The following is a 57671-nucleotide window of genomic DNA, read 5'->3' as shown; positions in this document are numbered from 1 at the left end:
TAAGTCGCTTTAATTTTTATCATAATTTCATAGAAACAATATAACTCTATTAAAAGTCTTGTGGAATTCCCATAAGACTTTTTAGTATTTGATAGTATGAGAATCAAGTTCTTCGAATATAATTATAAGATTAATAAAAAAATGTCGATAAATGTCGATAATTATTGTAATATAAAACAAGTAAATATAATATATAGATGGAGTGATTTTGTTGTCTTTTATTAAAAATAGTAAAATTGGAACGAAATTAAATGTGTTAGTCATTATATCGAGTTTGGCTTGTATCATGTTATCTTCACTCGGGTTTTTAGGACTTCAAAAAGGTGAAAATGCATCTTCTAGTATGTATGAAGAAAGACTATTACCAATTGAATGGATAGGAATTGTAGAATCGAATTTTTACCATGTTAATATGAATTTTATGGAGATTATGATATCGAAAGATGAAAAAAGAATGAAAGAACTCATAATAGAAATGGATAAGACTAGAAAAGAAAATGATGAGCTGTTAAAACAATTTGAAACTAGAATTAGTTCTCATAAAGAAAAAGATTTGTATAATGCGTTTCAAAGTCAATTTAAAGATTTAAGAGTACAAATGAAAAAAGCACAGGATTTGGGACTGACTAATAATGAAGAAGCCTATAGCTATTATTTAAAAGAAATTGATCCTAATATGAAAAAAACAATTCAGTCTATTCGTGAACTTATTTTATATAATAATAATGCTGCTGAACAGCTACAAAAAGAGAATGTTAATAGTGTGAAAAATACAATTATAACATTTGTAATTATTTCATTTGTTGGAATCATAATAATCATTTTTATTGGTTTTATAACAAAAAATGCTATAAAAAAACCAATTGTATTATTACAAAAAGATATGGAACGAGTATCTGCTGGAGATTTAACAATTCGAACTTCTTATAAATCCGAGAACGAATTAGGCCATATTGTACAATCCTTTAATAGTATGTTAGATAACTTGCAACAATTAGTCGGTCAGGTGAAGGTTACGGCGAAAGAAGTGATTGTTTCAACTGAAAATATGCTACAAGAGACGAAAACGGCAGCACATATATCAAACGAGGTTGTTCGAACTACTTCTGAAATAAATAAAGAAATAGAGGGACAAGTGACTAGTATTCAAGAAAGTTCAACTTCAATGGAAGAAATTGCAACTGGTGTTCAAACAGTAGCTGAATCTTCAGCGATGGTTGCTGAAGTTGCTGTTGCAACAATAGACCAAGCAAATTCTGGTAGTGAAGTTATAAAACAATCTATTCGTCAAATGAATAGCGTGAATGAAGTTGTCGAAGAAACTTCTAAGGTCATTGATAGACTTGTTACGCGTACACAACAAATTGAAGAAGCGTTAGATGTTATTACTAATATTGCGGAACAAACGAATTTACTTGCTTTAAATGCTGCAATTGAGGCAGCACGTGCTGGAGAAAATGGAAAAGGATTTGCAGTAGTTGCAGCTGAAGTAAGAGGTCTAGCTGAGAAATCTAAAACATCTGTAAATGATATAAATAATTTAATACGTTTTATACATCAAGATACAGAGGATACAGTTCATGTAATGAAAAAAGGTCAACAACAGGCTAGTGGTGGTAAAGAAGCGGCGCATAAGGCAGAACTCGCATTTTCATCTATTATGCAAGATATTAATAGAATAACGACCCAAATTCAAGAAGTGTCTGCTGCCACAGAAGAAATGTCTGCTGGGACAGAAGAAGTAAATGCCTCTTTGTCAATAGTTTCTGAAACTGCAACACAAGTCGCACAAGAAACGAATCGAACGGTACAATCAATTCAAGCACAAGCCACATTGATTCAAGAAATAACGACGAAATCTAATGAAATGAAAAAGAAAGTCGAAAATTTAGAAATGCTAATTTCACAATTCATTATTGAAGAATAAGTCTATTAACATTTATCCCGCTATTTGCCGGGCAGTAAGACCTCTACCTCAAAATTCAGCGGAAGCAAAGAAGTTAGGTGGGGGCCCTGCTGCCCGTAAAAGCTCGATTGGTGAGGGCTGATTAAAGTTTCACTTTATCATTAGTATAAACTTTAAGATATTCAACATAGTGCTGTGTTGTACAATTTGAAAAAGGACCTTCATAGGTTCTTTTTTTATAAATGGTGTGAACGATACTTTTCATTATGAAAAGATCAAACTTTTAAATCGGATTAATTTCAAGTGAAAAATGAATATAATTAACCTTGCGAAAAAGCAACTGGTCCTAAGTGATCAGCTGCTTTTTATTTTTAAAGTGGATGAGCAAAAAAACGCGAAAGTGGTTGGTCCGCTTTTTACAAACATCTATTATGATAAGAGAAGAAAGGTAGTATGTTATCAGCGTTTTAAAGAGGAAGGTTTTTATGTAAGTTCTTTAATTAAAATAGATGGGTCTTAGAGAGGTGAAAAGACAATGAGTTTTGCAATTTCACTAGTCGTTATTATTGTAATTGTATCGCTATTTGGGACTGTACTAGTTGCAAGAAACGTGGAGGAGAATTACGGCAAGTCTACAAAAAGAAATGTGAAAAACTTATCTGCAATCTATATTCTTCTTCTTTTTGTTCTACTGGTTGGGGTAACATGGTATGTGGTAATGATTTGATAGTTTGTGAAAGAACTGAAATGAGAGTATGAAGTTGGAATTTCAGAAGCTATTGAGTAATCAGAAAGAGAACTATTTTGGATATATCCATTTACGGATAAGAAAATGTGACTAATTAATACTATTTTTACGGTGAATACTGTTAGTAAAAAATGAGAATAGTTCGTTTTGAAAGGAGGGAACTAGATGGAATGGAAACCAAATCGTGCAGATAAGACACCTGTATATAAACAAATTGCTGATTATATTGAAAGAGGCATTTCTTCAGGTGAATTTCCTTCTGATAGTAAGTTACCTTCTGAGCGTATATTGGCAAAGGAATTACAGGTGAACCGGAGTACAATAGTAGCTGCGTATGAAGAATTAAAATCACTTGGAGTAGTAGAACGACAAAAGGGAAGCGGAACACGGGTCAATACAGACATATGGGGTGTCTCACATAAACGAATACCAAACTGGGGTAGGTACGTGGAGGACGGATCATTCTTACCTAACGTACCACTCGTTCAACAAATTCGAACGGAAACACAAAAAGATGATTTAATTAATTTAGCAAGTGGTGAACTGTCACCAGAATTAATTCCAAGTGATAGATTTCGAACAATTTTGTCGGAGAAAACATTTATGGAAAACCTCGGTTATGACCATCCACTTGGAAATGAGATGTTGAGAAAAACAATTTCAGCACATGTTCAGCAATATAAACAAATTGAAGCAGATTCAAGCTCTATTCTTATTACGTCTGGAGCACAACAGGCGCTTAATCTTATCGTTCAATGTTTATTAAAACCTGGCGATGCGATCGCGATTGAAGATCCTTCGTATTGTTTTTCGCTTCCAATGTTTAAATCGGCCGGTTTAAACATATTTCATTTACCTGTTGATGAGCATGGAATGAATCCAGATGACTTAATCGATTTGCACAAAAAGCATCGCATTCGTATGGTATTTTTGAATCCAGATTATCAGAATCCAACGGGTACTGTGCTTTCATTAGCGAGACGTAAAAAGATTTTAGAACTGTCTTCTGAGTTCGGTATACCAATTGTAGAAGATGATCCGTATAGTTTAATTTCTTTTAATGGAGAAGTGAACCCGACATTAAAATCAATGGACCAAAATGGAAATGTTCTTTATATAAGTTCATTATCAAAAATTGTTGCATCAGGATTACGTATTGGATGGATAATTGGTCCTACACGCGTAATTGAGCGTTTAGCAGATGCAAAGCAACAAGTTGATTTTGGTCATAGTGTATTTACGCAGTGGGTAGCAAATCAATTTTTAGAATCAAAGGATTTTCATACACATATTACGACACTTCGTGGACAATTGAAGCAAAGAAGAGATGAATTAATTGCAGAGCTTGAAGGAACATTGGGAGGCCGAGTTGAATGTTTCGTGCCAGAGGGTGGAATACATGTATGGTGTAAAGTGAAAGGAAAGTTTGATGAATATCACTTATTAGGTGAATCTATACGGAATGGTGTCGCATTTGTTCCGGGCAGTGTTTTAGGTTCGAAAAATGAATATATACGATTTACGTTTGGTAGAGCGAATATAGAACAAATTCAACTTGGAATTAAACGGCTTGCCGACACGCTAAATGAGATTTCATAATATGGATGTGTGATAGTGAAATGAGGGAAATAAATGAAGTACGTGACGCTTTTACTTCAAGTAGGCGTGCTATATGTATTTAGCTTAGTGGGTACGTGGATTCAGGAAATATTCCATCTATCAATACCGGGAAGTTTAATAGGGATGTTAATACTGTTCCTGCTCCTTTCCACTCGCGTTTTACCGTTAAAATGGTTTGAGTTAGGTGCGGAAAAGTTAATCGTGTTTTTACCGTTATTTTTAATCCCTTCGACAACAGGGCTGATGGAATACGGGTCGTTTCTTTTAAGTAAGGGGAGTATTATATTCCTTTTAGTAGTTGCAAGTACTATAGTAACTTTGATTATTTCAGGTTATATAAGTCAATTATTAGTAACATCAAAAAAATAAAATCGACAAGGTGCACGATTCAAATGGTCTTAATTATTATTACTGTAGCAATTTATTTCTTGGCGACAAAGCTATATAAAAAATTTACGTTTGCATTTACGTTACCGGTGTTAACAGTTACGGCAATTATGATTTGTTTATTTTTGCTTTTTGGTATTTCTCATCATGAGTATAGGGAAAATGGGGGAGACATTCTTTCAAGCTTATTGAGCCCTGCAATTGTAGCATTGGCCATACCTCTATTTAAAGAGCGAAAGATACTTATGAAAAATTTTTTATCGATACTTATCGGAGTAGTGATAGGTATAGTGGCTGTGACGAGCATGAATGTAGTGATTGGCGGAATTTTAAATATAGATAAGGAACTTATATTAACTACTTTACCACAGTTAGCAACGATGCCTATTGCCCTTTCATTGGCGGATCAAATTGGTGGTATTCCATCTATGACTTCTAGTTTTGTAGTTGTTGCAGGGATAACAGGTGCTATTGTCGGACCGACAGTACTTAAGTTTTTCAGTATAACAAGTACGATTGGAAAAGGAGTTGGAATGGGCTGTGCATCACATATTATCGGTGTGAGTCGTTTAGTGAAGGAAGGCGAGAAAGAAGCGACTATCGGTTCGGTAACGATGATTGTAACTGGAATACTCATTAGTATACTAATACCGTATGGAACGAAATTTATTTTTTAAATGTAATGGAGATGATAACGATGACAACATGGTTTATAGTTACATTATTTGTTTTTGGAGCTATTAAAGTATTAGTTTCTAGTATGCCCACTTCTGTTGTAGAATCAATTATTAGTAAATTTGAATTGCATCAAAAGCTTGAGACAGAAAATACTTCTATATCGATAGATGGAAAAAATATAGAGGGAGAAATGAAACTACAAGTTATTCATGAATTTAATGAGGCTTTGTTTTTAGATAAACATTATTTCCCGCCGCACGGAGAAGGGACACCAATAGTCATTGATACGAAGAAAGGGAATAAAGAGATTAGGTTTTCTCTATATAGCTATGAGGAACATATTGATGTCATTAAGCAATATAAGAAGAAAGTCGTTGCCTATCGTTTACGCTCTAAAAGCCTACAAACACTGGCACCATTAGCAATAATGGAAGAGTATGCTTAAGAAGGGACCTATAATGGTCTCTTTATTTTTTTATCCAATTATATATGTTCCAAATAAAAGAATGGAAAATCATATAACCAAATAAAGAATATGTATGGTTCCAATTCGTACTATGTACAAATAAACCTAAACTTTCAGCAATCTGTTCAAAAAGGCTAGCACAAATACCAATTGAAATAATAAATAGAATTCTAGAAACTTTAGATAATTTTTTTGAAATGTGTATAAAGATAACTGTTAAAATCGGCAGTACTAATAATGTAAAAGCTATATTAACCGAAAATATGGATGAGAAGGGCCTAGCTGGAAAGGAATATATTTGTTTATGAACAAAAAAAGCATCTAAACAAGTGCCAATAATAGAAGAGAGAAAGATTGTAACTACTAATGCTAGAAACTCATTCTTCTTCTCGGAGGAGGACATTTTTCTTTGCGAGAATTGCGAGTTCAATTTTTTCGAGTGTTTTGCAGTAGTCTTCTGTAATTTGTCCATTTATATTTTCCTCCTTATTAACTAAGTAATGTACAACTTGCCAATCGGTAAACCAATCTTCACTGTCAACTTCCTCATGCTTCATATCTCGCCATGCATAGATGAGTGCAGGACTGTATATGCGATAAGCGTCATTTCGTAACTGGCATTTCTTTATTCGGCGCTTATAAAACTCACGGGAAAAAGATTCATTTACACTTGAAAATAAATGGGGCCAGTAATCTTTCCTTGATCCCGTATGCGGATGGTGTTGGGCCCAGCTTATTATTTGAGATAAAACATGTGTATCTCGAAATAATAATGAATACAATCTTTTTCCAATTAATATCCGTTCATGTAAGGAAGTGAAATGTTTCATTGTATCACCAAATAGTAATACTTTTTGCTTCTTATCATTTTCGTAGAATGGGAAAAGGATATGATTAAACTGAAAGAAATCAAAGAGTTTAAATCCAATACTATTTAGTACAGTCTTTTTAAATTGTACATTTTGAATCACTCTTTTTTCTAAGTAGTTTTGTTCATTAATAATAGTTGCAATCGCTAATGTTTTTTTGTTGCCTGTTTTCCAAAAATCGTTCCACATCGTTTCCATAAATGTAGAAACATTTAGGTGAGGGAGAAGGTGAAATAACTTTTGTGATCTCTTTACACTTTGTTCGTAAAGTAAAAATTGAGGGTATACATCTTGGAAAATAAGCCAATTCCCTCTTTCTAAAAAAGAAAAAAATATGAATTGATCTTTCTCTGATAAAATTCTCGTATATAAATCGCCCTTTAAATCAGTCATATTCCAACCGCCGTTACGTGATACCATATGTCCAAGCAGTGCCCAATGTATTTCTGGATATTGAATATAAAATTGGTAGTATGCGCGTGTTCTTGTAACATTATTTTTATTTAGCTGTTCTGTTTGTATTTTTATTTTGTTGATGATGAGTTGCTCTTCTTTCGTTAATTTATACACGGTATCAGAAGGAATAAGCTTGCTTTTTTGTTTCAATTCATTTTTTACATCGAATAGGGAGAGAGGCAGTGCTTTGGAAGGTCCGTTATATGTATGATTTGAATTGCTTCGGTCCATTCCGTTACCTCCCTTTTTCATAAATTTAAACATGATTATTGGCTATGAATCATTCTATTTATTTTATTACGAGTATAAGAAATAAATGAGCGGTGTTTTTTTACAAGGAATTTATTTATCATGCAAACAGTATAAAAAATCTTACTGTTGTGAGGTGAAATGAAAAACAGAAACTATGTTTAATAGTTTCTGTTTTTTTATTTTGTCAATTAAATGTAACAAACTACGATTATGATTTGAATCAATTGAAAATAATTCAATAAATACTATTTAAATTGAGATGTTTGGTAGGAGGAAAAGGAATGTTAAATAAAATAATTTTAATTACTGGTGGTACAGGTTCGTGGGGGCATGAACTTATAAAACAACTATTAGAAAAATCACCGAAAGAAATTAGAATTTTTTCAAGAAATGAAACGGTTCAGTTTGAAATGCAGCAACAGTTTATAAATGATGATAGGTTAAAATTTATAATTGGAGATATTCGTGATAAAGATCAACTAGTCTATGCTTGCCAAGGTGTACATTATGTATTCCATCTTGCAGCTTTAAAACACGTTCCAGTATGTGAGTATTATCCTTATGAAGCTATAAAAACTAACATACATGGTACGCAAAATGTAATTGAAGCCTCTATACAGATGCAAGTTGAAAAAGTTATATATGTTTCAACGGATAAAGCAGCTGATCCATCAAATACGTATGGGATGACAAAAGCAATTGGTGAAAAATTAATGGTTCATGCGAATATACAAACGAAGAAAACAAAATTCATTTGTGTTCGTGGTGGAAATGTTTTAGGGACGAGTGGAAGTGTAGTACCGCTTTTTAAACAACAAATTAAAAAATCTTCACAAGTAGGGATTACCGATGCGAATATGACTAGATTTTTCTTAACAGTTGAAGATGCTGTTGGAATGTTATTTAAAGCCGTATATCAAGGTAGAGGCGGGGAAATCTTTGTTATGAAAATGCCGGCATGTAAAATAACAGATTTAGCGGAAATATTAATTGAAGATTCGGAAAAAGAAAACATTAAGGTAAAAAAGGTAGGGATAAGACCGGGTGAAAAATTAAGTGAAATGCTTCTATCTGAGGTAGAGAGTAAAACAAGTATAAGTTTTGATCAAAATTATTTTGTGGTACTACCGACTATTCCTATAGAAGGACTTCAAGAATATTATTCTAGCTATCCGCTAGTGGATGTGAAGAGTTTTAGTTCTCAACAAGACTTGCTTGCAAAACATGAGGTGAAACAAATGCTATTAAAAGGAGGGTTTTTGCGATGAAAAAAAATGCGAGCCTTTTAATAACTGGTGCAAATGGTTTCACAGGACGCCATGCTTGCCAATATTTTTTAGAGCAGGGCTTTTATGTAATTCCTATGTTTCAAAATCGTGCACATAGAGAAAAAATTAGAAATGGTATTACTTGTAATTTAACTAATAAGAGCGAAGTAATGAAGGTAATGAAACAAATAAAGCCAGACTACGTATTGCATTTAGCAGGAAGGAATTCGGTTATAGAATCTTGGACAGCTGCTCTTGAGTATATAGAGATTAATGTAATAGGAACGTTATATTTATTAGAAGCAATTAAGCAAGAAGCCTCGCATTGTAGAACATTAGTTATAGGATCTGCTTTGCAAGCAGATAGTATGAACGAAATAAAAATTTCAAATCCATATAGTTTAAGTAAAACGATGCAAGTCATTATTGCAGAGGCTTGGGGAGGATTAATGGATTCAAATATTATCATTGCAAAGCCCTCAAACTTAATTGGTCCAGGGGAATCGAATGGCATTTGTTCGATTCTCGCAAAGAAAATGATAGATATAGAATCAGGTAGAAGTAAAGCCATTATTGAAGTAAACAGTTTAAAAGATAGTAGAGATTTTCTAGATGTACGTGATGCGGTTAAAGCGTATCATGTGTTATTACGAGATGGAATAAATGGAAAACAATATAATATCGGATCAGGAGTAAAACGATCTTTATTAGATGTACTAGAACAATATAAAAAATTAACACAGCTAAATTTTTTTATAGAGGAAACAGAGAAAAGTGGGAGCGACTCAAATGAGAGTTTAGCAATAGAGGAAATAAAAAGGTTAGGTTGGATCCCAGAAATTGAATTTCATCAATCATTAAAAGATGTACTTGAGTATGCGAAGTGTAGTGACATCTGCATTCAATGAAAAGCAAAAAAGGGTGTAAGAAATATATGAATGGTTATGAAGTAATAGATAATCAAAATACGCTATTTCTTTCAATTGTTGATACGCTGGACTGGAGAGATGAAGAAGCGCATGTATTGCGTCTTTATGAGGCAATACATAAATATCAAGCGTATGTAGAAGAAAAAAGGGTTAATCGAATAAATTCAGCATTAGAGACCGAAACTAGGTATGTGATTCAAATCTTTGCTCAATATGAGTGTAGTGAGTATGGAAATGATTTTTATGAACTCATTAAAGATCTTTTACAAGATATAGAGGTGGAGTTAAAGATTTATATAAAAAATAATAAGTTTATTTACATTTAAAAGGTAAATATAAAGCTAGATTTTTAATAATAAAGGTGGGTATAAGTTATGAGCAAAACGATTCTTTTTACTGGGGGCGGTACAGCCGGACACGTTATGATTAATATTGTATTAATTCCTAAATTTATAGAGCAAGGATGGAGAGTCGAGTATATTGGATCCAAAAATGGAATTGAAAAATCATTAGTGCAAAATGTTAAATACAATAGTGTTTCAACGGGCAAGCTTAGGAGATATTGGGATTGGGAGAATTTTAAAGATCCTTTTAAAATTATAAGCGGTTGTTTACAAAGTTATAAATTAATTAAGAAAACAAAGCCTGACGTTATCTTTTCAGCAGGAGGATTTGTTTCAGTTCCTGTAGCTATAGGAGCATGGTTAAATCGTGTGCCTATAATTATACGTGAACCAGATAGCACATTAGGACTTGCCAATAAAATAGCATTACCTTTTGCTACAAAGCTATGCACAACATTTCCTCAGACAGGAGAAAATGTAAGTAATGAGAAGAAGGTTTATGTAGGACCGATTGTAAGGGAAGAAATTGAGAAGGGTAACGTATTACGAGGAAGAAGATATTGTGAATTTCAGCAAGATAAACCAGTATTATTAATTATGGGTGGGAGTCAGGGTGCTAAGTGGATAAATGATATGGTAAGGAAATGTTTAGATACAATACTATTAAACTTTAATATTATTCATATATGTGGTAAAGGGAAGGTAGACCCATCTATTGGCATGGAGGGGTATATGCAATTTGAATATATAGGCGACGAGTTGCCGCATATACTAAATATGGCAAGTGTTGTAGTTTCCAGAGCGGGTTCTACTGCTATTTCTGAATTGTTATTTTTGAAGAAACCGATGTTGCTTATCCCGTTAACTAACAGTTCCAGTAGGGGAGATCAAGTTTTAAATGCTGAATATTTTTCACGGCAAGGATATGCGGAAGTTATACTCCAAGACAGAGTAAGTACGAATACATTTATACATGCAGTAAATAAGTTGTATACAAATAAGGAGAAATATATTCAAAACATGAATGGGTATAAGAAAACAAATGATGAGGGGATTCATCAATTAATAGATATAATAAATGAAGTGGTGAAGTAATAGAAATATAGTAAAAAGGAAAGAAGGTATCTTCTTTCCTTTTTACTATATTTGTTCCAATTCATTATTATTTATTCTAATTAGCTTGTACTATGGGTGAATGCCGTTTTCTAATAGCTCAGTAAATGCATTAATATGAATAGGTTTACTGTAATAATAACCTTGAATAAACTGACATTTATTTTTTTGAAGGAAATTTACGTGCTCTTTCGTTTCTACACCTTCAGCAATGACAGACATTCCTAGTGTATTTGCTAATGTGATAATCGTTTTAATAATTTCCATTCCATCATCACATGTTTCAGACATTGTAATAAATTCTCTCGGGATTTTTAACGTATCAATTGGATATAAAGGTAAGTAGGCTAGCGAAGAATAACCTGTACCAAAGTCGTCGATTGAAATGTGAATCCCTAAACTTTTTAGTGTACGCAGTTTTATCAATGTTTCTCGTTCATCCATCATCGCAATTCGCTCTGTTAATTCAAGATCAAGAGAGCTTGCTGGTAAACCTGTATTTGTTAAAGTAGAAGAAATAGATTTTACAAAATCCTCTTGTTCAAATTCTTTAGCAGATAAATTTACACCTATTTTTAAATGTGAATATCCGAGTGCGTGCCAACGTTTCATTTGCTTACAAGCCTGCTCTAATGTCCATTTTCCTATTGAAATAATTTGTAGTGTTTCTTCTGCAATCGGAATAAACTCGTATGGAGAAATAATACCTAATTCAGGATGATTCCACCTAATTAAAGCTTCTGCACCGATAATTTTATTAGATTTACTATCAACTTGAGGTTGATACAAAAGGAACAATTCTTCATTTTGTAGTGCGTTTGGTAAATCTTTTTCTAATCGTAATCGTCTTTCAATTTTTTTAGCGATTACATCGTCATAAATAGAGACAGAATTAAGCTCTTTTGCTTTTGCATCATACATTGCAACATTAGCGTTTTTCAGAAGTGTAGCGGTATCGATTCCGGAATGTGGATAAATAGCGATGCCGATACTCAGTGATAAAGTTAATTTATGCTCATGTATGATGAATGATTTTTTCATGCATTCAAATAATTGGTTGCATAATTGGAATAAGTAATCTTCGTCAGTATAGTTTTCAATTATGATTGTAAATTCATCGCCACCGATTCTTGAAAGATGAGTATGTGATGGAAGACATGATTGGAATCGCTTTGCTACTTCTTCTAATATGTAATCTCCTGACGAATGTCCAAGTGTATCGTTAATTGCTTTAAAGCGATCTAAATCTAAATATAATAAGGCAAACTCGCTTTCTGTTATTTTAGTATTTTTTATAACTCTCTTTAATTTCTTATGGAAAAAGGCGCGGTTCCCAATTTTCGTTACAGTGTCATGGAACGCTAAATATTTTATTTCTTCTTGCTGTTTTTTTAGTGCAGTAATATCTTTCACCATAATATAGCTTCCTGAAATTTGTCCGTCTATTATAATAGGAATGATTGTAACGTATAAAAAATAAGTAAAGCCATCTTTATATTGAGAACTAAGTTGTAAGGATGCCGATTCTTGTTGTTTCACTTTCTCTAATGCCAATGCTAGCTTATGCTTATCTTCATCTAAAATAATCGAAAAACAAGTTTCACCGAGTAACTCATCTGTTGGTGCTCCAAGTAGTACACTCCCAGCCTTATTTACATTTAAGAATATTCCATTTAAATCAATGGTGAAAATAGGGTCAGGATGATATTCATATAATGATTTGAATTTTTGTTGTTTTTGAGAAAGAGCCTCTGATTTATGAACTAAATCAGAAGTCCGTAAAGTAACTTTTTCTTCAAGTTGGGCATTAAATGCCTGCAAACGTTTTGTTAAGGAATTGTTTTGCATACGTACGATAGAATGACGAATGAGTACGAAAATAAAAGTAATACAATTTCCTGTAATGAGAGTTGAAGATGATGTTTGTTCTTTTAATGTAAACCCGATTAGTATTGCAACAGCAAGATAGGGAAATACAACTAAAGCTTTTTTTCCTATTATAGGGTTTACAATGAAATAATTTTTATGGCTATTATGATCTTCTGAAATAGAGCCAGCTATTGCAATAAGTAATATAGGTATTCTATATAAAAGACGTAATAATGTTATCGTTTCAGTTGATAAATGGTTATTTAAGTAAAAATAAATATAGTTAAAAGTTGCAGAACTTATTAATACAAAAATAAAGATATAAATTTTCCGTTTGGAATTAAAAATTGTTGGACGGAAAAAGAGACTAACACCTAGCAGTAGAAATAATAAATCTGCAATTGGGTATAAAAATGAAAGGAAAACATCTCCTAGTGAAAGAGCGAATATATTTAAATTTGGCTGATTAAATAAATACCATTCTAATGTAAATATGGAAGTAAGCACTATGCATATATCACAAATAAAGAATGCTTTTTCCCATTTATTGCATTCCTTTAAAATTTTATAGCAGAAAGCGATAAGACAGAAAAGTAGAAAAAACATGTAAAATACATCAGAAATAGTAAAACGATCTATTGGAATTTCGAAGAAGCTATCCTGATATGTATATACTATTTTCCCTAATAAAAAACTACCAATTGCTATTGTAATACATATCCAAAATGGATTTGAACTGACTTTTTTAGAATATATAGAGTAAATCAGTGATACAAATGTAATGGCTTCAACGATAAGTGAAGCGAAGCGTACATCTGAATTTGAAAAATAAGTAGGGAACAGATAGAAAAACATAAAATAGATTGAATAGCATATTAACGTCCCAATTAATATACATAATTGTAAATTTTTATTTAATTTCAATGAAATCACCTTCTTTAATTATGCACTATGTTCGTTATATCTATACATAATAATATTATTTAAGAATTGTATCAGATTTCCTTATAAAAATCATGTTTATAAGGAAAGTGTTAAAGAGTGTAAGTATTCTTAAAGTTGAAAAAACATTACAGTTGATAGTATAGACTGTATCAAGACTTTAAATAGAAATTGTATATTTAGTCATCCTTTGAATTGTAAAGTTTTTTTATTGATTTGTAAGTGGAGATGCAAAATTGCATATAAAATGATGAGGATCTTTTTTAGGTGAGCTTTTTATTTTTTAATCTGAAAATTAACATTTGTGAAAATGTTGAGAAAGGATGTAAAATAAGAACGTGTATTCTTACAGAGTAGATAGTATTGCCACTAAATAGGGAGGTTTTTTTATGATATATCGAATTAAAGATGCAGAAATATACTATGAAATTGTGGGAGAGGGTAAACCGGTCATTATCATACATGGCTGCTCCCCTGACCATAGGTTAATGATGAAATGTATGGAATCAGTATTTCAGAAATATGAAGGTTATAAGCGAATATATATTGATTTACCTGGTATGGGAAAATCGAATGCTCCAAATTGGATAAATAGTTCAGATCGTATAGTAGAGGTGCTTATCACATTTATTGAGGAAATCATTTCTACTGAAAAATTTTTATTGGTAGGAGAATCATATGGAGGCTATTTAGCCAAAGGTATACTTACAAAGATGTTTGAGAGAGTTAGCGGATTACTATTAGTATGTCCTGTTGTTGTAGCGGAGCCAGAAAAAAGGATTCTTCCAGATAAACAGGTAATTGTACAAGATGAGGAATTTTTAAATACGCTTACTTCCACGGAAAGAGAGGGATTTTGTGAGTTAGCTGTAATAGCAAATCAATATACATATACGCGATTTAAAGAAGAAATTAAGCCTGGGTTAGATGTTGCTAATTATGAATTTATTGAAAGGTTGCAAAAGAATTACTCTCTTACTATGGATTTTCAGCGTGAAAAATATGAAAAACCCGTTCTTTTACTGACTGGAAGACAAGATATAGCAGTAGGTTATCAAAATATTATAGAAATTATTGAAGAATATCCAAGGGCAACATTAGCAGTGTTAGATATGGCAGGGCATAATTTGCAGATTGAACAGCCTGAATTATTTGAAAGTTTAGTAGGAGAATGGATTAGACGAACAAATCAGCACGTTTTATAAAGTATTTTAGTATTACGCTTAAGTGTTGAAATGGGATAAATGAACGTGATTTATTAACTAATAAACAATTTTAAGGAGAAATTATGAGCACATATATTTATATGGTTAGACATGGTGAATCACCAAAACTAGAAGGAAATGAAAGAATGCGCGGGTTAACTGAGAAGGGACATATGGATGCCCGTAGAGTAACTGATATATTAAAAGCGGAGAGAATTGATACTTTTATTTCCAGTCCCTATAATCGGGCTATGTTAACGATAGAGGAGTCAGCTAATTTCCATGAAAAAGAAATAGTAATATATGAAAATCTTAAAGAGTGTATGTTTTCAAGTGAGGATCAGGTTATATCAGACAAAGAGGTGTATCCACTTGTACAGAAGATGTTCTCTAATCCGGACTTTGCACGAACGGAAGGAGAGTCATATGCAGATTGCCAGAGAAGAGTAGTGAAGGTATTAAAAGAAATCTTAATAGATTTTCAAGGACGCAAAATTGTAATTGGTACACATGGGCTTGTCATGACATTAATGATGAACTATTTTGATAAACAATATGGTTTTGAATTTTTAATGAATACGTCAAAACCGGATATATATAAGATGGAGTTTAAAGAAGAACAATTAATGAATGTAGAGAGATTATGGAAAGCGGAATAAAATTAGTTGCATGGATTTTGTTGTAAAAGCTACTTTTATAGCAAAGTCTTTTTTGTTTGAATAGAAAGCATCTTTATCAACTATTTTTAGAATGTTAAATCAATAAGTAATTATTCAGTATTTGAATAAATTATGGGGGAATTGGTTTGGGGAAACAATTTTAAATGTGTCAAAACTCCAAACGTTGGATTTATATTCAATACGTGAAAAAGATGTAGAATTTTGTCTTACTGTCCCCGTTTACTTTTCATTTCATTACATATAGGCTTTGTGGTGTAAAGGAGAAAATCGCCTTTACACAAAATTTATAAGGAGGACATTGTGATGAAAAAGATTAAAAAGTTTGTGGGAGTAGCTTTAGCAGGTACGATTGGATTAAGTGGACTACTGTTTTTAGAACCAAGTGTAAGCGTTGCGGAAGCACAGCAAGTGAAAGTGGAAAATTTCAATACAATTGATGTAACAATGAACCTAAATGAATTGTATGTATTAAGTGGCAGAAGCATTGATATTCTTTCTGGAGATAAAGAAGCAATTCAGTTAAATAAATACACAATTAGTTTTAATAAACCTGGGAAGTATGTGATTAAAGTAAATGGCTGTATTCATGATGATGTATATACTTTTATTGTGAATGAGTAGTATATATTCTTAAATTGCGAGATAAAAACAGAAACACCCTATTTGCGGTGAGAGTCGTAAATAGGGTGAATTTATTTGTATTAAGCTGTACTTTAAATATGTTCACTAATTTTCTTTTTGTTATGTAAAGTATGTAAAAGTGTTTGAAACATCTTAAATGATTGCTGAAAGATTGGACTTTGAATAAAGGTGTACAGAAAAGTTACGATGAAAACAGGACCTCCTAGCATAAATCCAATAACTAGTACAATACATTCTACTATGATTCTAGCACGGCTAATAGAAAGTCCTGTTTTGTCGGAAATAGTAAGCATGAATCCATCACGGGGTCCAGCGCCAACCCCAGCCGCAACGTACATCCCTCCCCCGATACCTGTAATGGCAATACCAGAAAATAAAATGAGTAAGTTTATCCATAAATAATTACTAGCGTCTGGAAGCATGTTTGATTGTAAGAAAAAGTCCATAATGGGACCGATAAGTAGTGCATTCAAAAATGTACCCACATTTATATATTTTCGATCTACTAGTAAAGATATTAGAACGAGACATAACCCACATATGACACTCCACGTACCAATGCTCCATCCAAACTTTTGGTAGAGAGCCATATTTAAAACTTCCCAAGGGTGCAAGCCTAGAAATTTTACTTTGACTGCAAGAGCATTTCCAAGGCCAAAGAAAATTAATCCTAAGAAAAAAAGAAAATAGCGAAAGAGAGTTAACCTCATCTTTAAAACCTCCCATATTTTATAATTATGTATGTTACCTGTTACGGTTTTAATGTACAAATATTATGTCTTTTTATCATTCGTTTAAAAAGGTTAACAATGTAAATGAAATATACATCTTCACAGTCAAAAAAGTTAAAATATTTCTTTTTAAGGATTATAATGGAGAGAGAAACATAAAAGGGAGTGAATGAACTTGAAGCAAGAACTTATTGAAAGATTTACGAGATATGTGAAAATTGATACGCAATCAAATGAAGAAAGCCATACAGTACCAACAACACCAGGACAAATTGAGTTTGGTAAGTTATTAGTGGAAGAGCTAAAAGAAATTGGGTTAGCAGAAGTAACGATGGATGATAATGGCTATGTAATGGCAACACTTCCAGCTAATACGGACAAGGATGTTCCTGTGATCGGATTTTTAGCTCATTTAGATACGGCAACAGACTTTACGGGGAAAAACGTCAAACCACAAATTCATGAAAATTTTGATGGTAATGCAATTACGTTAAATGAAGAGCTAAATGTTGTGTTAACACCAGAGCAGTTCCCAGAATTACCATCATATAAAGGACATACCATTATTACAACTGATGGTACAACACTTCTAGGAGCAGATGATAAAGCTGGTCTTACAGAAATTATGGTTGCAATGAACCATTTAATACATAATCCGCAAATTAAGCACGGGAAAATAAGAGTAGCATTTACACCAGATGAAGAAATTGGTCGTGGGCCAGCGCATTTTGATGTAGAGGCGTTTGGTGCATCATTTGCTTATACGATGGATGGAGGTCCATTAGGTGGTTTAGAGTATGAAAGTTTTAATGCTGCAGGTGCTAAGTTAACGTTTAACGGAACGAATACACATCCTGGAACAGCGAAAAATAAAATGCGCAATGCAACTAAACTGGCTATGGAGTTTAACGGGTATTTACCAGTAGAAGAGGCACCAGAGTATACTGAAGGATACGAAGGGTTCTACCATTTACTCTCTTTAAATGGTGATGTTGAGCAAAGTAAAGCATATTATATTATTCGAGATTTTGATCGTGAAAATTTTGAAACACGTAAAAATACCATTGAAAATATTGTGAAACAAATGCAAGAGAAGTATGGGAAAGATGCAGTCGTTTTAGAAATGAATGATCAATACTATAACATGCTTGAAAAAATTGAACCGGTAAGAGAAATTGTTGATATTGCATATGAAGCAATGAAAAGTTTAGACATTGAACCAAATATTCATCCGATTCGCGGAGGAACAGATGGATCACAATTATCATATATGGGATTACCGACGCCGAATATTTTCACTGGTGGTGAAAACTATCACGGTAAATTTGAGTATGTTTCGGTAGATACTATGGAAAAAGCTGTTCAAGTTATTGTAGAAATTGCAAGACGTTTTGAGGAGCAAGCTTAAAAAAGAACCAAGTAGTACGAATGTGCTACTTGGTTCTTTTAATATAGTACTCGCCACAAATAAAAAGTCGCATAAGATTCCCAATTAGCCCAGTTTGCCGCAAAATCTTTTATTTCATTTTTAGTCGGTTTATTTTCGGATCCTGTTATAAATTTAATTGCATTATGGAGACCAACATCATCAATTGGAAAAGCTGAAGGAAATCTTAAACAACGCATTAAAACATAGTTGGCAGTCCATGGTCCTATACCATGGATAGCAGTTAATTGTTTCTCAGCAACCTTTACATCTTGTGTTTGCAGTAAATCCTCTTTTGATAGTTTTCTCTCTGTAATAAGCTTCGCAATACCGATTAAATATTCACATTTTCTAGTCGTCATTTTTAATTGTTGGAGATCTTCTATATGTAGATTTGCAATTGTTTCAGGTGATGGGAATATCCAATGTTTTCTACCGTCCCATTCTACATAACTTCCAAATTGCTCAACTAATCTTCTTTTTAGTGTATAAGCATATGTTAGGTTAATTTGTTGACCGATAATTCCCCAGGAAAGTGCCTCAAATAAGTCTGGAATACCTAAATTACGAAGGCCATAATATTGTTCAATTGGTCCTTGAAGGAGTAAATCATGTTTAGCTAATGTATAAAAAGGGGCTAAATCAGTAGTTAAATCAAACCATTCTTTTACATAGTTAGCTACAGCATCGCTTACCCATCTTTCATGAGTATATAACTCTCCTAAAAAACGTATTTGAACATTGCCATCAGTATTCAAACTAATTTCAACTAAAGGATTTACATCTTGCACAGGGATAACTTTATAAATTTTGTTGTCTTCAATATGGAACATACATTCATTATTAGAACGTAATAGATAACGTAAATTTTCTTGGAAACAAAATTCTTTCGGAACTGCTACAGATAATGCGCTATTATATTCTGCTGTCATATGAATTCCACCTGCACCTCTTCTAATGCAAGCAATTTTTTCTTCATTTCTAATCCACCCCTAAATCCGGTTAGTTTCCCATTCTTCCCAATAACGCGGTGACAAGGAATTGTAATAAGAAGAGGGTTAGCAGCAATAGCGGAAGCAACGGCGCGCACAGCTTTAGGTTTTTGAATTCTTTCAGCAATTTCTGTATAAGAATATGTCTCTCCATAAGGAATTTCACGTACCGTATTCCAAACAGATAATTGAAAATTAGTTCCATAAGCATCGATAGGGAATGTAAAAGTTTCTCGCTTGTTTTCTAAATACTCGATAATTTCTTTCGTATATATTTGCAAGTAATCTGGACTATGGATCAATATATGTTGGGGCAGTTTTTTTCTAGCCCATATATTTAATTCTTCAAAGTTTTCTTCTTGTGATCCAATGAAACATAGTCCATTTTCAGTTGCAGCAATATGAAATCGCCAATTTTTATGTGTAAGTAGCGTCCAATATATATAATTATTTTTGTAGGAATTCATTATCGTATCCCTCTTTCATTTCGTTCTTTTTTCGATATTCAGTAGGAGTAAATCCGGTTTTCTTTTTAAATAAAGTTGCGAAATACTCTGGGTTTTCTATCCCGACAGCAGTACTAATTTCTTTAATAGATTGATTTGTGTGTAAAAGGTATTCGGTTGCTTTAAGAACCCTGAATTGTTGTATATATTCTATAGGAGTTAGCCCTATTATTCTTTTGAAAGTACGCTGTAAATGAAAAGGGCTACCGTGACACATTTCCGCAAGCATGTCGAGAGTTAAGGATTCGTCATAATGCTTTTCGATATAGTCTTTAATTTGTTCTACCCACTCTTCATTAGGTAAAGTGATCCCGTTTGGCTTACAACGTTTGCACGGGCGAAAGTTTTCACTTAATGCTTGTTCTGCATGATGAAAAATTCGTACATTGTTTCTATTCGGTATTCTTGATTTGCATGATGGCCTGCAAAAGATTCCAGTTGATTTCACAGCATAAAAGAATTTGCTATCATAGGAAGAATCATTATGAATAATTGCTTGCCAATACTCATTTGTTAATGTAACTCTTTCGTTGTGCAAAGAACATCACCTCTGAAATTAGTATAACCTGAATAAAGTGCGTATGTATGTATTCATAAATGTAAGAGCAAGATTACAAAGGTGAAAATATGATTGTTTTTCTATTTTTTGATAGCATGAAATTTGGAAATAAACATCAAGAGGAGGGCTAAAAGTGAAGTTAATTTCATGGAATGTAAATGGTTTGCGAGCAGTTATCGCAAAAGGTGGATTTTTGGAATATCTTGAGGAATCAAGTGCTGATATATTTTGTCTACAAGAGATTAAATTACAAGAAGGGCAAATTGATTTAAATCTAGAGGGATATTATACATACTGGAATTATGCTGTGAAAAAAGGATATTCAGGAACGGCTATTTTTTCGAAAAAAGAACCGCTTTCAGTTACATATGGTTTAGGCATTGAAGAGCATGATCAAGAAGGGCGACTTATTACTTTAGAATTCGAAGATTTTTACATGATAACGTTATATACACCAAATTCAAAACGTGGATTAGAACGATTAGATTACAGAATGAAATGGGAAGATGATTTCAGGTCCTATATCAAACGATTAGATGAGAAAAAAACAGTTATTTTTTGTGGAGACTTAAATGTTTCTCATAAAGAAATCGATTTGAAAAATCCAAAAAGTAATCGTAAAAACCCTGGATTCTCTGATGAGGAACGAGAGAAATTTACATGTATTTTAGAAGAAGGATTTGTTGATACGTATCGTTATCTTTATCCTAATCAAGAAGGTGCATATTCGTGGTGGTCGTATCGGATGGGAGCGAGAGCAAAAAATATTGGATGGCGTTTAGATTATTTTGTTGTTTCGGAAAGAATGAAAGACCAAATAACAGAAGTGAAAATTAATAGTGAAGTAATGGGATCAGACCATTGTCCAGTTGAATTATATATAAATTTCTAAAAAAAGAAGTATCTCTCTAATATTAGGTGGATACTTCTTTTTTTATTCAGTTTGTTAAAATTTTTCAAATCATTCTTGAAATAATTTCATATTAAATATATACTTAGTAACGATAATCATTATCAGTGAAAAGGATTATCAAGTGATAAAGGTGTAAAAGAATTATAGTCTAGGGGAAGTGAACGAGAATGAGTTCTGGATAAAATTATTAATCTAATGAAATATATATATGGGACAAGATTCATATAGTTAAATTTTATTGAGAATATAGTTTGAAAATTCGAGAGGAGACATATAAAGATGAACAAGAAATTATTTACTTTAGGAATGGTTACAGTTTTAAGTGTAGGTTTAGCGGCATGTAATAGTGCGGATAAAACTTCAGGCGAGCAAAAACAACAGACAAAAGCTACGGAAACGAAAAAAGATGAAAAGCGAAAAATTACATATTTAGGTAAAGAATATACAGTGCCAGCAAAAGTAGATAAAATTGCGACAGCTAGTTTAGAGTCAATGGAAGATGCGGCAGTACTTGGAATTAAACCAGTTGGTGCCATTACTGTGGGTGGTAAATTACCGAAGTATCTTGAGAAAGATTTAGAAGGTGCGAAATCTGTTGGTGAGAAAATGGAACCAAATTTCGAAACATTACTTCAATTAAAACCAGACGTTATTACATCAAGTACGAAATTCCCAGCAGAAACAGCTGAAAAGTTTACGAAAGTAGCTCCTACATTCCCGGTATCACACGTTTCAACAAATTGGGAAGATAACTTAAAGTTAATGGGAGAATTAACTGGTAAAAAAGATAAAGCAGAAAAAATTATTAAAGACTACAATTCGGACGCTGAAAAAGCAAAAGCAAAACTAGGAGATAAGTTAAAAGATAAAAAAGTACTTGTCATTAGACTAAGAGCAAATGACTTATTCCTATACCCAGAAGGAGTATACTTTAACCCCGTAATTTATAAAGATCTTGGACTAACTGCTCCAGAACAACTTAAAACGGTAAAAGCACAAGAAAAAATTTCTTTAGAAAAATTAGCTGAAGTTAATCCTGATTATATCTTCTTACAATACGAGGCAAGTGAAAATAATAAACCGAAAGTGCTAGAAGACATTGAAAATAATCCAATTTGGCAAAGTATGAACGCTGCGAAGGAAAAGAAAGTATTTGTAAATGTTGTAGACCCAATGGCACAAGGTGGTACAGCTTGGAGTAAAACAGCATTCTTAAAAGAAGCAGTGAAAGATTTATCTAAATAATACAATAAGTAAGGTGCGTTGAATGATATGCAGAAAACAAATGCAGTACCAGTAACTATATTATGTATAGCACCCATACTCATCTTATTTACAGTTATACTTTCGATTTTGTATGGGGCAAAAAGTATTGACGCTGAAACAGTGTGGAACGCATTATTTCATTTTGATTCAAGCGATGTAAATCATAATATTATTATTACTTCACGTTTACCAAGGGTAGTTGCAGCTCTTTTAGTCGGAGCATTTCTAGCCATATCAGGAGCACTTATGCAGGGGATGACAAGAAACTATCTTGCATCCCCTTCTATTATGGGTGTGACGGATGGCGCTGCCTTTGTTATTACACTTAGCATGATTTTTCTTCCGGGAATGTCATCAATTGGTATGGTTTTATGTTCAATGATTGGTTCTGCACTAGGAGCCGGTATCGTGTTTGGTTTTGGTTCGCTCCTTCAAAATGGCTTATCACCAGTTAGGTTAGCGATTATAGGAACAGTTATTGGAACATTTTTAAGCAGTGTATCGGCTGCAATGGCTTCGTATTTTCAAATTTCTCAAAATGTTAGTTTTTGGTTTAATGCAAAGTTAGATCAAGTAGATCCTAATATCATTAAAATCACGATACCGTTTGGGATAATTGGAATAATTTTAGCACTGTTAATATCAAAATCTATTACCATTCTTTCATTAGGCGAAGAGGTTTCTATTAATTTAGGGCAGCGTACAAAACTAGTCAAAGCGATGGCAATTTTATCAGTTATCTTTTTAACAGGAACAGCAGTTGCTTTAGTGGGGAAAGTTGGTTTTGTAGGTTTAATTATTCCGCACATTACCCGCTTTATAATTGGGGTAGATTATAAGTGGATTTTGCCATGTGCAGGTGTTATTGGTGGCGTTTTCTTAGCGTTATGTGACGTTTTGAGTAGATTTGTAAACTATCCATTTGAAACACCTATTGGAGTCGTTACCTCCTTAATTGGAATTCCTTTCTTCCTTTATTTAATCCGTACTAGAGGAGGAGAGAGACATGCTTAAAAGTTCAAGTCAACGTTTCGGAATGACGATGGGGATTATTATATTTTTAATTTTTGTTGCTATTTATATTAGTTTAACGAACGGTACGTTTGATATTACGATTACGGATGTATTTAAAACACTTTTTAGAATTGATCCAGTACCAGAACATGATCTAGTTATCTTTGATTTTCGTCTTCCACGCATCGTAATTGCTGGGTTAGTAGGATTAGGCCTCGGCGTTGCAGGTGCTGTTATTCAAGGGATTACGAGAAATGGATTGGCAGACCCAGGTATTTTAGGCGTAAATGCAGGAGCAGGAACAGCGATCGTCATTTTTATGTTTTTCTTTCAAGGACAATTAAAAAGCACAGACTGGGTTTCTATTATGATGATGCCAATGTTTGGTTTAGTAGGCGGATTAGGTGCAGCTATCATCATTTATCTGTTTTCTTGGAAAAACGGTAAATTAGATTCGCAGCGACTTTTATTAACAGGGATTGCAATTGGATCAGGATTTGGAGCCTTTTCTATGTACTTATCACTCAAAATGAAGTCAACTGATTTTGAAATGGCCGCAGTGTGGGTGTCTGGAAGCATATATAGTGCGAACTGGAAGTATATTGTGGCTATGTTACCATGGCTTATTATCTTAATTCCGCTTATACAAAAGAAAGCTTATTTATTAGATTTATTTCAATTGGAAGAAACGAGTATTACAAGTTTAGGTGTTTCAGTAGAAAGAGAGAAATCGATTTTACTATTAAGTAGTATCGGGCTTGTGAGCGCATGTGTTGCTGTTTCAGGGAGTATCGGTTTTATTGGCTTAATGGCACCGCATATAGCGAAAAGGCTTGTCGGTATTCAACATAAGTATATAATTCCTACGTGCGGCGTAATCGGAATGTTTCTTGTAATTGCTTCAGACTTTATTGCGAAAACAGTTTTCACACCTGTAGAGCTACCTGTTGGAATCGTTATTTCTATTGTCGGTGTACCGTATTTCTTATATTTACTTTATATGGCGAAAGCGTAAGAGGAGGAATAAAAGTGAGTATTTTAAGTGCAAAAAATTTAGAAACAAGTTATGAAAAGCTTACAGTGTTTCGCGATTTAAATGTGGAAATACAAGAAGGAAAAGTAACGACAATTATAGGCCCAAACGGTTGCGGTAAATCGACATTGTTAAAAACAATGGGAAGAATTTTAAAACAAAAAAGTGGAAAAGTATATTTGCAAGGGCAAGATTTACATACAATTCCAACGAAAGAAATTGCGAAGCAGTTAGCTTTACTCCCGCAAACTCCAATTGCACCAGGTGAACTTAAAGTGGAAGAATTAATTTCTTATGGACGCTATCCACATCGCAATAACGTAAATAAGTTAACGACAAAAGATAAAGAAATGATTGATTGGGCATTAGATATAACGAAAACTTCTGAATTTCGAACGAGACAAATTGCAAATTTATCAGGCGGTCAAAGACAAAAGGTATGGCTAGCGATGGCATTAGCACAAGAGACAGAAGTGTTGCTATTAGATGAGCCAACTACATACCTTGATATGTCTCATCAATTAGATGTATTACAAATTGTGGAGAAGTTAAATAAAGAACATAATTGTACGGTTGTTATGGTATTACATGATATTAACCATGCATCAAGGTTTTCAGATGAAATTATTGCAATGAAGGAAGGCGAAATTGTTACAACTGGTAGCCCAGAAGAAATCATTACAAATGAAGTGTTAAAAGAAGTATTTCATATTGATGCGCGTGTCATGATTGATCCGTATAATGGGGCTCCTGTTTGTTTCGGTTACGATAGCGTTGTATCTCAAGAAGAAAAAATCGAAATATATGTAACAAGTTAAAAGGGGGGGATAGGGTGAATACTACAATTGAAAAACAGCAGATTATAACATCTAATACAGAGCAGTGGAAAATGTATTCAAAATTAGAAGGTAAGGAATATCAAATTCATATTTCAAAGCCGAGGCAACCAGCACCGGATTCAGGATATCCTGTCATTTACGTATTAGATGGCAATGCCTTTTTTCAAACATTTCATGAAGCAGTTAAAATACAATCAGTAAGAGCGGAAAAAACCGGTGTTTCACCAGCTATTATAGTAGGAGTGGGTTATCCAATTGAAGGCGCATTTTCAGGGGAAGAAAGATGCTATGATTTTACGCCTAGCGTAATTTCAAAAGATGCCCCTTTAAAACCAGGCGGTAAACCGTGGCCTAAAACAGGAGGAGCACATAATTTCTTTACTTTTATTGAAGAAGAATTGAAGCCGCAAATTGAAAAGAATTTTGAGATTGATAAAAGTAAGCAAACGTTATTTGGACATTCTTTAGGTGGACTATTTGCTTTGCATATACTATTTACAAACTTAAATGCTTTTCAAAATTATTTTATTAGTAGTCCATCTATATGGTGGAATAATAAATCCGTACTTGAAAAAGAAGAGAACCTTATACATGAATTAAACAATGCTAAGTTTGAAACAGGAGTGTTCCTTACAGTTGGGTCACTAGAACGAGAGCATATGGTTGTAGGTGCAAATGAATTATCAGAGCGCCTTCTCCAAGTAACCCACGATAAACTTAAATTTAAGTTTTATGAAGCTGAAGGGGAGAATCATGCATCTGTTGTGCCGACGTCTTTAAGTAAAGGGTTGAGGTTTATTAGTTACGTATAGGAAAGAAGGTAAGCAATTGCTTACCTTTTTTTCCTTATTGTTTAAAGGCAACGTATCCATCAATTAAAAAACTAGTGAAAAAGCGAGTCATTTGAGTAAAGCCACATTCCTTCATGATAGTTAATAAATTAGCTATGAAAGCTTATAGTTTTACAATGCGTGAGAAGCAAGTAATACGTAAAATTCTTACAGGTATGTCGACAAAGGAATTAGCCGAAGAACTTTGTATATCTATATACACGGTACAAGATCATTTAAAATCCATTTTTGAAAAGACTGGGGTAAGTAGCAGAAATGAACTTGTGTGGGAAGTATTTTCGAAGTTTTGCTTTGATGCCACTGAATGAAAATAAAACAAGTCTACAAAGATCACATGAAGTACGGTGGATGAGTTGTAGAATTGAGCTTAAAAAGGTTATGGATGAAACATTCCATAACCTTTTTTAATATGTAGAATTGTCCTTTTTGAAAGTTTTGTTTCAACTTTTCGTCTAAAGAGACAAAAAGTTGTCACAAATCGGTCACAATTAGCATAAACATAAAATAGACGAAATGAACTTATTTCCAAAAAGGCTTGGTTTATTCCAATCATGATTCTTAGAGCTGAAAAAGCATGGATTAAAAGTTCACTATATTCCCAAGGAGGTAGATCGTATGAAAACTATTCTTGCTATCGCTGGACTTATTTGGGTTCTATCGCATGGCATCCCAATTTATGAAGGAGAACAAATTCGCAGTGCTCTAAATAAAAATTTTAATGAATATCATATCATTGATCGGCAAGATAATGTTGTGACAGTTCGAGTAAATGACTGTTTTCATACGGTAACCGTTGAAGGAACTTCAGTAGTGAATGATACAAAAGTATGTGATCAGCAATAATTATATATGGAAAGAAAAAATTCTCGAATTAAATATCTGAAAATTAAAATTTAAGCATTATAGACGAAGAATAAGCGGGGGCGGGTAATCCCCGCTTATTCTTGTTTCACTTTATTGAATTTTGATGAGAGATATCATGATTTTTTTGACAAAAAGGAAAGGGTATACTGAAAATTGAGATTAAGAAGCTAATGAGTTGTTAAGAATAATCATAAAGTGTAAATATACTCTTATGGGGTATCATGCGTAGATATTTAATGCTATAATTGGTATACTCATAAAAACAATTGTTTTATTGGATGAAGAGAAACTTTAAGAAGGTGATAATATGGATCATAAAGAGCATGAAGCAGTAACACATAGATCAGAAAAAGAAAAAGAACAGATTATAAATAGATTAAAGAGAATTGAAGGACAGGTTCGCGGTATTCAAAACATGATTGAAAATGATCGTTATTGCGTAGATATTTTAGTGCAAATTTCAGCGATTAATGCAGCGATGAAAAAAGTAGGAATGGGCGTTCTCAAAAATCATACGAGTCATTGTGTTTCAGGAGCTATTAAAAATGGAAATGGTGACGAAGCAATTGAAGAATTAATGACAGTATTTGAACGTTTTTCAAAAGCGTAAAAACAAGCTAGTATTTAACTGGCTTGTTTTTTTGTTTACCCTTATATTGGATTTTGGTGTATTGTAGTGAAAAAGTGTGTGTAAAATAAACTTTTAGAAAATAATTGAAAAATCATGATATAAAACCATTGATTACCTTAGGGGGGTATGGTAAGATGTAATTGTGATTAACAAACAATGAATAAACAAGAGGAGGATTTTAAATGGAACAGTTAACATTACAAGTTGAAGGTATGTCTTGTGGACATTGTGTAAATGCTATCGAAAGCAGTGTGAAAGAGCTAAACGGTGTTGAACAAGTGAAGGTTCAATTAGCAGAAGGAACTGTTGAAGTTACTATCGACTCGTCTGCTGTAACATTAAAAGATATCGTTGCTGTAATCGAAGATCAAGGATACGATGTTCAATAATTATTTTTAGATATGGAAATAAATCGTACTTTAAATGGAGTACGATTTATTTTGCTAATAATTATACCTCATAAGGGTATATAGAGGTGAGAGACATGGATGAAAAAAAAGAGGCCAATCTTCAAATATCAGGAATGACATGTGCGGCATGTGCAAATAGAATTGAAAAAGGTCTAAAAAGAGTAGAAGGTGTTCATGAGGCAAATGTAAATTTTGCGCTTGAAAAAACAAAAATAATGTACGATCCAACTAAAACAAATCCGCAACAATTTAAAGAAAAAGTTGAATCATTAGGATATGGAATTGTAAGTGATAAAGCTGAATTTACTGTTTCAGGAATGACATGTGCAGCATGTGCAAATAGAGTTGAAAAGCGTTTAAATAAGTTAGATGGTGTGAACAAGGCGACAGTAAATTTTGCTTTAGAATCAGCCACAGTAGACTTTAATCCTGATGAAGTTAATGTAAATGAAATGAAGAGCGCGATTACGAAGCTAGGATATAAATTAGAAGTGAAACCAGATGATCAAGATGCATCAACTGATCATCGATTACAAGAAATTGAAAGACAAAAGAAGAAGTTTATTATTTCGTTTATTTTATCTTTCCCATTATTATGGGCAATGGTTAGTCATTTCTCATTTACGTCGTTTATTTATTTACCAGATATGTTAATGAACCCTTGGGTGCAACTAGCACTTGCAACTCCTGTTCAATTTATCATTGGTGGACAGTTTTATGTTGGGGCTTATAAAGCGTTACGTAATAAAAGTGCTAATATGGATGTTCTCGTGGCGCTTGGAACGTCTGCCGCTTATTTCTATAGTGTATATTTAAGTATTCAATCTATTGGTTCTTCGGAACATATGACAGATTTATATTTTGAAACGAGTGCGGTACTTATTACATTAATTATTTTAGGTAAATTATTTGAAGCGAAAGCAAAAGGGCGCTCATCAGAAGCGATTAAAAAATTGATGGGTTTACAAGCGAAGACAGCTACAGTAGTGCGAGATGGAACAGAAATAAAAATTTTGATTGAAGAAGTAGTAGCTGGTGATATCGTCTATGTAAAGCCTGGTGAAAAAATACCAGTAGATGGTGAGATTGTAGAAGGTAAGTCAGCGATTGATGAATCGATGTTAACGGGTGAAAGTATTCCTGTTGATAAGTCAATTGGGGATGTAGTAATAGGTTCGACAATGAATAAAAATGGTTTTTTAAAAGTGAAAGCAACTAAAGTAGGCAGAGATACTGCATTAGCTCAAATTATTAAAGTAGTAGAAGAGGCACAAGGTTCAAAAGCTCCTATTCAAAGGGTAGCAGATCAAATTTCAGGTATTTTCGTACCGGTTGTAGTTGTGATTGCGATTATCACATTTGCAGTATGGATGATATTTGTTACACCTGGTGATTTTGGCGGAGCACTTGAGAAAATGATAGCCGTACTTGTTATCGCATGTCCATGTGCATTAGGTCTTGCAACGCCTACATCTATTATGGCAGGATCAGGAAGATCGGCTGAGTATGGTATTTTATTTAAAGGTGGAGAGCATTTAGAAGCAACGCACTGGTTAGATACGGTTATTTTAGATAAAACGGGTACAGTGACAAATGGGAAGCCGGTGTTAACAGATGTAATTGTGGCAGATGGATTCAATGAAAATGAACTGCTTAGATTAGTAGGGGCAGCAGAAAGAAATTCTGAACATCCACTTGCAGAAGCGATTGTAGAAGGCATTAAAGAAAAGAAAATTGATATCCCAAGTTCAGAAATGTTTGAAGCAATTCCAGGATTCGGTATCGAATCAGTTGTAGAAGGAAAACAATTATTAATTGGCACACGTCGATTAATGAAGAAATTCAATATTGATATTGAAGAAGTTTCAAAATCAATGGAAGCGCTAGAACGAGAAGGAAAAACAGCAATGCTCATTGCAATCGATAAAGAATATGCTGGTATAGTTGCCGTTGCAGATACTGTAAAAGATACTTCAAAAGCAGCTATCACAAGGCTTAAGAAAATGGGTCTAGACGTTGTTATGATTACAGGAGATAATACACAAACTGCTCAGGCGATTGCAAAGCAAGTTGGAATTGATCACGTAATTGCAGAAGTATTGCCAGAAGGAAAAGCAGAAGAAGTGAAAAAACTGCAAGGAAATGGTAAGAAAGTAGCGATGGTTGGAGATGGGATAAATGATGCTCCTGCTCTTGCTACAGCAAACATTGGTATGGCAATTGGAACGGGAACGGATGTAGCGATGGAAGCAGCGGATATAACGTTAATCCGCGGTGACTTAAATAGTATTGCTGATGCGATCTTTATGAGTAAAATGACGATAAGAAATATTAAACAAAATTTATTCTGGGCATTAGCTTATAATGCGTTAGGAATTCCAATTGCGGCATTAGGCTTCTTAGCCCCTTGGGTTGCTGGAGCAGCGATGGCATTTAGTTCTGTATCCGTTGTATTAAATGCATTACGATTACAAAGAGTTAAATTAAAATCTTAAAAAACTACATTAAGTAATTGAATAGAATTAAAAAACAATACTTTGAATAAGTATTGTTTTTTGTTCGTATAGAAATTAAAACGATATAATAAAGAAGAATTATTAAATCTTATGTAGTAGAAAAGTTAAGAGGTAGTTTGGTAAGGAGACTTATATATGTTAAAAGATATTATAATTAGAACATTTCAGAAAGAAGATTTAAATCAAGTATTACAATTGTTCTATGAAACAGTTCATACGGTTAATGCAAAAGATTATAATGAGTTACAGCTACAGGCATGGGCACCAGATCGACTAGAGGGAGAAAGCTGGTTACAGTCTTTAGAGAAGAATATTAGTTATGTAGCGGATTATAACGGTGTGATAGTGGGATTTGGGGATTATAATGATGAGCATTACGTAGATCGTTTATTTACACATAAAGATTATCAAGGAAAAAGGATAGCTTCCTACATACTACAGAAGTTAGAAAAAGAAGCAGTAAACTTGGGGCATGGGGAGATATATACAGAGGCGAGTATTACAGCAAAACCTTTCTTTGAAAGTAAAGGTTTTATTTGCATAAAGGAACAAAAGAAACAGCAAAATGGTCAGATTTTTATTAATTATGTAATGAAAAAATAGCCCTCTCGTAAACGAGAAGGCTATTTTTTCATTATTTTACAGCTTCTTTAAGTTCTTTACCAGCTTTGAAAGCAGGTACTTTAGAAGCTGCGATTTGCATTTCTTCACCAGTTTGTGGGTTACGGCCTGTACGAGCAGCTCTTTCGCGAACTTCGAATGTACCGAATCCGATAAGTTGTACTTTCTCACCAGCAGCTAAAGTGTTAGTGATTGATTCTACTACAGTTTGTACAACTACAGTAGCTTCTTTTTGAGAAATCTCAGCATTTTGTGCTACGTTTTTAATTAATTCTGTTTTGTTCATGTTTTTCACCTCATATGTAAATAATGCTATTTAAGTTGTTATTATAACGTATAAAACATTCGAGAACAAGTGTACGTACATATATTCGTAAAAAAAATGAAATTTGTAATATTTTTGAGAGCTACTTTATAGACATTCAATTTAAGCGGATACAGATTTTTTCTTTAATGCAGTTTGCTCTTTATTGGAAGGGAGTTTCTTATTATAGGATATGAAATAAGGTAATGCTACAAATAACATACCTCCTACTAAGTTTCCGAAGAAAACAAAAATGAAGTTTGGAAAATATTCAATCCAAGTTAAATGACCGGCAAAAATTGCAGCTGGGATGACAAACATATTGGCTACAACGTGTTGAAATCCAATCGCAACAAAAGTCATAACTGGGAACCAAATACCGATAATCTTTCCGATAAATTCTTTACTTCCCATACTGAGCCAAACAGCTAAACAAACGAGCCAATTACATCCGATTGCAGAAATAAATGCTTGCAATGGTGTATCTTGTAGTTTCGCTTGAGCGATAGAAATAGTTTTCGCTAAAAAAGCTCCTTCAGTTAAGCCGACGATATGACCGAAAAAATAGGCTACGAATACAGCTCCTATGAAATTGCTAAATGTAACAATAACTAAATTTCGTATGAAATAAAATAAAGTAATTTTCTTTTGGAGCCAGGCCATAGAAACTGTCATCATGTTACCAGTTACTAGTTCACCGCCTGCAAGAATAACGAGAATAAGACCAACAGGGAATACAGCAGCGCCTAGAAAACTAGAAAATGATCCCCAATATTTTGGCATTGTCCCAATAACATGGATATCAAGTAAATACCCTAATGCGATAAAAGCACCACCAAAAAAACCAAGAATTAGCATAGGGAGCAATGATAAATGAGCTTTTTTCCTTCCTGAATTGGCAGCAAGTTCCGTAATTTCTTCTGGTGTAAATACAGACATGAATAATCCCTCCGTAATAAAATGATGGAATGAATAGAAAAAATTTCGAAAATCTATGTATTATAAAAATATGTTATGACTTCTGTATAAAATTGTCAAAGTGAATAGAGAGGGAATTACATTCATGTGATAACATTGTTCATGTTGTCACATGAATGTAACAATAAGGATTTAAAGTGTTTCTAGAGGTGAAAACATGAATACGAATCATGTAAAAAAAGAACGGAAAAAATCAATCGTAAAGATATTTATTATTAGTTTTATAAGTATATTAATGATACCAGTAAGTTTGTATTATTATGCGACAGAAATAGAACGAAAATTAGTAACAGTTACGTGGAATGAAATAGAAGCTTCTGCAATTCCTAAAGAATTTAATAATAAAAAAATATTACAGTTTTCAGATGTACATTTAGGACCAGAGTTTACACTGAAACAACTTGAACATTTAGTGGAGAAGATGAATGAATTACATCCAGATATAGTAGTTTTTACCGGAGATTTAATAGATAAATTTGGGTCTTATAGTGCGGAAAGAGAAGAAGCGAAGGCTATTTTGCAGAAAATTTACGCTCCCTTAGGGAAATATGCTGTGTTTGGGAATCATGATAGGGGCGGGGGCGGTAGTTTATTTTACAAAAAATATATGGAGGAAGCTGGTTTTTCTGTATTAGTAAATGAAGTGCAGAAAATTAAAGTGGAAAACGGCAAATATATTACAATATCAGGTTTGGATGATTTTCTATTAGGGAAGCCGCAAATAGATTCAACTTTAAAAAACTTGAAACAAAATGATTTCAACATGTTATTAGTACATGAGCCGGATGTTGTAACCAAAATAAATCGTTACCCAGTTGATCTTCAACTGTCAGGACATAGTCACGGAGGGCAAGTCCAAATTCCTTTTGTAGGTCCGTTAATTACTACCAAACTAGCTGAGAACTATGTTGAAGGTATGTATGAAGTAGAGGGGAAGAGTAAGCCGTTATATTTATATGTAAATCGTGGCATTGGGACTACTAGGATGCCTGTTAGATTTTGGAGTGTACCTGAACTTTCAGTTTTTGTGTTGAAGCAAAATAGTGACTAGAATAGTAGGAGGACTTTTAGAGAAAGTTCTCTTTTTTTATTGATTAAATACTGAATGTTATGTAAGTTTTATTTAAAATGTTAAATAAAGAAAGGGGAATTTCTATGATAGAAATATGGCATAAAGAATTGGAAAGTTTATATAACCAAATAGTTTCATGGCGAAGAGATTTTCATCAATATCCAGAGCTATCGTTTCAAGAAATAGAAACGCCGAGAAAAATAGCTGAAATCTTAAAAAGTTTTCATATTAATGTGAAAACAAATATTGGGGGTAGAGGGGTAATCGGCGTAATTGAAGGTGGAAGACCTGGGAAGCCGATAGCGCTACGTGCTGATTTTGATGAACAAGCAATGTTAATTGGTGGTAAATTACTTTTAAGTCTTGTGAATAGTTATGTAAGAGATGAAAAAGAATCTTTTCATCATGTAGAAGTGAAAAAGTAATTTACATAAATAAAAAACAACAATAGGTTATTTAACCTATTGTTGTTTTTTATTATTTTTGCAAGGGAATCGCATCAAAATATGTTCTATAGTTATTAGAGAATTCAAAGTTGTTTTTTGCATCCCAATTAATAGACCAAGACATTAGGCCGCGGAATGCAGGGTAGCCACTCTGATTTGAAAGCTTATACTTTCCTCCGAAAGGAATTCCTTTAATGATATAATCTAAAGCTTTTTTCATTTCAGTTGGAGAAATATATCCGCCACTTGGAGCGGCCGCTGGTGCTGCAGGAAGTCCAATCATGACTTGATCCGAACGAAGAGCTGGGAAAATGTTATTTGGATTACCACCTACAGGAAAACCATGTAAGAGCATATCTGCCATAGCGACTTCGTAGTCTGCAGTACCTTGATTGTAGTTATTACCGTCCATTCCAATCCCGCTACCAGCATTGTAGTGTTGAACATGAATGTATGTTAGTTTGTCTTTCACTCCGTAAATAATTGGTAAATATGCACCCCATATGCTTCCATATGCGCTATAACCGCCTTGAACATAAGCTGTTTCAGGAGCCATGCTTAATAGAAAATTTGGACCATAATGATCTGAGATTGTCCGAATAGCTGAAATAAGATTTACGATTTGAGGAGTCGTTGGATTTTTGAAATTAGTGTCATTACCGTTTAAGTAAATTCCTGATTCAAGGTCAATATCTATTCCATCAAAACCGTATTTATCAATTAGAGATTGTATGGAATTAATAAAACGTTGCTTAGCGGCATTATCAGGAAGTAAAACGACCCCATTTTGTCCACCTATTGAAAGAACTACTTTCTTTCCTTTGCTTTTTAAATAAGCAATATCTGATTTGAATTCTGCATCCGTACCATACACAGGAGAAAATTCAACAGTGGAACGATCACCACCAGTTTCACCGAAAGATACATTGAGTACATCCCATTTTGGTGAAACGTCTCTTAATTTAATAATGCCAGTACCGTTATCAAAGTTATGCCAGTATCCAACAAGTAATTTTGATCCTAAATTGTTTGCTGCTTGTGTTTGAAAAGGGGATAGCGGTAGCAGTAAGAACATTACTAAAATACAACAAAAAAATTTGAACTTGTTTAACATATCAACACTCCTATACAAAAAGTTGTCTAGATGTATAATCTTGTTTATTTAATAATATCTGAAAATTCTTTCTTTTGTAAGAGGGCTATAATTTTCTCAACAATTGTGTGTGGGAAAGTATTAAACCTAATGAAATAATTTTTGAAGGAAGCTGAATTGCAATTGTTAAATTCAGAATATTTTGATATATTTTAAAGTATAGAACAAAATCTTTCACACAGTACTCTTACATAAATTTCAAAATTTAGTTTGGAAGGGGATGTACAAGAGTTGGATAAAAATCTAAAGAAAGACCTTAAAATACGCCACATTACAATGATCTCAATTGGCGGCGTAATAGGAGCTGGTTTGTTTATTGGAAGTGGTGCAGTTGTACATTCGGCAGGACCAGGTTCTATCGTTTCATATGCATTAGCAGGACTTCTAGTCATTTTCGTCATGAGAATGCTAGGAGAAATGGCAGCTGTTAATCCGACAAGTGGTTCATTTGCAACGTATGCAAGAGAAGCAATTGGTCCATGGGCGGGTTATACAATAGGCTGGTTATACTGGTTTTTCTGGGTAATTGTTATTGCAATAGAAGCCACAGCAGGTGCTGGTATTATCCAATATTGGATTCCACAAATACCGCTATGGTTATTAAGTTTAATATTAACAATTTTATTAACGTTGACGAACGTTTTTTCGGTGAAATCATTTGGAGAGTTTGAATATTGGTTTTCTTTTATTAAAGTAATAAGTATTGTTTTGTTCCTTTGCCTAGGTCTTGCTGTTATTTTAGGATTTGTTCCAGGAACAGAAGCACCCGGCACTTCGAATTTAATTGGACAAGGTGGATTTATGCCAAACGGTATAAGTTCGGTATTGCTTGGAATTACTGTTGTTATATTTTCATTTATGGGATCAGAGATTGTAGCAGTAGCGGCTGGTGAATCTGCAGAACCTGTAAAAGCAGTAAAAACAGCAACAAACAGTGTGATTTGGCGTATTCTTGTATTTTTTATTGGGTCTATAGCGGTAGTTGTTACGCTACTGCCATGGAATTCAGCAAACATATTAAAAAGTCCATTTGTAGCTGTACTTGAACATATAGGAATACCAGCGGCAGCACAAATTATGAATTTTATCGTTTTAACAGCTGTACTTTCTTGCTTAAATTCAGGTTTATATACAAACTCAAGAATGCTTTTTTCAATGGCAGAAAGAGGAGATGCGCCAAAGTCATTTTTAAAATTGAACAGTAGTGGTGTTCCTGTTCGAGCGGTTTTATTTGGAACTTTCTTCGCTTATATTGGAGTTGTTTTTAGTTACATTTCTCCAGATAAAGTCTTTTTGTTTTTAGTGAATGCATCTGGCGGGATTGCGTTACTAGTTTATCTCGTTATTGCAGTTTCGCATTTAAAGATGCGTAAAAAAATGGGGAAAGTGGAACAACAAAATTTGAAAGTGAAAATGTGGCTTTTTCCGTATGTAACGTATGTTACAATTGCCGCTATTATAGTGGTTTTAGTTGCGATGCTCGCAATTGATTCTTTACGTTCACAAGCACTTTTAACAATGTTTGTTACTGTTCTTATCATACTTTCGTATTTTATTTTTAATAGAAATAAAAATAGCACAGTTTTGAATCCTAAAAGTAAGAATGAGGAATCTGTTCGATTCTAATTTTCTTGTTTTCGAAGAGAGTTACACCCAATCATTGCTATAAAAGAATCATATATAATCATAGAAACAAGTAATTACTATTGTCATAGTGGATATAAACTTTTTTCTTGACTTTTTATACGAAGGCGAGCAGAATGGTAAAAAAGGAAGGGGGGATGATGATGGAAGAGTACGTATTAGAGCTGTATAACCTGTTATATACGACAGAATGGCAAGATATTGTTTCGTTTCTAGGAATAGTATTTTGCATGAAAATTGTAATTGTATATATGGAAGAGCAAGGTATGTTCTATTCCTTCTCATCTCCGTTCGATGTGCAGCGCGAGCCGTTGCTAAACTATGCCAATGTGAATTACGAACAATTTCCTTTTGTAGTTTTCTTTATGATTCGATTTATAACAGCAATTGTAAAGAAGAAGGAAAGTGATGATGAAGAGTGCCACGCAACTTGTAAGGTAGCTAACGTTTTTTAAGCTAAATACAAGGAGGAGATTTATATGTGGTTTCGATTTCTTATGATTGGTTTCTTTTCATTAACAGCAATTTCATTAATGGGATATCAAGTGTCTGAAATTTTTCAAGCATATAGCGATACATTTTTTAATAAAAATTAATCGCGTTGCTATTTGAATAATAAAGCGATAAAATCCTTCTTAAGAAGTTTTATTAAGAAGGATTTTTTTCTTTGTCTTGTCTTGCTGTGTCAAACTATTGTCACATTTACACTGTGAATAATATGTTAAAATAGTGAGGTTATGTATACATACTTGAAGGAAGAGGGAGTGACCATTTTGGTGGATCAATCAACAAATCAGAAAAGCTATGCTCCTATTGTGATAACGCTTTCTGTAATTGTAAATGCGATTATTTTATTTTTGTTCTTTGGACCTGTTGGCTATGAAGGAGAAGTCCATTTTGATGTAACAATTTTACCAATGTTAAATGCGATTTTTAATAGCTTTACGTTCGTATTCTTATTAGCAGCTTTATACTCTATTATTAAAAAGAATGTGAAAATGCACCGTGGTTTTATCCTCGCAGCATTTACAACGACGTTGCTATTTTGTGTTTCTTATTTATCGTATCATTACTTGGCGCCAGCAACACATTTTGGCGGAGAAGGGTTCATTAAATATGTGTACTTCATTATTTTAATTACGCATATTATCCTTGCAGCAATTATCGTACCACTTGCATTGTTTGCGCTTGTATTTGGTTTTACAAATCAATTAACACGTCACCGTAAAATTGTACGTTGGACGATGCCGATTTGGTTATATGTAAGTTTATCTGGTGTTATTGTTTACTTAATGATCTCACCTTATTACCAATAAAAAATCTCAGCCTGTAGGCTGGGATTTTTTTATTAAGCAAATATTTTTGTGAAATGAAAAAAATATGGTATACAAAAGTATAGTTGCTTTTCATATAGAAGGGATGGTAAAGAAATATGCAAAATTTTGTATTTCGTAATCCAACGAAACTTATTTTCGGTAAAGGTCAATTAGAACAGTTAAAAACTGAAATTCCACAGTTCGGTAAAAAAGTTCTTCTCGTATACGGGGGAGGCAGCATTAAAAGAAACGGTATTTATGATAATGTAATTTCTATTTTAAAGGATATAAATGCAGAAGTATTTGAATTGACAGGTGTTGAACCGAATCCACGTGTATCAACTGTAAAGAAAGGGATTCAAATTTGTAAAGAAAATGGTGTTGAATTTATTTTAGCAGTTGGTGGAGGAAGTGTGATCGACTGTACGAAGGCAATTGCAGCTGGTAGTAAGTACGATGGAGATGTATGGGATATTGTAACGAAAAAAACATTTGCTAATGAGGCATTACCATTTGGTACTGTACTTACTCTTGCAGCAACAGGATCTGAAATGAATGCAGGCTCGGTAATTACAAACTGGGAAACGAATGAAAAGTATGGATGGGGTAGCCCGGTTACTTTCCCGCAGTTTTCAATTTTAGATCCAGTTCATACTACTTCTGTACCGAAAGATCAAACAATTTACGGTATGGTAGATATTATGTCGCACGTATTAGAACAATATTTCCATCATGGAACGAATACAGAACTACAAGATCGTTATTGTGAAGCTGTTTTAAAAACAGTAATTGAGACAGCTCCTAAGCTTTTAAGTGATTTAGAAAATTATGAGCATAGAGAAACTATTTTATATTGTGGTACTATGGCGTTAAACGGCATTTTAGCGATGGGAGTAAAAGGAGATTGGGCGACTCATAATATTGAGCATGCAGTTTCTGCTGTTCATGATATACCACACGGGGGTGGCCTTGCGATTTTATTCCCGAACTGGATGAAACATGTTGTAGAGGAAAATGTAAGTCGTTTTAAACAGTTCGCTATTCGTGTATTTGATATAGAAACAGATGGCAAAACAGATAAAGAAGTGGCTTTAGAAGGAATTAAGGCACTGCGTCAATTTTGGACTTCAATTGAAGCGCCAGCAACATTAGCTGATTACGGTATTGGAGAAAATGAAATTGATATAATGGCTAATAAAGCGATGGCGTATGGTGAATTTGGTAACTTTAAAAAATTAAATAAAGATGATGTTTTAAGTATATATAAAGCTTCTTTATAAGTGAATTTAGAAAAGAAACCTATTTGATTGTTTAATCGAATAGGTTTCTTTTTGCTGTTTATAAATGTTTATGGGTGTTTTTGATTATTTTTGATTGTTTGTGGTTGATTTTTGTGACCGTTTTCATTATACTGTAATCAAAGAAGAGGTGAATAAAATGTTAACTCCTGAACGTCATCAAATGATATTGCAACTTGTAAAAGAACAGAAAGTTGTAAAATTACAGCAATTAGTTGAAAGAACAGAAAGCTCTGAGTCGACAATTCGCCGTGATTTAGCACAATTGGAAAAGCAAAGGTTATTAAAAAGAGTTCATGGTGGTGCCGCTGTTTTAACAGGAAAAGGGCAAGAACCAACGATGGTTGAAAAATCATCCAAAAACATTCAAATAAAACAACAAATTGCTAATTATGCGGCTAGCGTTATTGAACAAGGTGATTGTATTTATTTAGATGCAGGAAGTACAACATTTGAAATGATTCCATTTTTAATAAATAAAGATGTGACTGTCGTTACGAATGGACTTATGCATATTGAAGCTTTAGTTGAAAATAATATTCGTGCGTATTTACTAGGTGGAATGATGAAGAGTAGGACGAAAGCTTTAATCGGTGCTATGGCACAGGAAAGTATGCAGAAGTATCGTTTTGATAAATGTTTTTTAGGTGCAAATGGTGTACATGAACAGCTTGGCTTTACAACGCCAGATCCAGAAGAAGCGCTCTTAAAACAAATGGCATTAACATTAGCAAACGAAGGATATTTCTTAATTGATGAAAGTAAGTTTTCAGAAGTTGCGTTTGCGAAAATTGCAAATGTTGAAGATGCAAATATTATTACAAACCATTTAGAAATTGATTTAGAAAAATATAAAAAACAAACCAATGTAATTGAGGCTGATAAACAATGATCTATACAGTTACTTTAAACCCATCTATTGATTATGTAGTGCAAGTTCCTTCTTTTGATTTAGGAACAATAAATCGAGCGGAGAAAGATATGAAGTTTCCTGGAGGAAAAGGAATTAATGTTTCTCGTGTTCTTCAGCGTTTAGGTGTTAAAAATATAGCACTTGGATTTACTGGTGGATTTACTGGTCAATTTATTAAAGAGGTATTACATGATGAAGGTGTAACAACAAACTTCGTCCAAGTAGATGAAGATACTCGCATTAATGTGAAAATAAAAGGGAAAGAAGAAACAGAATTAAATGGCCAAGGTCCTATTGTAACAAAAGAGCAGTTCGAACGGTTAATGAAAAAAATTGAGAGTATGCAACCTGGAGATTGTGTTGTACTCGCTGGGAGTGTACCGGTCTCTATTCCAAGTACTTTTTACGAATCAATTGCTGCGTTTGGATCTGAAAAAGGTATTCGTGTAGTAGTAGATGCAAGTGGAAGTGCACTGCAACATGTAATTAAAAATAAGCCATTTTTAATTAAGCCAAACCATCATGAACTTGGTGAGTTGTTTGGAGTGGAGCTTTCAACAGTAGAGGACGTTTTACCTTATGGAAGAAAATTAATTGAACAAGGTGTAAAACACGTTATCGTATCGATGGCTGGAGAGGGAGCTTTATTATTTACGGCAGAAGGTATATATGAAGCGACTGTTCCAAAAGGTGTTGTAATTAATTCAGTTGGGGCCGGAGATTCTCTTGTTGCAGGATTTGTAGGCAAATATGAACAGACAAAGGATATTGAAAAGGCATTTCAATACGGCGTTGCAACAGGGAGTGCAACAGCATTTTCAGCTGATTTATGTGAGAAGGAAAAAGTAGAAGAATTATTGTCGCAAGTAATTGTAGCTAAGCGATAGGGGGAAGCAACATATGAAAATTACAGAATTATTAAAAAGGGATACAGTCATTATGGATTTGACAGCTTCAAATAAAGAAGCTGTCATAGATGAACTAGTTGAGAAATTAAACGGGGCAAATCGTTTAAATAGTAAAACGGAATTTAAAGAAGCTATTTTAAAGCGGGAGTCCCAAAGTACGACTGGAATAGGGGAAGGTATTGCAATACCTCATGCGAAGACAAAGGCTGTTAAACAACCATCGATTTGTTTTGGTAGAAGTGTAAGCGGTATCAATTATGAGTCGCTTGATGGACAGCCAGCACACTTATTCTTTATGATTGCTGCAAGTGAAGGAGCGAATAATACTCATTTAGAAACGTTGTCTCGTTTATCGACATTATTAATGGATGAAGGGTTTCGCAAGCAACTATTAGAAGCGAAGGATGAAAGTGAGCTTCTTCAACTATTTGATGAAAAAGAGAATGAAAAAGAAGAAGAGATTGAAGTTGCACAACCAGAAGGAAATGAACCGTACGTACTTGCTGTTACAGCTTGCCCAACTGGAATCGCTCACACATATATGGCGGCGGATAGCTTAAAAGCAAAAGCGGCAGAGTTAGGAGTAGCGATTAAAGTTGAAACAAACGGATCAACAGGTATTAAAAACGGTTTAACGAAAGAGGATATTGAACGTGCAACAGCTATTATTGTTGCGGCAGATAAACAAGTAGAAATGAATCGTTTTGCTGGTAAACATGTCATTCAAGTGCCAGTTGCTGATGGGATTAGAAAAACGGAAAATCTGCTTAAACGAGCTGTCAAACAAGATGCACCAATCTTTAAAGGTGTAAAAGAGGATGGGAAATCAGAAAGTATTGAGAGAGAAAAAGGATTAGGAATTTATAAGCATTTAATGAGCGGTGTAAGTAATATGCTTCCATTCGTTGTTGGTGGCGGGATTTTAATAGCGCTAGCATTTTCGTTTGGTGGTATAAAGGCGGAAGGTCCTTTAGCTGAATTGTTCATGTCAATTGGTGGAGGAAAAACAGGTGCGTTTTTATTCCTTGTACCAATTTTAGCTGGATTTATTGCAAGCTCTATTGCTGATCGTCCTGGTTTTATGCCTGGTGTTGTAGGTGGATTTTTAGCGGCGAATGCGAATGCTGGATTTTTAGGTGGATTAATTGCTGGTTTCTTAGCTGGATATGTTGTTTTAGGGTTAAAAAGATTATTTTCAGGACTACCAGTACAATTAGAAGGAATTAAACCTGTTTTGTTATATCCAGTCTTTGGATTATTGATTACAGGAGTTGTAATGCAAAAAGTAGTAATTCCGCCTGTAGTAGCATTAAATGAAATGTTGACAGGGTGGTTAAATGGTTTAAATGGTACGAATGCTATATTACTAGGTCTTATTTTAGGTGGTATGATGGCAATTGATATGGGTGGTCCAATTAATAAAGCAGCATTTACGTTTGGTATTGCTGCAATAGAAGCACAGAATTTTGGAGTACACTCAGCAGTTATGGCTGGTGGTATGGTACCGCCACTTGCGATTGCATTCGCAACTACATTCTTTAAATCAAAGTTTACAGAAGCGGAACGTAAATCAGGTTTAACAAATTATATTATGGGAGCATCGTTCATTACAGAAGGTGCGATTCCGTTTGCAGCTGCAGATCCGGTTCGAGTAATCGTAAGTTGTGTTGTTGGTTCAAGTATTGCAGGTGCGTTATCTATGTTATTCCAAGTTACATTACCGGCACCGCATGGTGGATTATTTGTAATAGCGTTAGTAAATAAACCGTTACTATATATTTTGTCTATATTAATTGGAACGATTGTCTCGGCTATTATGCTAGGTGTTTGGAAAAAGAAAGTTCAATAACAAATGAAAAGAGAGCAGCTTTTAGTAGCTGCTCTCTTTTCATTACAAAAAAATAGGTTAACAATGGAATATTGATGCTTTTTGGTAAAAGATGTAATGAATTGTGAATTTTTTGTAACAAAAAAGTAACACTGTAATTTTTTCTGGAAAAAAGTTCTTGTGCTCGTATATGGAAAATGTATGAAAACCATTGGAGATTGTATTAGAAATACATTTTATTAATATGGAAATTTATGTTACAACTCATTAATCGTATATTACGAATGCTTTGTAATTGTGTGATTTCTAAAAATTCTAAAAATCTGTTGCTATAATGAAAATACGAAAACAAAGCAAATGGAGGCTATTCATGAAAAAATTATTAAGTATAGCAACAGCAGCAGTTTTTGGTCTTGGGATTTTTGCAGGTTCTGCTAAAGCGGAAACAATTGTAACAACAGACGTATTAAATGTTAGAGAAAACCCAAATGTAGAGTCAAAGCTTGTAGGTAAAGTGTTAAGTGGGAATACACTAGATGTTATAAATACAGAAAATGGATGGACAAAAATTAAGTTAAACGGTAAGGAAGCGTTTGTAAGTGCTGAGTTTACAAGGAGCACATATTATGTAACGGCGGGCGTATTAAATGTTCGTGCTGGAGCGAATACTGATTCTGAAATTTTAGGTAAACTTAATAAAGATGATGTGATTGAAACGACGAATCAAGTTCAAAATGAATGGTTACAATTCGACTACAATGGAAAAGTCGGATATGTTCACGTGCCATTTTTAACAGGAACGGCACCTGTAATTGAAAAGAAAGAAGTTGTAGCTCAAGAAGAAGCGCCGGCTAGAACAAATACGCCTGTTAAAAATAATACAGCAGTTAAGAATAAAGAGTCTGTTAAGAGTAACGATTCTATTAAGAAGGTAGAATCAAGTAAACCTGTGGTAAAAGAAAAGCCGGCTGCCAAACCAGTTGCGAAATCTACTGAAACAAGTGCGCCTACTGGTGGTCGTGAAATTACAGTAGAAGCGACGGCATATACAGCAGATCCGAGTGAGAATGGTTCGTATGGTGGTCGTGTATTAACTGCAATGGGGCATGATTTAACAGCAAATCCAAATATGAAAGTAATTGCTGTTGATCCGAAAGTAATTCCGCTTGGATCAAAAGTATGGGTAGAAGGATATGGAGAAGCGATTGCTGGAGACACTGGTGGTGCGATTAAAGGAAATCGTATTGATGTATTAGTCGGTTCAGATGGTAGTGCTAATAGCTGGGGGCGCAAATCTGTAAAAGTGAAAGTTATACAATAGGTTATTGATATTAATATAAAAAGCGGTTGCTTGAAATTATGTAAGCAGCCGCTTTTTATGGATTATTGAAATGGATAAATAGTTTTACCTGTAATAATTTTATATGCACTGCAAAATTGCGTTTGTATATATTCTGTATTTTTATTTTCTGGATGTAATGTTGTTTCATGGAGAGTAGAATGAAAGGCCCGTAGTAAACAATTTAGGGCAAAGTATAATTCCTCTTGTGAACAATTTTGTTCTTTTGTAGAAGTAGCTAAAATGAGGTCTTTTGTCAAAGATGAAAAATTGATGGTGGATTGTTTCATAGTTAACTCATCCTCTCGAAACTATTTTTATCATGTATATGCAGAATTGGACAAACTATGTTCTTTTTTATGTGTAATTTCATGTACCGAAATGAAAGAACTTGCAATCATGCCGTTAAAATTGGTAAGATTGGATATAATCAATAGATGGAGTATATTACATAAAGAGAGTTGAATGATATGGGAGAAGTGCAACGTGAAAAAGTTGCTGTCATCATTGGACCAACTGCTGTTGGAAAGACGAAGTTAAGTATCGATCTTGCCAAAGCGTTGAACGGTGAAATTATTAGTGGTGATTCCATGCAAATCTATCGAACGATGGATATTGGAACTGCAAAGGTAACACAAGCAGAGATGGACGGAATTCCACATTATATGGTCGATATAAAAAATCCGGAAGATTCATTTTCTGTCGCGGAATTTCAAGAACGTGTTCGCAAGCATATTCGAGAAATTACAGAACGTGGTAAATTACCAATTATAGTTGGTGGGACCGGTCTTTATATACAATCTGTTTTATTCGATTATCAGTTTACAGATGATGCTGGTGATGTGATATACCGAGAGCAAATGGAAAAGTTAGCTTTAGAACGCGGTGTGGAATATGTACATAAAAAATTGCAAGAAGTAGATCCGGAAAGTGCGGAGCGTATTCATGCAAATAATGTACGACGTGTCATTCGAGCGTTAGAAATTTTCCACACGACGGGTGAAAAAATGAGTGACCAAATTGAGAAACAAGAAAAAGAGTTACTCTATGATGTTTCATTAATTGGCTTGACAATGGATCGAGAAATGCTATACGATCGCATTAACTTACGAGTGGATTTGATGATGGAACAAGGCCTATTAGAGGAAGTAGAAGGTCTGTATAATAGAGGGATACGAGATTGTCAATCTATTCAAGCGATTGGGTATAAAGAAATCTATGATTATTTTGAGAATCGAGCCCCTTTAGAAGATGCGGTATCACAATTAAAGACGAATTCGCGTCGCTATGCAAAGCGTCAATTAACGTGGTTCCGTAATAAAATGGATGTCACGTGGTTTGATGTTACAGACGGTGAAAAAACGTCAGAAATTTTACGATACATAGAAGGAAAGTTACAAGTAAAGTCGAATAATAGTAAGTAGAGAAAAAGAGGAGGATTCGACATGAAGCAATCAATCAATATTCAAGATCAGTTTTTAAATCAACTCCGTAAAGAAAATACGTTTGTTACGCTGTACTTATTAAATGGTTTCCAGCTTCGTGGGCTAATTAAAGGATTTGATAATTTTACAGTCCTGCTGGAAACAGAAGGTAAGCAACAGCTTATTTATAAACATGCAATTTCTACATTTGTACCACAAAAAAATGTTTCAATTGAATTAGAATAGTAATGAATTATTGTACATAACAAAAAAGAGCGAGTTTCCTCGCTCTTTTTTTATTTGTCATAAACAATATATAGTGAAATTTAAGCGATTCTAAATACAGTAAGGCGGATGTTAGTATTTCCTGTCGCAGGGATTGTAATCTCATTAAGAGTAGATTGGACAGAAATTCTTGCACCAGCTGCTAATGTTTCAATTGTAGTAAATGAAAGTGAGTCGCCTATTAAATTTGAAGAGAAGTTATCAGTTGCGACAGCTCCATTAATTGAAATTCCTACTCCAAGTGGAGCGCATCCTGGCGCAGTTGTAGAAATGGATACGCTAATTACATAAATGCCACCGTTGATAACAGTAACTGTATCTGTGCCGTTGAAGATAATATTGTTTACGTTAATTGCAGTACTAAAAATAAAGTTATTAAATTGCAGTACTGTTTGCTGAATATTGTTTGTTACAACAATTGTTGCTACAGGGAAGCTAGGTCCAGTAGGCCCAGTAGGTCCGGTAGGCCCACCAGAAGGTCCAGTAGGTCCAGTAACTCCTATACCAGTAGCGCCGGTAGCACCCGTTGGTCCTTGAATGCCTTGAGATCCAGTGGCACCGGTAGCGCCCGTGTTACCTTGAACGCCCTGAGGTCCGGTAGCGCCCGTGTTACCCTGAGCACCTTGAGGTCCAGTGGCACCAGTAGCACCTGTGTTACCTTGAGGTCCCTGAGGTCCAGTAGGTCCAGGAGGCCCGCCAGAAGGTCCAGTAGGTCCGGTAACTCCTATACCAGTAGCACCGGTAGCACCTGTGTTGCCTTGAGGTCCAGTGGCACCTGTGTTACCTTGAACGCCTTGAGGTCCAGTAGCACCAGTAGCACCTGTGTTACCTTGAACACCCTGAGGTCCAGTGGCACCAGTAGCACCAGTAGCACCTGTGTTACCTTGAGCACCTTGAGGTCCAGTGGCACCAGTAGCACCTGTGTTACCTTGAACGCCTTGAGGTCCAGTAGCACCGGTAGCACCTGTGTGTTACCTTGAACGTCCAGTAGCACCGGTAGCACCTGTGTTACCTTGAACACCTTGAGGTCCAGTGGCACCAGTAGCACCTTGAACACCTTGTGTTGTGTTACCTTGAACGCCTTGAGGTCCAGTGGCACCAGTAGCACCCTTGAGGTCCAGTAGCACCTGTGTTACCTTGAACACCTTGAGGTCCAGTGGCACCAGTGGCACCTGTGTTACCTTGAACACCCTGAGGTCCAGTAGCACCTGTGTTAGCAGGTCCTAGTGTGTTACCTTGAACGCCCTGAGGTCCAGTGCACCCGTGTTACCTTGAACACCCTGAGGTCCAGTGGCACCAGTAGCACCTGTGTTACCTTGAGCACCTTGAGGTCCAGTGGCACCAGTAGCACCTGTGTTACCTTGAGGTCCCTGAGGTCCAGTGGCACCAGTAGCACCCGTGTTACCTTGAACGCCTTGAGGTCCAGTAGCACCGGTAGCACCTGTGTTACCTTGAACACCCTGAGGTCCAGTAGCACCTGTGTTACCTTGAACGCCTTGAGGTCCAGTAGCACCGGTAGCACCTGTGTTGAACCTTGAGGTCCAGTGGCACCAGTAGCACCTGTGTTGCCTTGAGGTCCAGTGGCACCAGTAGCACCTGTGTTGCCTTGAGGTCCAGTGGCACCAGTAGTGTTGCCTTGAGGTCCAGTGGCACCAGTAGCACCTGTGTTGCCTTGAGGTCCAGTGGCACCAGTAGCACCTGTGTTGCCTTGAGGTCCAGTGGCACCAGTAGCACCTGTGTTGCCTTGAGGTCCAGTGGCACCAGTAGCACCTGTGTTGCCTTGAGGTCCAGTGGCACCAGTAGCACCTGTGTTGCCTTGAGGTCCAGTGGCACCAGTAGCACCTGTGTTGCCTTGAGGTCCAGTGGCACCAGTAGCACCTGTGTTGCCTTGAGGTCCAGTGGCACCAGTAGCACCTGTGTTGCCTTGAGGTCCAGTGGCACCAGTAGCACCTGTGTTGCCTTGAGGTCCAGTGGCACCAGTAGCACCTGTGTTGCCTTGAGGTCCAGTGGCACCAGTAGCACCTGTGTTGCCTTGAGGTCCAGTGGCACCAGTAGCACCTGTGTTGCCTTGAGGTCCAGTGGCACCAGTAGCACCTGTGTTGCCTTGAGGTCCAGTGGCACCAGTAGCACCTGTGTTGCCTTGAGGTCCAGTGGCACCAGTAGCACCTGTGTTGCCTTGAGGTCCAGTGGCACCAGTAGCACCTGTGTTGCCTTGAGGTCCAGTGGCACCAGTAGCACCTGTGTTGCCCAGTGGCACCAGTAGCACCTGTGTTGCCTTGAGGTCCAGTGGCACCAGTAGCACCTGTGTTGCCTTGAGGTCCAGTGGCACCAGTAGCACCTGTGTTGCCTTGAGGTCCAGTGGCACCAGTAGCACCTGTGTTGCCTTGAGGTCCAGTGGCACCAGTAGCACCTGTGTTGCCTTGAGGTCCAGTGGCACCAGTAGCACCTGTGTTGCCTTGAGGTCCAGTGGCACCAGTAGCACCTGTGTTGCCTTGAGGTCCAGTGGCACCAGTAGCACCTGTGTTGCCTTGAGGTCCAGTGGCACCAGTAGCACCTGTGTTGCCTTGAGGTCCAGTGGCACCAGTAGCACCTGTGTTGCCTTGAGGTCCAGTGGCACCAGTAGCACCTGTGTTGCCTTGAGGTCCAGTGGCACCAGTAGCACCTGTGTTGCCTTGAGGTCCAGTGGCACCAGTAGCACCTGTGTTGCCTTGAGGTCCAGTGGCACCAGTAGCACCTGTGTTGCCTTGAGGTCCAGTGGCACCAGTAGCACCTGTGTTGCCTTGAGGTCCAGTGGCACCAGTAGCACCTGTGTTGCCTTGAGGTCCAGTGGCACCAGTAGCACCTGTGTTGCCTTGAGGTCCAGTGGCACCAGTAGCACCTGTGTTGCCTTGAGGTCCAGTGGCACCAGTAGCACCTGTGTTGCCTTGAGGTCCACCAGTGTTGTGTTGCCTTGAGGTCCAGTGGCACCAGTAGCACCTGTGTTGCCTTGAGGTCCAGTGGCACCAGTAGCACCTGTGTTGCCTTGAGGGTCCAGTGGCACCAGTAGCACCTGTGTTGCCTTGAGGTCCAGTGGCACCAGTAGCACCTGTGTTGCCTTGAGGTCCAGTGGCACCAGTAGCACCTGTGTTGCCTTGAGGTCCAGTGGCACCAGTAGCACCTGTGTTGCCTTGAGGTCCAGTGGCACCAGTAGCACCTGTGTTGCCTTGAGGTCCAGTGGCACCAGTAGCACCTGTGTTGCCTTGAGGTCCAGTGGCACCAGTAGCACCTGTGTTGCCTTGAGGTCCAGTGGCACCAGTAGCACCTGTGTTGCCTTGAGGTCCAGTGGCACCAGTAGCACCTGTGTTGCCTTGAGGTCCAGTGGCACCAGTAGCACCTGTGTTGCCTTGAGGTCCAGTGGCACCAGTAGCGCCCGTGTTACCTTGAACACCTTGAGGTCCAGTAGCGCCTGTGTTACCTCGAGGTCCAGTGGCACCGGTAGCGCCAGTAGCGCCCGTGTTACCTCGAGGCCCAGTAGCGCCGGTAACACCCGTGTTACCTTGAGGCCCAGTAGCGCCGGTAGCGCCTGTGTTACCTTGAACACCTTGAGGTCCAGTGGCACCGGTAGCGCCAGTAGCGCCAGTAGCGCCCGTGTTACCTTGAGGCCCGGTAGCGCCGGTAACACCAGTGTTACCTTGAGCACCTTGAGGTCCAGTGGCACCGGTAGCGCCAGTAGCGCCCGTGTTACCTTGAGGTCCAGTGGCACCAGTAGCGCCCGTGTTACCTCGAGGTCCAGTGGCACCGGTAGCGCCAGTAGCGCCAGTGTTACCTCGAGGCCCAGTAGCGCCGGTAACACCCGTGTTACCTTGAGGCCCGGTAGCGCCAGTAGCGCCCGTATTACCTCGAGGCCCAGTGGCACCGGTAGCGCCAGTAGCGCCAGTGTTACCTCGAGGCCCAGTGGCACCGGTAGCGCCAGTGGCACCGGTAGCGCCAGTAGCGCCAGTGTTACCTCGAGGCCCAGTGGCACCAGTAGCGCCTGCTGGTCCAGTAGGTCCGGTAGGTCCTTGAATGAACGAAGCAGAATTAACTAGAGCAGTTTGTAATGCTGCTATTAATTTAAGGAGCTCTTGAAGTGTGCAAGGGTCAATTCGGAATAATTTTGTAATGTATAGTAAATAGTTAATGAGATTTTGAAGCTCAATAAATACAGCGCTTGCTACAAAGGTTGGATTTCTTAATATAGTTATTAAGTTTTTAATAATAGCTAACCCTTGTGCTTTCAGGGAGGAAGTAGCGTCTAGTGAACAAATGAATTTACTTAGTAGGTTCAATGTATCGATTAGATCTTCAATATTTTGGGGAGATGGATTTGCGAAAAGTTTTGGGATTATTTTTGTTAAATCAATAATAATCGCACGAAATGTTCTAAGTTGAGCTTTAGTAATTGGGATTGATGGAGTATTTGGAATTCGTCCGGCGCTACTTGGAAAGCATGGTTTGGAGAATTTGTTTTGATTGTCGTTATAACGAGACATTAAATCTCTCCTTTCTCATGAAAATGTGAACGAAACTCATCATAGTAGATGCAGAAATTAGTTAAATGGTCATAATAAAATCGTTTGTTTAAAGAAAAAATAGAAAAAACGCCTTACAATAAGGCGTTTTTTCTATTTTCTGCGTATTGATAATATCGCTTTAATGAAATTTTTGATTTGAATCCAGCGAGTTTTATAATTTCTGATTCAGGAGTTTCTTTTTTTATTAAGTTTAAAATATAGGTGTTACGAAAATGTTGTCCTGAAATTCCTTTACGTAAATTGGCTCTAGCCACTTCGAGGCGAATCATTTTTTGTATAGCAATTTCCGTTAATGCCTTTGGTGCATCATTTTCATATACCCACCTGTATGTTCCACGGTTAAAATCGAATGCGACAAACAATGGGTCATCACTATGGTATTTAGGGCGAACTGGTTCTGGGATGCTTTTGTAATAATTATATAGTTGTTTTTTGTCTTCTTTTGCTAATGTAATTGTTCTTTCTACACCTGCGGTTGCTGGGATTGACAATGTGTTAGTTTCAAAGTGAACGTGATGCATTGTTAATGCTGTAAGTTCCTGTAAGGATAAACCGTAGTCAATCAATAGATTTAAAATAGCAATATTGCGATCCATTAATAAGGGGCGCACGGGAAGTTGTTTTTCTGAAAGTCCTTCTAATGAAGTGACTATATACTTTAACCTTTTTTCTTCATCAGGTGAAATGAAATCTTCGTTACGAAGTGTACGGTCTGGTTGGATAGATATTTCCATATTCTTCAATGGATTAGGAATGTTTAGAAAATGATGCATTCTATTTAGTACAATAAATACACGATGCATCGTTTTTTCTGAGTAATGTCGATTCGTTTTTAAATCGGAAAAGTAATCTTCGTAGTCTTTTGTACAAAGTGTAGCCCATATATTACTGGAAGGAAGCTTTTTGTTTTTTTCTAACCAATGTCCGAAGTCTTCAACGTCATAAACATAACGTTTAATAGTTGAGGGTTTTCGGCCTTTATTCAATAAAAAAATAGAAAAGGCTTGTATTGTATCATGGAATTCCGTTGTCTCCATAGTCCCACCACCTTAATTATTTCTTATATTATAGCAAACTTTTCTGAAAATAGGCATTTACAAGGGGGACAGGAATAATAATATTTGGTGAGTGGATAAAATGAGGTGATTGTATGGAACAATCGATGCGAAAGAAAAACAACAATCAAATTAATATTGTGTTAAACCATCGAAAGAAAATTTCTTTGCCAGCCACAGAAAATAAAACGGTAATTTCAAATGAAACTGCAATTAAACATGAAATGCTGCAGAGAATTGAAGAAGAGATGGGGAAGCTTGTTGGGATGGATGATATAAAAAAGATAATAAAAGAAATATATGCTTGGATTTATGTGAATAAAAAAAGACAAGAGAAGGGATTGAAGTCAGAGAAGCAAGTACTTCATATGCTGTTTAAAGGGAATCCAGGTACAGGGAAGACAACTGTTGCTAGAATGATAGGGAAATTGCTGTTTGAGATGAATATTCTATCGAAAGGCCACTTGGTTGAAGCTGAACGTGCTGATCTTGTAGGAGAGTACATCGGTCATACAGCTCAAAAAACAAGAGACTTAATAAAAAAAGCAATGGGAGGTATTTTGTTTATTGATGAGGCGTATTCTTTAGCTCGAGGAGGAGAGAAGGACTTTGGAAAAGAAGCAATTGATACGCTTGTAAAACATATGGAAGATAAACAACATGGTTTTGTATTGATTTTAGCTGGATATTCAAGAGAGATGAATCACTTTCTTTCATTAAATCCAGGGCTGCAATCTCGTTTTCCATTTATTATTGAATTTGCGGATTACTCGGTAAATCAGCTATTGGAAATTGGGAAGAGAATGTATGAAGATCGTGAATATCAGTTATCAAAAGAAGCTGAATGGAAATTTAGGGATCATTTACATGCGGTGAAGTATTCGTCGCAAATTACATCGTTTAGTAATGGACGGTATGTACGGAATATTGTTGAAAAATCAATTCGTACACAGGCGATGCGGTTGTTGCAAGAAGATGCGTATGATAAAAATGATTTAATTGGAATATCGAGTATGGATTTGATGCTCGAAGAGGAGACGCACAGTACATAAACTGTGCGTCGATTTTTGTGTATAAGTTCGTTTACTCTTTTTTTGCTTTTTCTTTGTGTGCTTTATGGAAGCGTTCCATTTTAGCGCTCTTTTCGTGTGCTGAATTAGGATCGTGTCCAAATTGATTTACTGAGCTTTTTTGAGCTCCTTTATTAACGTGGTTTGTCATTTGTATTCACCTCACTTTAAAAATTAGTATAAACATTATATAAAGAAAAAATCGTTAGAAAAGAAAAACCTCTTTACGATAAGTAAAGAGGTTAGATTGCTATTTATGCATTGAACGTTCTTTCGTTTCGATACGTCTGTGCGGTAAATGCCATTTGTAATGAATAGAAACCATGCGGAAGCAAACAATTAAAATGAATAAAATGTAAAGAGCCCAATCGCTAACAATAATTTGAGCGCCAATTAAGAAACCTGCTAAAATTGTCCAAAAGGCATATACTTCAGCACGAAGAACGAGAGGTTTTCTGCGGGCTAAAAGATCGCGAATGATACCGCCGCCGATACCAGTTAAAACAGCTGCTACAATTGTGGCGCTAATTGGTAAATTTAATTTTTGGGCATATAATGCTCCTTGTACAGCAAATGCTGATAAGCCGATAGCGTCAGTGATATTTTCCCACTTTTTCCAATGTCTAATTAACTTATTTGGAAAAAGAAAAATAATAGTCATTGATAAAAGTGCGATTTGGAATAACATGTCTTGTTGCCAAAACGCGACAATCGGATAACCGATTAATAGATTACGAAGGGCACCTCCCCCAAATGCGGTTGCCATTCCTAAAATATACACCCCGAAAATATCATAATCCTCTTCCATTGCAACAATGGCTCCGCTTAGTGCGAAAGCAATTGTGCCTATGATGCTAAAAATCTCCCATGCCATGAATTTTCTCCCCCGCTAACTAGATGAAATGTGCTTCCTCTGCTATTATATTAGAAGGTTTAAATTTCGAAAAGGATGAGTGAACATATTTGATGGAAGAAAAAGAAAAAGTCATATTAGTAGGCTGTCAATTGCCACAAGATGATGATGAAAAATTTATGCATTCCATGAAAGAGCTTGCATCACTAGCGAAGACTGCACGAGCAAAATTGTTAGTGTCAACAACGCAAAAACGACCAAAGTTTCATCCGGCAACTTACATAGGTAAAGGGAAATTAGAAGAGCTTACAATGTTAACTGAAGAATTAGAGCCGGATGTTATTGTATTTAATAATGAATTAACGCCGAGTCAAATTCGGAATTTATCCTTAGTATTAGATGCGAGAGTAATTGATCGAACGCAACTAATACTGGATATTTTTGCGCAACGTGCGAAGTCGAGGGAAGGTAAGCTTCAGGTAGAATTAGCTCAGTTGCAATATACAATGCCGCGTCTTATGGGGCAAGGATTGTCCTTATCGCGTCTTGGTGGTGGTATTGGAACAAGAGGACCGGGTGAGACGAAATTAGAGACGGATCGTCGTCATATTCGATCGCGTATTGATGAAATAAAGAAACAACTTGCAGTTGTTGTAGAACATCGAAAAAGATATCGTGAGAGAAGAAAAGATAATAAAGTATTTCAAGTTTCATTAATAGGGTATACAAATGCAGGGAAATCGACACTGTTTAATAGATTAACGGAAGCTGATACATTTGAAGAAAACCTTCTGTTTGCAACATTAGACCCAACGACGAGGAAGATGCCGTTACCTTCTGGTTATACAGTATTACTAACTGATACTGTTGGTTTTATACAAGATTTACCCACTTCATTAATCGCTGCTTTTCGTTCAACACTGGAAGAGGCGGGGGAAGCAGATGTCATTTTACATGTAGTTGATTCCTCGGATCCTAACTACATAGGGTATGAAAAAACAGTAAAACGATTATTATCAGAACTTGAAATTAACCATATTCCTATTATTACGTTATATAATAAAAAAGATGAATTATATCAAAACTTTATTCCGTTTCCGAAAAGTGATTTCTTAATGACTAGTGCTTTTGAAGAAAGTGATTTATTGCGTATAAAAGAAGCGATAGAAACGCAGATGAAGAAAGAAATGGATCGTTATCGAGTGGAAATCCCTCCGAGTGAAGGTAAGTTGTTAACGCTTTTAAAGACGGAAACGCTATTAGCAAAGATGGAGTTTCTAGAAGATAAATTTGTATATGATTGTGCAGGGTATATTTTTGCTCATTCATCGCTTAATGTGCAATTAAAGAGATTTTTAGTGGAAGAAGGAGAAAATAAAAATGTTTGATCGTTTGAAAAATGGAGAAAAAATTGCTCCAATCGTAAAAGAAGTAGAGAGTCAGATTACAGAAGTACATAAACGTGTGGATGAAGTAATTGAAAGCAATCAGTTTCGTGTATTAGAAAGTTTTCGTAAACATAAAATTAGTGACTCGCATTTTATCCCGACAACAGGTTATGGTTATGATGATATTGGCCGTGATACGTTAGAAAAAGTGTATGCTGATGTATTTGGGGCGGAAGCTGGACTTGTTCGTCCGCAAATTATTTCAGGTACTCACGCTATCTCTACAGCGTTATTTGGTATTTTACGCCCGGGAGATGAGTTATTGTATATCACTGGGAAACCGTATGATACGTTAGAGGAAATTGTTGGTGTACGCGGGAAAGGTGTAGGTTCATTTAAAGAATACAATATCGGTTACAATGCAGTTCCGCTAACTGAAGCTGGGCTTGTTGATTTTGAGTCTGTTGCAGCAGCGATTCATAATAATACGAAAATGATCGGTATTCAGCGCTCGAAAGGTTATGCTACTCGTCCATCGTTTACTATTTCTCAAATTAAAGAGATGATCGCGTTTGTTAAAGAAATTAAACCTGATGTTGTTGTGTTTGTAGATAACTGTTATGGCGAGTTTATTGAAGAGCAAGAGCCATGTCATGTTGGTGCAGATTTAATGGCGGGTTCGCTTATTAAAAACCCGGGGGGCGGAATTGTTAAAACTGGTGGTTATATTGTCGGTAAAGAACAATATGTTGAAGCGTGTGCATATCGTTTAACATCTCCGGGAATTGGTGCGGAAGCTGGAGCGTCTTTATACAGTCTGCAAGAAATGTATCAAGGGTTCTTTTTAGCGCCACATGTTGCGGGACAAGCGCTGAAAGGTGCGATTTTTACAGCTGCGTTTTTAGAAAAGTTAGGAATGAATACGTCACCAGCGTGGAATGTACCGAGAACAGACTTAATTCAATCTGTTCAATTTGATGATAAAGACCGTATGATCGCCTTCTGCCAAGCGATTCAATATGCATCTCCAATTAATTCGCATTTTACTCCGTATGCAAACTATATGCCAGGTTATGAAGATGATGTGATCATGGCGGCGGGAACGTTTATTCAAGGTGCAAGTATTGAATTGTCTGCTGATGGTCCAATTAGACCGCCATATGTTGCGTATGTGCAAGGTGGCTTAACGTATTCGCATGTTAAAATTGCGATTTGTTCTGCGATTGACGAATTAATTGAAAAGAATTTATTAACAATTTCTTAAAGGGAAGCTGTCGATTTCGGCAGCTTTTTTTCGTATGAAAGTAATGATTTGTACGATTTAAAAAAAGAATGAAAAAAATTATAAAAAATCATGTAAGAAAAGCTAACATCTATTGACACTAAACATAACATGGTATAAAATGAGAAGCAGTTAAGGCGAAGGAGGAACTGAAAAATGAAAGAAGATAGACGTTCTGCCCCGCTGTTTCCTATTGGTATTGTTATGGATTTAACACAATTGTCTGCACGTCAAATTCGCTACTATGAAGAGCATAATCTTGTTTCTCCAACCCGTACAAAGGGGAATCGTAGATTATTTTCATTTAACGATGTAGATAAGTTGTTAGAGATTAAAGATTTGTTAGATCAAGGCTTGAATATGGCTGGTATTAAGCAAGTATTACTAATGAAAGAAAATCAAACAGAAGCAGTGAAAGTAAAAGAAGAAACGAAAGAAATTTCAAAAACTGAGCTTCGCAAAATACTTCGAGATGAACTACAGCATACAGGTAGATTCAATCGAACTTCATTGCGACAAGGTGACATTTCAAGATTTTTTCACTAAAGATAACTGATTCTGAAGGCGATTAGAGGGACTAAGGAGGAATTTATAATGTCTAGATACACAAAAGAAGATATTTTCCGTTTGGCGAAAGAAGAGAATGTAAAGTATATCCGTTTACAATTTACGGACCTTTTAGGGGTAATTAAAAACGTAGAGATTCCAGTGAGACAATTAACGAAAGCTCTTGATAACAAAATGATGTTTGATGGATCTTCGATTGAAGGTTTCGTACGTATTGAAGAATCTGATATGTATTTATATCCTGATTTAGACACTTGGGTAATTTTCCCTTGGACAGCTGAAAAAGGTAAAGTAGCTCGACTAATCTGTGATATTTACAATGCAGATGGCACTCCATTTGATGGAGACCCACGTAACAACTTAAAACGTGTGTTAAAAGAAATGGAAGCTTTAGGGTTTTCAGACTTCAATCTTGGACCAGAGCCAGAATTCTTCCTATTTAAGGTTGA

56 protein-coding genes and 4 pseudogenes (2 of these 60 running past the window's edge) are annotated in these 57671 nt (G+C 35.5%); 44 read left to right on the top strand and 16 right to left on the bottom strand.

What is annotated here, in order from left to right:
- The 7 genes from plcA to MHI26_RS19130 all read left to right on the top strand — a co-directional run.
- A protein-coding gene (gene plcA / locus MHI26_RS19160; protein ID WP_000066286.1) for a phosphatidylinositol diacylglycerol-lyase crosses the window boundary here: on the top strand, positions 1 to 13 show its 3' portion. Its footprint begins 968 nt before the window's first position; 13 of the gene's 981 nt are visible here — the last part of the coding sequence; the start codon falls outside the window, past its left edge; its stop codon occupies positions 11 to 13.
- A 198-nt stretch (positions 14 to 211) separates the two neighbouring features.
- Complete coding sequence (locus MHI26_RS19155) at positions 212 to 1927, top strand: methyl-accepting chemotaxis protein (protein ID WP_061666413.1); 1716 nt, start codon at positions 212 to 214, stop codon at positions 1925 to 1927.
- Positions 1928 to 2441: 514 nt separating this feature from the next.
- Entirely contained in the window at positions 2442 to 2633 is a 192-nt protein-coding gene (locus tag MHI26_RS19150) for a hypothetical protein (RefSeq protein WP_000006462.1), read from the top strand.
- 186 nt (positions 2634 to 2819) lie between these two features.
- The gene (gene pdxR, locus MHI26_RS19145; protein ID WP_061666414.1) at positions 2820 to 4253 is read left to right on the top strand and encodes a MocR-like pyridoxine biosynthesis transcription factor PdxR; all 1434 of its coding nucleotides are present in this window, start codon (positions 2820 to 2822) and stop codon (positions 4251 to 4253) included.
- A 33-nt stretch (positions 4254 to 4286) separates the two neighbouring features.
- A complete protein-coding gene (locus MHI26_RS19140; protein ID WP_061666415.1) occupies positions 4287 to 4643 on the top strand; it encodes a CidA/LrgA family holin-like protein in 357 nt (118 codons plus the stop codon).
- Between the two features lie 23 nt (positions 4644 to 4666).
- Positions 4667 to 5338, top strand: a complete 672-nt coding sequence (locus tag MHI26_RS19135) for an LrgB family protein (protein ID WP_000242947.1) — start codon at positions 4667 to 4669, stop codon at positions 5336 to 5338.
- A 20-nt stretch (positions 5339 to 5358) separates the two neighbouring features.
- The gene (locus MHI26_RS19130) at positions 5359 to 5784 is read left to right on the top strand and encodes a YfmQ family protein (RefSeq protein ID WP_000214642.1); all 426 of its coding nucleotides are present in this window, start codon (positions 5359 to 5361) and stop codon (positions 5782 to 5784) included.
- A gap of 22 nt (positions 5785 to 5806) precedes the next feature.
- Here the strand turns inward: MHI26_RS19130 and MHI26_RS19125 are convergent, their stop codons facing one another.
- Both MHI26_RS19125 and MHI26_RS19120 read right to left on the bottom strand, forming a co-directional pair.
- Positions 5807 to 6208: a CBO0543 family protein gene (locus MHI26_RS19125; protein ID WP_140338025.1), complete on the bottom strand. Its 402-nt coding sequence runs from the start codon at positions 6206 to 6208 to the stop codon at positions 5807 to 5809.
- A complete protein-coding gene (locus MHI26_RS19120; protein ID WP_000376167.1) occupies positions 6183 to 7361 on the bottom strand; it encodes a DUF2515 domain-containing protein in 1179 nt (392 codons plus the stop codon). Before MHI26_RS19120 ends, MHI26_RS19125 begins: the two co-directional genes overlap by 26 nt.
- Before the next feature lie 302 nt (positions 7362 to 7663).
- Between MHI26_RS19120 and MHI26_RS19115 the strand changes: the two genes are divergently transcribed.
- From MHI26_RS19115 to MHI26_RS19100, 4 genes are read left to right on the top strand one after another with little or no spacing between them, the layout of a single operon-like run.
- A complete protein-coding gene (locus tag MHI26_RS19115) occupies positions 7664 to 8650 on the top strand; it encodes a UDP-N-acetylglucosamine 4,6-dehydratase family protein (RefSeq protein ID WP_061666416.1) in 987 nt (328 codons plus the stop codon).
- Entirely contained in the window at positions 8647 to 9558 is a 912-nt protein-coding gene (locus tag MHI26_RS19110; RefSeq protein ID WP_061666417.1) for an NAD-dependent epimerase/dehydratase family protein, read from the top strand. The genes MHI26_RS19115 and MHI26_RS19110 overlap by 4 nt, the downstream gene beginning before the upstream one ends.
- On the top strand, positions 9555 to 9905 hold the full coding sequence (locus tag MHI26_RS19105) for a DUF6572 domain-containing protein (RefSeq protein WP_080546863.1): 351 nt from the start codon (positions 9555 to 9557) through the stop codon (positions 9903 to 9905). The genes MHI26_RS19110 and MHI26_RS19105 overlap by 4 nt, the downstream gene beginning before the upstream one ends.
- A 48-nt stretch (positions 9906 to 9953) precedes the next feature.
- Positions 9954 to 11018, top strand: coding sequence for an undecaprenyldiphospho-muramoylpentapeptide beta-N-acetylglucosaminyltransferase (locus MHI26_RS19100; protein ID WP_000047568.1), 1065 nt, complete (start codon positions 9954 to 9956; stop codon positions 11016 to 11018).
- A gap of 90 nt (positions 11019 to 11108) precedes the next feature.
- On the opposite strand, the gene MHI26_RS19095 is transcribed toward MHI26_RS19100, so the two are convergent.
- Positions 11109 to 13829 (bottom strand): sensor domain-containing protein, encoded by a 2721-nt coding sequence (locus MHI26_RS19095; protein WP_000773569.1) that lies wholly within the window; start codon positions 13827 to 13829, stop codon positions 11109 to 11111.
- A 407-nt stretch (positions 13830 to 14236) separates the two neighbouring features.
- Here MHI26_RS19095 and MHI26_RS19090 point away from each other — a divergent pair, with 407 nt between their 5' ends.
- The 3 genes from MHI26_RS19090 to MHI26_RS19080 all read left to right on the top strand — a co-directional run bounded on the left by MHI26_RS19090 (position 14237) and on the right by MHI26_RS19080 (position 16353).
- Positions 14237 to 15052 carry an alpha/beta fold hydrolase gene (locus MHI26_RS19090; protein ID WP_061666418.1) on the top strand — a complete coding sequence of 272 codons (816 nt, stop codon included), beginning with the start codon at positions 14237 to 14239 and terminating at the stop codon, positions 15050 to 15052.
- A gap of 83 nt (positions 15053 to 15135) precedes the next feature.
- Complete coding sequence (locus MHI26_RS19085; protein ID WP_000109171.1) at positions 15136 to 15711, top strand: histidine phosphatase family protein; 576 nt, start codon at positions 15136 to 15138, stop codon at positions 15709 to 15711.
- A 324-nt stretch (positions 15712 to 16035) separates the two neighbouring features.
- Positions 16036 to 16353: a hypothetical protein gene (locus tag MHI26_RS19080; RefSeq protein ID WP_000721347.1), complete on the top strand. Its 318-nt coding sequence runs from the start codon at positions 16036 to 16038 to the stop codon at positions 16351 to 16353.
- 92 nt (positions 16354 to 16445) lie between these two features.
- Here the strand turns inward: MHI26_RS19080 and MHI26_RS19075 are convergent, their stop codons facing one another.
- Positions 16446 to 17084 (bottom strand): YczE/YyaS/YitT family protein, encoded by a 639-nt coding sequence (locus MHI26_RS19075; RefSeq protein ID WP_001241253.1) that lies wholly within the window; start codon positions 17082 to 17084, stop codon positions 16446 to 16448.
- Between the two features lie 196 nt (positions 17085 to 17280).
- Between MHI26_RS19075 and pepT the strand changes: the two genes are divergently transcribed.
- Positions 17281 to 18513: a peptidase T gene (gene pepT, locus MHI26_RS19070; RefSeq protein ID WP_000806998.1), complete on the top strand. Its 1233-nt coding sequence runs from the start codon at positions 17281 to 17283 to the stop codon at positions 18511 to 18513.
- A 38-nt stretch (positions 18514 to 18551) separates the two neighbouring features.
- Here pepT and MHI26_RS19065 read toward each other — a convergent pair whose 3' ends face one another.
- From MHI26_RS19065 to MHI26_RS19055, 3 genes are read right to left on the bottom strand one after another with little or no spacing between them, the layout of a single operon-like run.
- The gene (locus MHI26_RS19065) at positions 18552 to 19463 is read right to left on the bottom strand and encodes a DNA-3-methyladenine glycosylase family protein (RefSeq protein WP_061666419.1); all 912 of its coding nucleotides are present in this window, start codon (positions 19461 to 19463) and stop codon (positions 18552 to 18554) included.
- Positions 19460 to 19990 (bottom strand): methylated-DNA--[protein]-cysteine S-methyltransferase, encoded by a 531-nt coding sequence (locus MHI26_RS19060; RefSeq protein WP_001089846.1) that lies wholly within the window; start codon positions 19988 to 19990, stop codon positions 19460 to 19462. Before MHI26_RS19060 ends, MHI26_RS19065 begins: the two co-directional genes overlap by 4 nt.
- On the bottom strand, positions 19971 to 20567 hold the full coding sequence (locus MHI26_RS19055) for a bifunctional transcriptional activator/DNA repair enzyme AdaA (protein WP_000551398.1): 597 nt from the start codon (positions 20565 to 20567) through the stop codon (positions 19971 to 19973). Before MHI26_RS19055 ends, MHI26_RS19060 begins: the two co-directional genes overlap by 20 nt.
- 154 nt (positions 20568 to 20721) lie before the next feature.
- Between MHI26_RS19055 and MHI26_RS19050 the strand changes: the two genes are divergently transcribed.
- The 6 genes from MHI26_RS19050 (at position 20722) to MHI26_RS19025 (ending at position 26465) form a co-directional block, all read left to right on the top strand.
- Positions 20722 to 21480 carry an exodeoxyribonuclease III gene (locus MHI26_RS19050; RefSeq protein WP_061666420.1) on the top strand — a complete coding sequence of 253 codons (759 nt, stop codon included), beginning with the start codon at positions 20722 to 20724 and terminating at the stop codon, positions 21478 to 21480.
- 300 nt (positions 21481 to 21780) lie between these two features.
- On the top strand, positions 21781 to 22746 hold the full coding sequence (locus tag MHI26_RS19045; RefSeq protein ID WP_001035497.1) for an iron-hydroxamate ABC transporter substrate-binding protein: 966 nt from the start codon (positions 21781 to 21783) through the stop codon (positions 22744 to 22746).
- Positions 22747 to 22773: 27 nt separating this feature from the next.
- Complete coding sequence (locus tag MHI26_RS19040) at positions 22774 to 23781, top strand: FecCD family ABC transporter permease (RefSeq protein ID WP_001173064.1); 1008 nt, start codon at positions 22774 to 22776, stop codon at positions 23779 to 23781.
- Positions 23774 to 24796, top strand: a complete 1023-nt coding sequence (locus MHI26_RS19035) for a FecCD family ABC transporter permease (protein WP_000920437.1) — start codon at positions 23774 to 23776, stop codon at positions 24794 to 24796. The genes MHI26_RS19040 and MHI26_RS19035 overlap by 8 nt, the downstream gene beginning before the upstream one ends.
- Positions 24797 to 24810: 14 nt before the next feature.
- A complete protein-coding gene (locus MHI26_RS19030) occupies positions 24811 to 25632 on the top strand; it encodes an ABC transporter ATP-binding protein (RefSeq protein ID WP_000025766.1) in 822 nt (273 codons plus the stop codon).
- A 14-nt stretch (positions 25633 to 25646) separates the two neighbouring features.
- Positions 25647 to 26465: an alpha/beta hydrolase gene (locus MHI26_RS19025; RefSeq protein WP_001098321.1), complete on the top strand. Its 819-nt coding sequence runs from the start codon at positions 25647 to 25649 to the stop codon at positions 26463 to 26465.
- Positions 26466 to 26499: 34 nt separating this feature from the next.
- Here the strand turns inward: MHI26_RS19025 and MHI26_RS19020 are convergent.
- Positions 26500 to 26595: pseudogene (locus tag MHI26_RS19020) on the bottom strand (class I SAM-dependent methyltransferase); the annotation flags it as partial.
- Between MHI26_RS19020 and MHI26_RS19015 the strand changes: the two are divergent.
- The 6 genes and pseudogenes from MHI26_RS19015 to MHI26_RS18990 all read left to right on the top strand — a co-directional run.
- A pseudogene (locus MHI26_RS19015) lies at positions 26594 to 26812 on the top strand (helix-turn-helix transcriptional regulator); the annotation flags it as partial. The pseudogenes MHI26_RS19020 and MHI26_RS19015 overlap by 2 nt on opposite strands.
- Before the next feature lie 307 nt (positions 26813 to 27119).
- Positions 27120 to 27347 carry a hypothetical protein gene (locus tag MHI26_RS19010; protein WP_000849103.1) on the top strand — a complete coding sequence of 76 codons (228 nt, stop codon included), beginning with the start codon at positions 27120 to 27122 and terminating at the stop codon, positions 27345 to 27347.
- Positions 27348 to 27675: 328 nt separating this feature from the next.
- Positions 27676 to 27978 carry a metal-sensing transcriptional repressor gene (locus MHI26_RS19005; protein WP_000349637.1) on the top strand — a complete coding sequence of 101 codons (303 nt, stop codon included), beginning with the start codon at positions 27676 to 27678 and terminating at the stop codon, positions 27976 to 27978.
- Positions 27979 to 28181: 203 nt separating this feature from the next.
- A complete protein-coding gene (gene copZ / locus MHI26_RS19000) occupies positions 28182 to 28388 on the top strand; it encodes a copper chaperone CopZ (RefSeq protein WP_000436973.1) in 207 nt (68 codons plus the stop codon).
- A gap of 95 nt (positions 28389 to 28483) precedes the next feature.
- Entirely contained in the window at positions 28484 to 30904 is a 2421-nt protein-coding gene (locus MHI26_RS18995; RefSeq protein WP_061666421.1) for a heavy metal translocating P-type ATPase, read from the top strand.
- Between the two features lie 156 nt (positions 30905 to 31060).
- Positions 31061 to 31528 carry a GNAT family N-acetyltransferase gene (locus MHI26_RS18990; RefSeq protein WP_061666422.1) on the top strand — a complete coding sequence of 156 codons (468 nt, stop codon included), beginning with the start codon at positions 31061 to 31063 and terminating at the stop codon, positions 31526 to 31528.
- A gap of 31 nt (positions 31529 to 31559) precedes the next feature.
- Here MHI26_RS18990 and MHI26_RS18985 read toward each other — a convergent pair whose 3' ends face one another.
- Entirely contained in the window at positions 31560 to 31832 is a 273-nt protein-coding gene (locus tag MHI26_RS18985) for an HU family DNA-binding protein (protein WP_001043904.1), read from the bottom strand.
- Positions 31833 to 31973: 141 nt separating this feature from the next.
- On the bottom strand, positions 31974 to 32789 hold the full coding sequence (locus MHI26_RS18980; RefSeq protein ID WP_061666423.1) for a formate/nitrite transporter family protein: 816 nt from the start codon (positions 32787 to 32789) through the stop codon (positions 31974 to 31976).
- A gap of 196 nt (positions 32790 to 32985) precedes the next feature.
- Between MHI26_RS18980 and MHI26_RS18975 the strand changes: the two genes are divergently transcribed.
- Both MHI26_RS18975 and MHI26_RS18970 read left to right on the top strand, forming a co-directional pair.
- Positions 32986 to 33879: a metallophosphoesterase gene (locus MHI26_RS18975; RefSeq protein ID WP_061666424.1), complete on the top strand. Its 894-nt coding sequence runs from the start codon at positions 32986 to 32988 to the stop codon at positions 33877 to 33879.
- Between the two features lie 104 nt (positions 33880 to 33983).
- Positions 33984 to 34223 (top strand): annotated as a pseudogene (locus MHI26_RS18970) (amidohydrolase); the annotation flags it as partial.
- 154 nt (positions 34224 to 34377) lie between these two features.
- Here the strand turns inward: MHI26_RS18970 and MHI26_RS18965 are convergent.
- The gene (locus MHI26_RS18965) at positions 34378 to 35460 is read right to left on the bottom strand and encodes a chitinase (RefSeq protein WP_061666425.1); all 1083 of its coding nucleotides are present in this window, start codon (positions 35458 to 35460) and stop codon (positions 34378 to 34380) included.
- Between the two features lie 270 nt (positions 35461 to 35730).
- On the opposite strand from MHI26_RS18965, the gene gabP reads away from it, so the two are divergent.
- The 8 genes from gabP to entD all read left to right on the top strand — a co-directional run bounded on the left by gabP (position 35731) and on the right by entD (position 44727).
- Positions 35731 to 37125 (top strand): GABA permease, encoded by a 1395-nt coding sequence (gene gabP, locus MHI26_RS18960; protein WP_061666426.1) that lies wholly within the window; start codon positions 35731 to 35733, stop codon positions 37123 to 37125.
- A 134-nt stretch (positions 37126 to 37259) separates the two neighbouring features.
- A complete protein-coding gene (locus tag MHI26_RS18955; protein ID WP_003271231.1) occupies positions 37260 to 37598 on the top strand; it encodes a hypothetical protein in 339 nt (112 codons plus the stop codon).
- Positions 37599 to 37916: 318 nt separating this feature from the next.
- Positions 37917 to 38459, top strand: coding sequence for a DUF420 domain-containing protein (locus tag MHI26_RS18950; protein ID WP_000228316.1), 543 nt, complete (start codon positions 37917 to 37919; stop codon positions 38457 to 38459).
- 116 nt (positions 38460 to 38575) lie between these two features.
- Entirely contained in the window at positions 38576 to 39739 is a 1164-nt protein-coding gene (locus tag MHI26_RS18945) for an iron-containing alcohol dehydrogenase (protein WP_001179092.1), read from the top strand.
- A 157-nt stretch (positions 39740 to 39896) separates the two neighbouring features.
- Positions 39897 to 40649 (top strand): DeoR/GlpR family DNA-binding transcription regulator, encoded by a 753-nt coding sequence (locus MHI26_RS18940; protein WP_016080598.1) that lies wholly within the window; start codon positions 39897 to 39899, stop codon positions 40647 to 40649.
- Positions 40646 to 41557 (top strand): 1-phosphofructokinase, encoded by a 912-nt coding sequence (gene pfkB / locus MHI26_RS18935; protein ID WP_000640855.1) that lies wholly within the window; start codon positions 40646 to 40648, stop codon positions 41555 to 41557. Before MHI26_RS18940 ends, pfkB begins: the two co-directional genes overlap by 4 nt.
- A 13-nt stretch (positions 41558 to 41570) precedes the next feature.
- On the top strand, positions 41571 to 43427 hold the full coding sequence (locus tag MHI26_RS18930; protein WP_061666427.1) for a PTS fructose transporter subunit IIABC: 1857 nt from the start codon (positions 41571 to 41573) through the stop codon (positions 43425 to 43427).
- Positions 43428 to 43776: 349 nt separating this feature from the next.
- Positions 43777 to 44727 (top strand): cell wall-binding protein EntD, encoded by a 951-nt coding sequence (entD, locus tag MHI26_RS18925; protein WP_061666428.1) that lies wholly within the window; start codon positions 43777 to 43779, stop codon positions 44725 to 44727.
- A gap of 62 nt (positions 44728 to 44789) precedes the next feature.
- Here entD and MHI26_RS18920 read toward each other — a convergent pair whose 3' ends face one another.
- The gene (locus MHI26_RS18920; protein WP_000814429.1) at positions 44790 to 45035 is read right to left on the bottom strand and encodes a hypothetical protein; all 246 of its coding nucleotides are present in this window, start codon (positions 45033 to 45035) and stop codon (positions 44790 to 44792) included.
- A 180-nt stretch (positions 45036 to 45215) separates the two neighbouring features.
- On the opposite strand from MHI26_RS18920, the gene miaA reads away from it, so the two are divergent.
- Together miaA and hfq are read left to right on the top strand one after the other, a co-directional pair.
- The gene (gene miaA, locus MHI26_RS18915) at positions 45216 to 46169 is read left to right on the top strand and encodes a tRNA (adenosine(37)-N6)-dimethylallyltransferase MiaA (protein ID WP_000504953.1); all 954 of its coding nucleotides are present in this window, start codon (positions 45216 to 45218) and stop codon (positions 46167 to 46169) included.
- Positions 46170 to 46190: 21 nt separating this feature from the next.
- On the top strand, positions 46191 to 46415 hold the full coding sequence (gene hfq / locus MHI26_RS18910; protein ID WP_000813896.1) for an RNA chaperone Hfq: 225 nt from the start codon (positions 46191 to 46193) through the stop codon (positions 46413 to 46415).
- 80 nt (positions 46416 to 46495) lie between these two features.
- Here the strand turns inward: hfq and MHI26_RS18905 are convergent.
- Together MHI26_RS18905 and MHI26_RS18900 are read right to left on the bottom strand one after the other, a co-directional pair.
- Positions 46496 to 50965, bottom strand: a pseudogene (locus tag MHI26_RS18905) (Gly-Xaa-Xaa repeat protein).
- A gap of 113 nt (positions 50966 to 51078) precedes the next feature.
- Complete coding sequence (locus MHI26_RS18900; protein ID WP_000450326.1) at positions 51079 to 52044, bottom strand: tyrosine-type recombinase/integrase; 966 nt, start codon at positions 52042 to 52044, stop codon at positions 51079 to 51081.
- Between the two features lie 113 nt (positions 52045 to 52157).
- On the opposite strand from MHI26_RS18900, the gene spoVK reads away from it, so the two are divergent.
- Positions 52158 to 53114: a stage V sporulation protein K gene (gene spoVK / locus MHI26_RS18895; protein ID WP_000438195.1), complete on the top strand. Its 957-nt coding sequence runs from the start codon at positions 52158 to 52160 to the stop codon at positions 53112 to 53114.
- 31 nt (positions 53115 to 53145) lie between these two features.
- Here spoVK and MHI26_RS18890 read toward each other — a convergent pair whose 3' ends face one another.
- Complete coding sequence (locus tag MHI26_RS18890) at positions 53146 to 53283, bottom strand: hypothetical protein (RefSeq protein WP_000181504.1); 138 nt, start codon at positions 53281 to 53283, stop codon at positions 53146 to 53148.
- 99 nt (positions 53284 to 53382) lie between these two features.
- Positions 53383 to 54006 carry a trimeric intracellular cation channel family protein gene (locus MHI26_RS18885; RefSeq protein ID WP_000312267.1) on the bottom strand — a complete coding sequence of 208 codons (624 nt, stop codon included), beginning with the start codon at positions 54004 to 54006 and terminating at the stop codon, positions 53383 to 53385.
- A 92-nt stretch (positions 54007 to 54098) separates the two neighbouring features.
- On the opposite strand from MHI26_RS18885, the gene hflX reads away from it, so the two are divergent.
- The 4 genes from hflX to glnA form a co-directional block, all read left to right on the top strand.
- Positions 54099 to 55373, top strand: a complete 1275-nt coding sequence (hflX, locus tag MHI26_RS18880) for a GTPase HflX (protein ID WP_061667950.1) — start codon at positions 54099 to 54101, stop codon at positions 55371 to 55373.
- Entirely contained in the window at positions 55366 to 56637 is a 1272-nt protein-coding gene (locus tag MHI26_RS18875; RefSeq protein ID WP_000460311.1) for a methionine gamma-lyase family protein, read from the top strand. Before hflX ends, MHI26_RS18875 begins: the two co-directional genes overlap by 8 nt.
- Positions 56638 to 56811: 174 nt before the next feature.
- Entirely contained in the window at positions 56812 to 57201 is a 390-nt protein-coding gene (glnR, locus tag MHI26_RS18870; protein ID WP_000656783.1) for a transcriptional repressor GlnR, read from the top strand.
- Positions 57202 to 57249: 48 nt separating this feature from the next.
- A protein-coding gene (gene glnA, locus MHI26_RS18865) for a type I glutamate--ammonia ligase (protein WP_000092763.1) crosses the window boundary here: on the top strand, positions 57250 to 57671 show its 5' end (the start). The gene runs 913 nt beyond the window's last position; the window shows 422 of its 1335 coding nt (coding positions 1-422); the start codon lies at positions 57250 to 57252; its stop codon lies off the right edge, out of view.

It is taken from the genome of Bacillus sp. FSL K6-1218, assembly GCF_038006445.1.
GTDB classification, from domain to species: Bacteria; Bacillota; Bacilli; order Bacillales; family Bacillaceae_G; genus Bacillus_A; species Bacillus_A thuringiensis_S.
Note: the sequence above shows the minus strand (reverse complement) of the source record. Positions and strands in the feature narration are given on the sequence as shown.

Excerpts from the sequence above, each read along its gene's own strand:
- MHI26_RS19150 (WP_000006462.1), top strand. The coding sequence starts at position 2,442 with ATGAGTTTTGCAATTTCACTAGTCGTTATTATTGTAATTGTATCGCTA.
- pdxR (WP_061666414.1), top strand. The coding sequence starts at position 2,820 with ATGGAATGGAAACCAAATCGTGCAGATAAGACACCTGTATATAAACAA.
- MHI26_RS19140 (WP_061666415.1), top strand. The coding sequence starts at position 4,287 with ATGAAGTACGTGACGCTTTTACTTCAAGTAGGCGTGCTATATGTATTT.
- MHI26_RS19135 (WP_000242947.1), top strand. The coding sequence starts at position 4,667 with ATGGTCTTAATTATTATTACTGTAGCAATTTATTTCTTGGCGACAAAG.
- MHI26_RS19130 (WP_000214642.1), top strand. The coding sequence starts at position 5,359 with ATGACAACATGGTTTATAGTTACATTATTTGTTTTTGGAGCTATTAAA.
- MHI26_RS19125 (WP_140338025.1), bottom strand. The coding sequence starts at position 6,208 with ATGTCCTCCTCCGAGAAGAAGAATGAGTTTCTAGCATTAGTAGTTACA.
- MHI26_RS19120 (WP_000376167.1), bottom strand. The coding sequence starts at position 7,361 with ATGGACCGAAGCAATTCAAATCATACATATAACGGACCTTCCAAAGCA.
- MHI26_RS19115 (WP_061666416.1), top strand. The coding sequence starts at position 7,664 with ATGTTAAATAAAATAATTTTAATTACTGGTGGTACAGGTTCGTGGGGG.
- MHI26_RS19110 (WP_061666417.1), top strand. The coding sequence starts at position 8,647 with ATGAAAAAAAATGCGAGCCTTTTAATAACTGGTGCAAATGGTTTCACA.
- MHI26_RS19105 (WP_080546863.1), top strand. The coding sequence starts at position 9,555 with ATGAAAAGCAAAAAAGGGTGTAAGAAATATATGAATGGTTATGAAGTA.
- MHI26_RS19100 (WP_000047568.1), top strand. The coding sequence starts at position 9,954 with ATGAGCAAAACGATTCTTTTTACTGGGGGCGGTACAGCCGGACACGTT.
- MHI26_RS19090 (WP_061666418.1), top strand. The coding sequence starts at position 14,237 with ATGATATATCGAATTAAAGATGCAGAAATATACTATGAAATTGTGGGA.
- MHI26_RS19085 (WP_000109171.1), top strand. The coding sequence starts at position 15,136 with ATGAGCACATATATTTATATGGTTAGACATGGTGAATCACCAAAACTA.
- MHI26_RS19080 (WP_000721347.1), top strand. The coding sequence starts at position 16,036 with ATGAAAAAGATTAAAAAGTTTGTGGGAGTAGCTTTAGCAGGTACGATT.
- MHI26_RS19075 (WP_001241253.1), bottom strand. The coding sequence starts at position 17,084 with ATGAGGTTAACTCTCTTTCGCTATTTTCTTTTTTTCTTAGGATTAATT.
- MHI26_RS19065 (WP_061666419.1), bottom strand. The coding sequence starts at position 19,463 with ATGACAGCAGAATATAATAGCGCATTATCTGTAGCAGTTCCGAAAGAA.
- MHI26_RS19060 (WP_001089846.1), bottom strand. The coding sequence starts at position 19,990 with ATGAATTCCTACAAAAATAATTATATATATTGGACGCTACTTACACAT.
- MHI26_RS19045 (WP_001035497.1), top strand. The coding sequence starts at position 21,781 with ATGAACAAGAAATTATTTACTTTAGGAATGGTTACAGTTTTAAGTGTA.
- MHI26_RS19040 (WP_001173064.1), top strand. The coding sequence starts at position 22,774 with ATGCAGAAAACAAATGCAGTACCAGTAACTATATTATGTATAGCACCC.
- MHI26_RS19035 (WP_000920437.1), top strand. The coding sequence starts at position 23,774 with ATGCTTAAAAGTTCAAGTCAACGTTTCGGAATGACGATGGGGATTATT.
- MHI26_RS19010 (WP_000849103.1), top strand. The coding sequence starts at position 27,120 with ATGAAAACTATTCTTGCTATCGCTGGACTTATTTGGGTTCTATCGCAT.
- MHI26_RS19005 (WP_000349637.1), top strand. The coding sequence starts at position 27,676 with ATGGATCATAAAGAGCATGAAGCAGTAACACATAGATCAGAAAAAGAA.
- copZ (WP_000436973.1), top strand. The coding sequence starts at position 28,182 with ATGGAACAGTTAACATTACAAGTTGAAGGTATGTCTTGTGGACATTGT.
- MHI26_RS18995 (WP_061666421.1), top strand. The coding sequence starts at position 28,484 with ATGGATGAAAAAAAAGAGGCCAATCTTCAAATATCAGGAATGACATGT.
- MHI26_RS18990 (WP_061666422.1), top strand. The coding sequence starts at position 31,061 with ATGTTAAAAGATATTATAATTAGAACATTTCAGAAAGAAGATTTAAAT.
- MHI26_RS18985 (WP_001043904.1), bottom strand. The coding sequence starts at position 31,832 with ATGAACAAAACAGAATTAATTAAAAACGTAGCACAAAATGCTGAGATT.
- MHI26_RS18980 (WP_061666423.1), bottom strand. The coding sequence starts at position 32,789 with ATGTCTGTATTTACACCAGAAGAAATTACGGAACTTGCTGCCAATTCA.
- MHI26_RS18975 (WP_061666424.1), top strand. The coding sequence starts at position 32,986 with ATGAATACGAATCATGTAAAAAAAGAACGGAAAAAATCAATCGTAAAG.
- MHI26_RS18965 (WP_061666425.1), bottom strand. The coding sequence starts at position 35,460 with ATGTTAAACAAGTTCAAATTTTTTTGTTGTATTTTAGTAATGTTCTTA.
- MHI26_RS18955 (WP_003271231.1), top strand. The coding sequence starts at position 37,260 with ATGGTAAAAAAGGAAGGGGGGATGATGATGGAAGAGTACGTATTAGAG.
- MHI26_RS18945 (WP_001179092.1), top strand. The coding sequence starts at position 38,576 with ATGCAAAATTTTGTATTTCGTAATCCAACGAAACTTATTTTCGGTAAA.
- MHI26_RS18940 (WP_016080598.1), top strand. The coding sequence starts at position 39,897 with ATGTTAACTCCTGAACGTCATCAAATGATATTGCAACTTGTAAAAGAA.
- pfkB (WP_000640855.1), top strand. The coding sequence starts at position 40,646 with ATGATCTATACAGTTACTTTAAACCCATCTATTGATTATGTAGTGCAA.
- MHI26_RS18930 (WP_061666427.1), top strand. The coding sequence starts at position 41,571 with ATGAAAATTACAGAATTATTAAAAAGGGATACAGTCATTATGGATTTG.
- entD (WP_061666428.1), top strand. The coding sequence starts at position 43,777 with ATGAAAAAATTATTAAGTATAGCAACAGCAGCAGTTTTTGGTCTTGGG.
- MHI26_RS18920 (WP_000814429.1), bottom strand. The coding sequence starts at position 45,035 with ATGAAACAATCCACCATCAATTTTTCATCTTTGACAAAAGACCTCATT.
- miaA (WP_000504953.1), top strand. The coding sequence starts at position 45,216 with ATGGGAGAAGTGCAACGTGAAAAAGTTGCTGTCATCATTGGACCAACT.
- hfq (WP_000813896.1), top strand. The coding sequence starts at position 46,191 with ATGAAGCAATCAATCAATATTCAAGATCAGTTTTTAAATCAACTCCGT.
- MHI26_RS18900 (WP_000450326.1), bottom strand. The coding sequence starts at position 52,044 with ATGGAGACAACGGAATTCCATGATACAATACAAGCCTTTTCTATTTTT.
- spoVK (WP_000438195.1), top strand. The coding sequence starts at position 52,158 with ATGGAACAATCGATGCGAAAGAAAAACAACAATCAAATTAATATTGTG.
- MHI26_RS18890 (WP_000181504.1), bottom strand. The coding sequence starts at position 53,283 with ATGACAAACCACGTTAATAAAGGAGCTCAAAAAAGCTCAGTAAATCAA.
- MHI26_RS18885 (WP_000312267.1), bottom strand. The coding sequence starts at position 54,006 with ATGGCATGGGAGATTTTTAGCATCATAGGCACAATTGCTTTCGCACTA.
- hflX (WP_061667950.1), top strand. The coding sequence starts at position 54,099 with ATGGAAGAAAAAGAAAAAGTCATATTAGTAGGCTGTCAATTGCCACAA.
- MHI26_RS18875 (WP_000460311.1), top strand. The coding sequence starts at position 55,366 with ATGTTTGATCGTTTGAAAAATGGAGAAAAAATTGCTCCAATCGTAAAA.
- glnR (WP_000656783.1), top strand. The coding sequence starts at position 56,812 with ATGAAAGAAGATAGACGTTCTGCCCCGCTGTTTCCTATTGGTATTGTT.